Below are 51225 nucleotides of genomic sequence, written 5' to 3'. Positions count from 1 at the left end.
AGTTGATGAGGAGCAGCATGGCAAACGAGATCGCCAGCATGACCGCGGCAATTGCTGTCGCAGCCGCATAGTTGAACTCTTCGAGCCGGATGACGATCAGCAGCGGCGCGATCTCGGAGACATAAGGCAGGTTGCCGGCGATGAAGATCACCGAGCCGTATTCGCCGACACCGCGGGCAAAGGCGAGCGCAAAGCCGGTGAGGCCGGCTGGCAAGAGCCCCGGCAAAAGCACCCGGCTGATCGTCTGGAAGCGGCTGGCGCCAAGGGTGGCTGCAGCCTCCTCCACTTCCTTGTCGATCTCCTCCATGATCGGCTGCACGGTCCTGACCACGAAGGGCAGGCCGACGAAGATCAGGGCAATGACGATGCCGGCCGGGGTGAAGGCGATCTTGAGGCCAAGCGGCTCCAGGAACTGGCCGATCCAGCCGTTCGGGGCATAGAGCGTCGTCAGCGCAATGCCGGCAACCGCGGTCGGCAGCGCAAAGGGCAGGTCGACCATGGCGTCGATCACCCGCTTGCCGGGGAACCGGTAGCGCACCAATACCCAGGCGAGGATGACGCCGAAGACGAGATTGATAACGGCAGCGATAAAGGCCGTGCCGAAGGAGATCTTCAAGGCATTGAGCGTGCGCGGATCAAGCGCCAGCGCCACGAACTGCGCCCAGCCGAGCCCGCTGGCGCGAAACACCAGACCCGACAACGGGATCAACACGATCAGAACCAGCCAGCTCAGCGTGATCCCGAGCGACAATCCAAATCCAGGCAAAACACTCGGCTGGCGAAATCGCCACCGGTTCCCATTGCGTCGCTCCGTCACCTTTCGGTCACCTCTTAGCCCCGCAGCCGCGAGCGGCTGCGCTATCCCCATCCAAACCGATCTTCAAACCGCCGGTTGGCCGGCTTGTTCGAGCGCCGGTATCTTTCGGCGCCAAACTACCAATTTCATGGGCTCCAACAACGCAAATTTTTGACGCTTCGGCGGCCGGAAGGGAAACTGATTTTCGCTTCTGACCGCGTCTCAAGAAACACTCTGCTCCCAACTTTGTTCCATGCCTGACATCTAAAATGATGGAAGGCAAACGATGCAGCTGAAAAGTTATGCTATAGAATTTATAGATATTGAATGTTCCTTGCTTACGCGCTGTGTCCCACTCTTCCATAATCAAGCCATGAATCGGGCGCGGCAGAATGCGCGGCCGTTACTTTGAAACATTCTCGTAAGCGGCTGATGTCATGGCAACAACGCTCATCATTCCCGGGCTGTTCGGATCGGGCAGCGGCCACTGGCAGCGCCATTGGCTCAATGACAATCCGCAGGCGGTTCTTGTCGAACAGGACGATTGGGATCGCCCGAGGCTCGATCTCTGGCGCGACAGGCTCGAACACGAGATCTTCCGGCATGGAACAGTCGACCTCGTGGCCCACAGCCTCGGCTGCCTTCTGGTCGCCAATCTCGTGCGGCGCCCGCTCGCCCGGCAGGTGCGCAGCGCCTTGCTCGTCGCGCCGTGCGATCTCGGTCCGACCGATCGGCTTCATCCGGGCGCCATCGACTTCGGGTCGATGCCCGACCTGCCCTTGCCTTTTTCGAGCCTCGTCGTCGGCAGCCTGAACGACCCCTATATGCCTTTCGACCGCCTGCGTCATTTTTCGACCCGCTGGGGGAGCCGCCTCGTCGATCTTGGCCATGCCGGGCACATCAACATTGCCAGTGGTTTTGGCCGCTGGTCGCATGGCTATGACCTATTGAGGGTGTTGAACGGGATTTCGCGTCGGGAGTTTGCACGTGCGCAGCCGGGCGAATTTTCAGAGCAGTTACCCTTGCCAAACGGCGTGGCTTGAACGCTCCAGAGCATGGCGAGGGAGACCGCTTTGCGTGGTCGTGTCACACGGCCCTTGATGTCGGCGCCGTTTCGCGCTCTAATAACGCACAAAGTTTATAGAGTATACCGTCTAGGGATGCGCATGCGCCAAGGTGCCAGGCCAGCCGGGATAGGACATACGGGCTCGACCGTCCTTGCGGCGGACGATATCTTCTCGCGACCCTGCAGATGGTCGCCGATACCCTCACAATTCGGTCGGTGTCTGCGTTGAGGACCGAAACAGCCATGCATTTCAAACTTTGCCGGCGGGGCCGGCCATAGGAGAGTGCACATGACTGTCCATGGATTGTTTGCCAAGACGTCTCCGACGGAAATGAGTTCCAGGGGCAAGCCGCATATCGCCATCGTCGGCCGCGGTTTTTCCGGTGTAATGATGGCTATCGCCCTGATGAAGTCTGTGCGGGCCGCCTTTCACGTCCATCTCTTCGATCCGCAACCGACGATCAGCGGCGGGCAGGTCCTGGCCGCCGCCCAGAGCGGCGAAATCCTCAACAGCCGCGTTCGCGACCTTTCGGTGGCCGCCGGTCAGCCCGAAGACTTCAACGACTGGCTCTCGGCCAATGCCGAGTTTCGCGCCGCCGTGCCGGCCGCCATTCCCGGGTTCCAGCAGATCTTCGTGCCGAAGAGCATCTTCAGCGACTATGTTTACCAGCGCTTCTCCGAGGCGCTGACGCGCCGGCCGGATATTTCGATGCAGCTCTCCTGTCAGGCGGTGCTTGGTCTTCGCAAGCAGGCTAATGGGCGCTTTCTCGTGGTGCAGGAGAACGCGACGGTGGAATGCGACGCCGTTGTGCTGGCGACTGGTTTTGGTTTGCGCCGCGGCGAGATGGAAGTTGCCGACGAGGAAAAGCCACTGGTGCGCGCCCGTCGTCTCGTCGTGCCGCGCCACACGGTCCTGCTCGGTAGCGGAGTCCGGGTGGTCGACCGCCTGCTGCAGCTTCGCGATAACGGCTTTGCCGGCGAGGTCACCATCCTCTCCCGCCATGGTTTCCTGCCGCAGCCGCATACCCGTCTTTCGGCAGCGCCGACATTTCCGGTCGAGCCGATGCCGACGCGGCTCGGCGAGATCGTTCGCTTCGTCCGGCAGGCCTGTGCCGAGGCAGAAGAAGCAGGGCTCGGCTGGCAGGCGGCCATGAACGGCCTGCGTCGACGGGCGCGGTCCTTGTGGCAGGCGCTGCCTGAGGAAGAAAAACATCGCTTTAACCGGCACCTGCGGTCGATCTACGACAGCCACCGCAATCGCCTGCCGGCACCCCTCTACCTGCGTCTCCGGCAGGAGCTTGCCAGCGAGCGGACCGTGCTACGCAAGGGCTGGGCCGGCCGGCGCCGTCCGGAAGGGTTGATGGTGCGCTTTGCCGGTGAAAGCCAGGAGACGCTGCTGTCAGCCGACCAGGTGATCGACTGTCGTTGTTCGGCGCCTGACCTTCAGGCGCCGTTGATGCAGAGCCTTTTTTCCGGCGGCCTTGCCGAGCCCGACGAACTCGATCTCGGCATTGCCGTCAGCCCGGCGGGCGAAGTGCTCGCGGGCGGAGCCCCGACGCGCGATCTCTACGCAATTGGGCCGCTCGGCGTCGGCAGCCTGCCCGACATCGATCTCGTGCCGGAAATCGTCACGCAGACCTATGCCGCGGCGCGACTGATCGCAACCCGGAACCGGGTCACTCTGAAGACTGGCTAAGGCTTGCCGCTTAACGCCGCGTTGCCCAGGGCACCAGCCAGCGCTCGATGAGGCGTGCCGCCAATTCGAACAGGAAGGCGACAGCGGCGATCACGACGATACCGGCGATGACCACGTCGGTCACAAGGAACTGGGCGGCGGACTGGATCATGAAACCGAGGCCGCGGGTTGCGGCGACGAGTTCGGCCGCCACCAGCGTCGACCACCCGGCGCCGAGCGCGATACGGGTTCCCGTGAGGATCGAGGGCAGGGCGCTCGGCACGATGACATGGCGCAGCACCTGCAGCCGCGACGCGCCGAAGGAGCGCGCCGCATTGACGTGATCGGCCGACGCGGAACGGACGCCCGTTGCCGTCGAAAGGATGACCGGCGGTAACATCGCCAGTGCAATCACCGCAATCTTCGACGCTTCGCCGATGCCGAGCCAGATGATCACCAGGGGAAGATAGGCAAGCGGCGGCAGCGGTCGCAAGAATTCGACGATCGGATCGAGGATGCCTTTGCCGAGACGGCTCGCTCCGATGGCAAGGCCGGCGGGAATGCCGGCGACGAGGGCGACGGCAAGCGCGCCGAAGATCCGCAGCAGGCTGGCGCCGACGTGCTCAGCGAGCGTCGCATCGACAAAACCGGTGATGGCAAGGCTCCGGAGTGCCTGGTAGACGGCAACCGGTGACGGCAGGAACAGCGGCGAGACGAAACCATAGCTGGAGGCAAGGCTCCAGAGGAAAAGCAGTGCCGTAGTGGTCGCGAGCGAAATCCAGACAAGCGGCAATGGTGGTCGGTCGGCGCTCTGTTCCGGTTGCTCGTCTAGGTGACGTGCCGTCGGCATGATGGGCGGCAGGCCTTCAACCGAGATGCTCATGCGGCAATTCCTTCTTCTTCGGCATGGATGAGCACGGTCAATTCGTCCTGCAGGCGGCGAAAGGCGGCTGAGCTGCGGATTTCCGAAAGCGGTGTCCCTGCGAGGTGATCGCGGCCGAAGGTCGTGAAGATTTCGCTGGTGATCCGGCCGGGGTTGGGGGCAAGCACGATAACCCGCGTTGCCAGCAGCAGCGCCTCCTCGATGCTGTGGGTGATCAGGAGGGCGCCGACGCGATTCCGTTGCCATATGTCCAGAAGAAAGCCCTGCATACGGCTGCGGGTCAGCGCGTCGAGCGCGCCGAGCGGCTCGTCCATCAACAGAAACTTCGGGCTGGAGGCGAGCGCACGGGCAATGCCGACACGCTGGCGCATGCCGCCCGACAGTTCCCAGACATGCCGCTCGGCTGCATCGCTGAGCCCGACCTGATCGAGAAGGGCTCGCGCCCGCCGAAGCCGATCCGCCTTGGAAAAACCGCGCAGGCGCAGGGGAAAGGCGACATTGTCGAGGGCAGTCAGCCACGGATAGAGTGCATCGTCCTGGAACACGACGGCGCGCTCTGCCCCTGGGCCGGCGACCGGCGCGCCATCGAGCCGAACGCGGCCGCTGCTTGGTTTCACGAAGCCAGCAGCAAGATTGAGAAGGCTGGTCTTGCCGGAGCCGGAGCGGCCGATGACGACAACGAACTCGTCGTGGTCGATCGACAGATCGATCGATGCAAGCACCGGCGTGTTCCGGCCGGCATCGGCCGCGTATCGCAATGTGACATTCTCAAGCGAGAGGACGGACATGCTGTTCTCCTGGCATGGCGAAGTGCGCCCGCCCGAAGATTTCATCCGGGCGGGCAGCAATTGAGTGAACGTCAGAACGAGAGCTTTGCCGCTTCCTGCGCCCAGCGGGCGGAAACGTAGGGCGCGTAGTCGGGGAGGACTGCCGGGATCTTGCCCTGTTCGAGCAGGAAGGCCGAGGTCTGGGCGATCGCCTTGACGGTCGCGCCGCCGAGAAGATCAGCGCTCGCCTGCTCTTCGAGCGAAGGGAAGTAATAGCCCTTTAGCAGGTTCGGCACCTCCTCGGGCTTTGCACCGGTGAGCCGTGCGATCTTCTCGGCCTGGGGCGAGCCCGCGCTCCAGGCCTCCGGCTTGGTGCGGTAGTCCGCATAGGCGTCGCCGGTCACCTTGACGAAGCCGGTGACGATTTCAGGATGTTCCTCGGCAAACTTCTTGCTGACGATCCAGGCGTCGAAGGTCGGGCCGCCCCATTTCGCGACGTCGCTCGATGTCGCAAGCACGGTCGCGGTCTTCTTGATTTCGGAGAGAACCGGATCCCAGACATAGGCGCCATCGATATCGCCGCGCTGCCATGCAGCGGCGATCTCCGGTGGCCGGAGGTTGAGGATTTCAACCGCCTTCGGGTCAATGTTCCAGTGTTTCAAGGCGGTGAGCAGGCTGTAATGCGCCGTCGAGACGAAGGGCGTTGCAATCTTCTTGCCGGCAAGCTCTTCCGGCTTGTCGATTCCCTTGACAGCCAGCGCCTCTGCGTCGCTGATCAGGCCGACGACGAAGATTGTTTCAAGCGGAATTTGGCGGCTCGCGGCGGCGGCCAGCGGCGAGGATCCGACATAGCCGATGTCGATCGACCCGGATGCAAGTGCCGCAATCACGTCTGCGCCACCGTCGAATTTCTGCCAGGTGATCTTGGCGCCGGTCACCTTCTCATAGGTCCCGTCTGCCTGCGGCACGCGCGACGGCTCGACGATGGGCTGGTAGCCGATGGTCAGCGTCGTTTCGTCCGCATGGGCTGGAAGGGAAAGCTGGCTCGCCGCCAAGAGGGCGGCACTGGCGGCAAGAAGGGTGCGTCTGCGGATCGTCATCGTATGCTCCTCAACGGTTGCGGCTTCCTCGGGAAGTCCTCACATTATGTTGATTAAAAGCATGGATTTTATGTAGATAAATTATTCCGCTTTTTGTGGCTTTGCAGAGAGCCCATTCCAAATTTGAGATCCGTGGCAGCGCTCTGTGCCATGCATGGAAAGCAGCGTCAGAACTGCACGCCGCCGTAGCGGCCGTTGTGGTAGACGATCGGTTCGCCGGTCCCCGCGCTAATCGCCACCACCCGACCGAGGATGATCGCATGGCTATGGCGCTCGATGATCTCCTCGACCTCGCAATCGATGGCGGCAAGCGCGCCGGCAAGCGCCGACGCGCCGCTGGCAAGCCGGATCCATTCGGCGCCATCGTAGCGAGCGGCGCCCTTGGTGCCATCGACACCGGAGAAACGCTCGGCGACCCTTTGCTGTTCGCGCGACAGAAGGTTGACGCAGAAATGCCGATAGCGCTCGATGACCGGCCAGGTGGAGGATGTGCGGTTGATGTTGACGATCATGGTCGGCGGATCGACGGCGAGCGCGGTTGCGGAGGTCACGGTGGCGCCGGTACGCTCTTCGCCTATCCCTGCGGTGATGACGGAGACGCCACCTGAGAAGTTGCGCATGGCCGCCTTCAGCGCGGGCGTGGTGATCGACCCGTAACCATTGGCGGTCGGAACGATGGCATCGAATGCGGGAGAAGCGGCAAGCGCAATGGTCATGGCCAAATCCTCGAAAAATTTAATCTAATTCCCGGTCGCTCACGGCTGATGCGGGAAAAATTTTTCCTCACATCAAGGATGATCGTCCGAATTCTTATTGTCAATAAATTTTATAGAGTTTATGCTTTTTGGCAATCGAGGGACGCTCTTGCGTGCCTCCGAAGGAACCTGCGAGGAGGCTTGCGCGAATGGGAATTGTGCCCGACGAAATCCCCGAGAAGATCCCCGAGAAGATCAATGTGCTCTGGTTTCTGCCGACCCACGGCGATAGCCGCTATCTCGGAACCACGCGCGGCGGCCGAAACGTGGACCTCAATTATCTCAAGCAGGTCGCGCAGGCCGCCGATACGCTCGGCTACTATGGCGTGCTCATCCCGACGGGGCGGAGTTGCGAGGACAGTTGGGTGGTCGCTTCGGCGCTGGCGCCGCTCACTGAAAAGTTGCGGTTCCTGATCGCGGTTCGGCCCGGCCTGCTTTCGCCCACGCTCGCGGCACGCATGACGGCCACGCTGGACCGTCTCTCGGGCGGACGGCTGCTGATCAACGTCGTTACCGGCGGCGATCCGATCGAAAACAAGGGCGACGGCATACATCTCGCGCATGGCGAACGCTACGAGGTGACCGAGGAATTCCTGAACGTCTACAAGGCCGTGCTTCGCGGAGAAGAGGTCGATTTCAAGGGGAATCACTTCGATATCGAAGGCGGGAAGCTCCTGTTTCCGTGCGTACAGCAGCCCCACCCGCCGCTTTATTTCGGCGGCTCCTCCGGCAAGGGCCAGGAGGTGGCAGCGCGCACGATCGACAAGTACCTGACCTGGGGCGAGCCGGTCGAGGACGTTGCCCGCAAGATCGCCGAAGTGCGCGCCCTGGCCGAAGCCGAGGGCAGGGACGTTACCTTCGGCATCCGCCTTCATGTGATCGTTCGCGAAACCGCAAAGGAAGCGTGGCAGGCCGCCGACGAACTGATACGATATGTGGATGACGACACGATTGCTGCCGCACAGAAGGTGTTCGAGCGCATGGATTCGGTTGGTCAGAGCCGCATGAGCCGCCTGCATGGTGGTCGCCGTGACAAGCTCGAAATCGCTCCCAATCTCTGGGCCGGCGTCGGTCTGGTGCGCGGAGGGGCGGGAACGGCGCTCGTCGGCGATCCCGATCAAGTCAGGGCGCGCATGGAAGAATACCGACAAATCGGCATCGACAGCTTTATCCTGTCCGGTTACCCGCATCTCGAAGAGGCCTATCGCTTCGGTGAACTGGTTCTGCCGCATCTGCCGCTGGCCCACGCCGTCCCGGCACGCGAGACATCGATCAACACCGGGCCGTTCGGCGAAACCATCGCCGGCGATCATCGCCCGAAGCTGAAGGTCTCCCAGTCGTGACAGCTGTGCGGCGACCGGTCATTGCCATTGTCGGCGGCGGCTTCACCGGCGCAGTGGTCGCGGCGAACCTTGCACGCCATGCCGCCAGCGACGGCGCCGCCATCGTGGTCTTCGAGCCGCGAGACCGGCTCGGCGCGGGCCTTGCCTATGATAGCGGCAATCCCGCCCATCGCACGAATGTGCCTGCGGCCCGCATGAGCCTCGTTCCTGATGATCCCGACGATTTTTTGAACTGGCTGGCGGCCCATGGCGAGCCACGCGGCGACCCGGACGCAAGGGCGGCCGATGGCCATCTTTATGTGCGGCGGGCGGTGTTCGGGCGATACGTCGGCGCGTTCGTCGCGCCGTTCGTGCGGAGCGGCAAGGTCGTGCACCGGCGCGAGCGCATCGCGCGCATCGAGCGGCGTGGAGCGCGCTGGAAGCTGACCTCCGACGCTGGGACGGAGCTGCTGGCCGACATCGTCGTGATCGCCACGACGCATCCCTCGCCTTGTGCGCCGAAGCGCGTTGCACAGGCGCTCGAAGGCCACCCGCGTTTCGTCGCCGACACTACGGTCGCTGGGTCTCTCACCTGCCTTCGTCCCGATGATCACGTTCTGGTGCTTGGAAACGGCCTGACGGCGGCGGACGTGATTGCGTCGCTGAGGCTCGCCGACCACCGCGGCTCGATCGTCGCCCTGTCGCGCCGCGGACTTCGTTCGCGAGGCCATGCGGGAAGAGCACAGGAACCCTTCGGCGATTTTGTCGGTACCCCGGCGCGAACCGCGCTCGAACTGCTTCGACGCGTGCGCCTGGCGGTGCGGCAGGCCGCTCAGGCGGGGCTCAGCTGGCATGCGGTTTTCGACGCTTTGCGTAGCCAGGGCGGACAAGTCTGGCGGGCGTTGCCGGTTGCAGAGCGACGCCGCCTCGTGCAGCGCCTGCGACCGTTCTGGGACGCCCACCGGTTCCGCGTGGCGCCGCAGATCGATGACGCGATCCGGCAGGCAATCGAGACGGGACAGTTGCGTGTCCTCGGCGCTTCGATCGAGGGCGTCGAGCGCTACGGTCAGGTCATCGCGGTCGATATCCGTCACCGGCAGACGCGCATCCGGGAACGCCTGTTGTTCGATGCCTGCGTCGTGACGACCGGCCCGGCGCATACGGGTATTCTTTCCAGCCAGGACTGGCTCGCGGATCTGGCGTCGAAGGGCTGGCTGCGCCTAGACAGTGTCGGACTGGGGCTTGCCTGCGATGAGGCGAGTCGGGCGATCGGGACGAGTGGCGTGGCCGAGAGATCGCTGATCGTTGCCGGGCCGCTGGCGCGCGGCACCTTCGGCGAACTCATGGGCCTGCCGCAGGTCAACGATCACGCCATCTTCATTGCCGATGAGATCGCCGAGATGCTGGCGCGGCCGGACAGGGTCGCCACCCGCCGCAGGTCGGCGTCATCCGTTCGGCAACGACTGGTCACGACCCTCGACGGCGCCGCCAGGCGTTGAAGCCGGAGCCTCGCCGTCGAGCCGGCGGGACCAATCTTCGACAGCCCGCGTCTGCAGGCGCTTGGCTGCATAGTCCCGCCAATTCGGGGGCAGGATGGCGAGATCGGCGATTTCGGACAGGGCATCGCAGTTGAGCGTATCGACATAGAGATAGTGCCACAGCCGGGCGATCGTCCATTCGGGATAGCGCCGCTCGACGAGTTGCATCCGCTCACCGGGCGAAACCAAGCCGGTTTCGATGACCCGGTAGTACCATCCCGTTCGGCCGGTCTGCTGGACGCGGCGGGCCATATCCGGCAGATCGAAACGGCGGTTCAGCTTCCAGCAGGGTTGCCGGCCCTGGCTCACCTCGAGAAGGGCTTTACCAAGGCGGAACTGGTCGCCGACCGCGACATCTCTTTCCGTCAATCCCAAGGCCGAGATGTTCTCGCCGAAGGCGCCCGGCTGCTCCAGCCTGGCTACGCTTCCGAGATCCTTGACCCAAGCCTCGTAGTGGTCGCGCGGGTAATGATGCACGGCCTTATCCGGGCCACCGTGCCTCTTCAGATCACCCTGATGGTCGCCGGCAAAGCCGGTTGTGCCGAGATGTATCGGCCCGAGAGCCGGATGTTTGTCGATACCGCTTAAGGTTCCGCGGTCGTCGATCGGCGTGAGGGTGCCGATGAGCAGGGCGTCGAGCGCAATCGGGACCTGCTCAACCATCGACGTTCTCCAGCCATTCGCCGATCATCGACGCGGCCGCCGCCTCCAGGCGAGGCCCGTGACGTCGGGCGTCGGCGCGCAGGCCCGGCACGCTGAGCCCGGCGGACGCCAGTTCGCAGGCGTGACCGACGAGCCAGCGTTCAAAGGCCGCGCCGGCTTGGGCCTCCGGGTGAAACTGAAGGGCGAGCACCGTATTGCCGCGCGCGAAGCCTTGCTGCGCGATCAGCGATGTCGAGGCCAGCAGGTCAGTGCTGGCCGGCAGGTCGTAGGTGTCACCGTGCCAATGCAGGACGGAGACGTCGGCGAGATGGCGGAGGGCCGAGGCCTCGCCGGCGGCGCTAAGGCTCAGCGGCGAAAACCCGATCTCCTTCAGGCCGGAAGGGTAGACGCGGGCGCCGAGCGCGCGGGCGATCAGCTGGGCGCCGAGGCAGATTCCGAGCGTCGGCCGGTTGCCGGCAAGACGTGCCTGAAGCATGGCGATTTCCCCGGCGATGAAGGGATAGGCCCCGTCTTCATAGACCCCGATCGGACCGCCGAGCACGATGACGAGATCGGGCTCCAACGGATCGAAAGAGAGGTAATTTTCGTCGCCGACATTGCGGTACTCGATTTCAAATCCCGCCGCCCGCAGCGGTCCGGAAAAGCTGCCGAGATCTTCGAAATGCACATGTCTGAGGGCGAGCGCCTTTCTGGTCGTCATCGTCTGTTCTCCATGCTCAGAGGTTCTAGCCGGCCCGCGCGTCGGGCACGCATCCTTCGCTCGTGCACCCGGCTGAAGTGGCGGTGGCCGCGCTGAAATCGGGGATCGGGGCGGAAAGGAGTGTCGCAAGACGCGCGCCGATGACCATGTCGTCTTCGATGCCGAAGCGGTGGTGTTCGACATGACCGTCGCGTCCGATGATGATTGCCGTCGGCGTGCCTCGCATGCCGTAGCGCTCCATCGTTTTCGGTATCGGTCCCTGCTCGGAAGGCTGGTCGACGGCGATCGGGAAGGTCAGGCGATACTCATGAATGAAAGCCTTCAGCGCCTCGGGTGTCATGACCGCGTGATGCTCGAACACCGAATGCAGGCCGAGGACCTGAAGATCGGTATCCCGAAAAATGCTCTGGACGCGCTGCATCTGCGGCAGTCCGTGCGAAACGCAGGCCGGGCACAGCATCTGAAACGCATGAAGGAAAACGACCCGGCCGCGAAGCTGCGCAAGGCTCGGACGTTCCTGTGTGTTGAACCAGGTCGAAACGGCGAGTTCCGGAGCCGCGGTCCTGTGATTGCTGTTCATTGTTCTCATCTCCAAGACGGCCGGGCGAACGCTCGTCGCCCGGCCTTTGCGACATGTGCGGATCAGGCGGCTTCGCGAACGAGCTTCACGCCGGGGAAGTCGACCGGAACGGCAAGCGCGACGTTGATGTAGTTGGTGAACAGGTTGAGCGCGACATGCGCGATGATCTCGACGACGTCCTCGTCATCGAAGCCGGCGTCGCGCAAGGTGCGCACATCCGCGTCGGATACCTGTCCGCGCGCCTCGACGAGCTTCTGAGCAAAGGTAAGGGCCGCAGCCGTCTTCGGATCGGAGGACTTGCCGTGCTGCGCTGCCGTCATCTCCTCGGCGGTCGCGCCGGCCTTGCGGCCAAGTGCGGTGTGCGCCGCCAGGCAATAGTGGCAATCGTTGCGATCCGCGACGGCAACGGCGATCTGCTCGCCGAGCTTGGCGCCGAGGCGTCCCTTGCCGAGCGCGCCGAAGGAGCCCCACATGCTGGCAAGGGCCGCCGGTGAATTGGCGACGGCGCGGAACATGTTGGGTGCTACCCCGAAGGCGGAGCGGATTTCGCCAAGCAGTTCGGCGCTGGGGCCAGTTGCCGAAACGGGGTCGACTAGATTAATTCTGCTCATGGTTTTCTCTTTCTATTTGCTGGAGGGAGAAAATTGCCGGTCCGCCGATGGCAGTCGTCGGACCGGCGCCGACATCATCGTCTGTCCGCTTGCGACGCAGGAAACAGCGCTCGCGAATTCCGATGGTGAAGCTTGTGGCGAGGCGCCGGGGGGGGAGCGACGCCTTCGGGACCGCCGGCATTGGCGCCGGCGGCTGGATCGTTTGGCATGATCAGACCGTCTCGCGATTGAAGAGACGCCAGGCCGCCCTTTGTGCTTCGGGTTCTGCTGTTTCGTATTCGCCGCAATCGACGCGCAGTTCCGCCGGTCCGAACGCAGCATCGACGAACGCGCAGTGATGCGGCGCCTTCGGGTCGTCATAGACATGCGGCCGGAAGTATCGACAGTTGACGCACATGCGCTGTTCCGGGATGGCGCCAGCCGCCTGCAGACCACGGATGATCTTGACGAGATGCATGAGCAGATCCTGCTGCTCCAGCCTCGAAAGCGAAGCGATGGCATCCTCCGTGGCTGATGCGAGCCGCCCCGCCTGTCGTACTGCGTCCTCGCCGGCCGGCGTGGTGGCAACCGAAAGGGCGCGCGCGTCGCTCGGATCCGGCCGCTTCTCGACCAGCCCCTTGCGCAAGAGCGCGTTGACCGAGTCCGTCGTCGTCGGCTGGCTGACGCCGAGATAACCGGCGATCTGTTTTACCCGCATTCCGCCGCGTCTACGGGCAACCAGGAAGGTCAGGATCTGCAATTGCGTCGGATTGAGGCCGATCGCTTCCGCACTCGACCAGGCCTCCGTGCGCATGGCCGTCGCTACGCGGGAAAGGCCGTCGCCGATACGGTCGATCAGGGGCGGTGTCGTGTCAGGTTCCTTGCTCATACGGTGATTAATATAGGAATCCTATGTATTGTCAATGCCGACAAAAAAGCGGCGCGAATTTGACGCGCATCAAAGTGGAGGGGGCGTCTCAGGCTTAATCCTCTTCTCGAACAACCCGAGCACGGGCTGGTCGCTCAAATGGAGAAGACGATGTTGAATGCAATCAAGAGCGGATTTGGTATCGCGATCGCGGCAATGCTGGTCGCCGCACCGGCAGCCGCCGCGGACTTCGAAGTGCACATGCTGAACAAGGGCAAGGACGGCGCGATGGTTTTCGAGCCGGCGTCGCTGAAGGTTGCGCCTGGCGACACGGTCACCTTCATCCCGACCGACAAGGGACATAACGTCGAAACCATCAAGGGCATGATCCCCGATGGCGCCGAGGCCTTCAAAAGCAAGATCAATGAAAACTACAAGGTGACTTTCACGGCGCCGGGCGTCTACGGCGTAAAGTGCACGCCGCACTACGGCATGGGCATGGTCGGCGTCGTTCAGGTCGGCGATGCGCCGGCCAACCTGGAAGCGGTCAAGGGAGCGAAGAACCCGAAGAAGGCTCAGGAACGCCTGGACGCAGCCCTCGCGGCGCTCGGTAACTAAGCGACTTCTAGCGCTTCGGAGCGGGGTGGGGACAGGCCGCTCCTGGCGTCTGCGCACTGGGTGAGGCGCGGGCGCCATCATGCGGAACCAATGCGAAGCATTCGCGTTGGTTCCGCATGGATCAGATCACTGCCGAATTGTTTCCGCCATCGCAAATTTCCTATCCGGTCATTTTTGCGCGCATCCTTGGGGCGCTGCTGATGGGCGCGCTCATCGGCTTCGAGCGCGAGGTCAAGGCACGACCAGCCGGCCTCAAGACCCATATGCTCGTCTGCCTCGCAGCCTGCACCTTCGGCATCATCTCGATCGAAAGCGTCCGCCTCGGCGGCTTCTTCGACGAACGCGTCCGCATCGATCCTCTGCGCGTGGTGGAGGCGGTTACAGCCGGTGTCGCCTTTCTTGCAGCCGGCACAATCGTCTTGTCTCGCGGCGAGGTTCAGGGCCTGACGACCGGGGCCAGCCTCTGGCTTGCCGGCGCGATCGGCATTTCGGTCGGCTTCGGCCATTGGATCGTTGCCGGCCTGGCGGTCGGTTCCGCCTTCGCCGTTCTCACCATCATCGGCTACTTCGAAGCCAAGGCCGTGCGACACCAAAAGCCTGACGTGGAGCCGGAGGGTAAGGCGAGCGACGAGGGCGGCAAGAAGCAAGCCTAACGATAGGTTTGCGATAGTCCTGAGCGCCGTCTCGCGGCGGGTTCTGCAAGCCTTAGGGTAATCCCCTGCCGTCCCAGGCTAGGTGCAACGCAATGCTATTCTGCACAGAAAGGTTGTGTCCCGCTGGCGCCCTCGACCCGGCGTCGCTGTCGTGTCTTCAGGGGCGAGCCATCTGTTTATGACCCGGTGAAAGCCGCCTGCGCCATATGGCGTGGCGAGGAAATGTGTTCGGCAATCCCGATCGAAACGGCTAAGCTCGTAAGCGGCCTGTTTCCAAGGAAGGTTCAATGGACGCCACCGGTTCCCTTGCTGCCAAGCTGTTGTCTGAGACCCTGATGTTCGACCAGACGTCATTGGCTGCGTTGGAAGCCTTGGCCGCCAATTCCGATCGCGGCATCGTGCGGCGTGGCGAGATCCTGGTTCGCCAAGGCGAGTCGTCGGACCGGTTTTTCGTGGTCCTGTCCGGCCGCTTTACCGTGCACCGGGATGACGTCTCCGACCCTATTGCCGAGATAGGGCAGGGCGAACTCGTTGGCGAGGTCGGTTTCTTCGCCGGGCTGCCGCGCATGGCTACGGTCGTTGCTGCTCGCGATTCCATTGTTCTTTCGATCTGTGACCACCAGTTCGAAAAGGCGGCGAGTGCCCTGCCGAGCCTGCGCCAATCGGTCACCACGTTTCTGGCGCGACGGTTTGCCAAGCAGGCACCGGCTTCGCCGCATGCCGAGGGCGCCTGCCGGATAAGGACGCTCGCGATTGTTGCTGCCGGAAGCAGCCGGGTTTCTCCCCGCTTCATCGACCTGCTGCGCAAGGCTTTTTCCGGATCCACGCGCACGGCTTTCCTGGCGAGGGCCGACATCGAAGAGCGCTTTCCCGGCGTTCCGATCGATGATCAGCCGGTGCTGGACTGGCTCAACCAATTGGAAGCCAAGACCGGAGGCCTCGTCTACATCGCCGACGACGAACCAAGCGACTGGACGCGTGTCTGCATCCGCCAGGCCGATGGTGTCCTGTTGGTCGGCGAGCCGTCCGGCTCTGCAAAACTCAACCCGTCAGAGCAACTGGCGCTGTCAGTGCACTCGCCATCGAGCGTGCGGCTCGCTCTGGTGCACGACAAGCGCGCCGCAACGGTCGCCGGCACCAGCGGCTGGCTGAACGAGCGCCCCGGAATCCGGCAGCATCATCACGTGGCGCTCGACGACATTGAGGATGTCGAGCGTCTGGTCCGCTTCATTGCCGGCGAGGCGAGGGGCTTTGTCGCAGCCGGCGGGGGCTCGCTCGGATGCGCGCATCTTGGCGTCCACAAGGCTTTTATCGAGGCCGGCGCCTCCTTCGACTATCTGGGAGGCACCAGTTCGGGGGCGGCCATGATGGCGGGCTTCGCCCGCGGCATGAACGCCGACGAGATCAATCGTGGGACGCACGAGATCTTTGTCCGCAGTCGCGCCTTTCGTCGGCTGACCGTGCCGCAATATGCGCTGCTGGATCACAAGGTGCTCGACCGCACGCTGCAGGCGGAATATGGCGACGTTCTTATCGAAGACCTCTGGCTGCCATTTTTCGCGCTGTCGACCAATCTCAGCACAGGGCAAGCGCATGTCCATCGCCGCGGAAAACTATGGCAGGCCGTCAGAGCGTCGGGTTCGATCCCCGGCATACTGCCGCCCTTCTTCACGGCCGACGGTGACATGCTGGTCGACGGGGCGATCATGAACAATCTGCCACTGGAACAGATGAAGGAACTGAAGACAGGCCCGAACGTCGTCGTGAGCCTGGGTGGGGGCGGTCCGGGAAAACAACACATCGACTATGACAGTATTCCCGGCGCGTCCGAACTGACCGTTCGGTTGCTCAACCCCTTCGGCCGCTCGGGCTTGCCGAAAATCCCCAACCTGATCCAGGTCATTGCCGCAAGCATGCTGGCGCACCGGCCGCAGGAGATCGCTCTCGGGGAAAAGGACATCCTGATTTCCCCACCAGTCTCGGCGGCGATAAGCTTTATGGATTGGAGCCGGCACTCCGAACTGTTTGCCGAAGCTTATTATTGGGCGAAATCATGGATTGATGAGCGTATTGGCGAGAACGACCCGAGGATGGAGACCATTTGCGGCCTGCCGGCCCGCTATGGCTCGCCGGAAACACATGGCAGCGCGCAGGCGCATTCCGCGCTCTAGGATGCGCCCCGGCATCCGTGGCCTGATCGTTATGTAAGGCCCGCGAGTGCTTTGCATGCGCATGGATTTTCGACTGATCTTGCCGCCCCTGTTAAGTTGTCACTGTCCTCTTGCGGTTGTGGTATTTTAGGATAGCCTTGCATCGGGAGAGCCAGTCGCGGTTCTTTCGTTTTGCAGTGAAAAGACCAATGAATAGAGGGCCATCGGAGATATAGCGGCTCGCATTCGAAAATGTTTCGTCCCCGAATTGCACTGCCATTTGGGTTTCCTTGGATGTAACTGCGGGACGTCCCTGGTCATGTGATGCACGGAAGCCGTGTATCGCTTCGTCACAGAGCGCCCATTTGCTTGAAGTGGATCGACGTGATGTCTGACAACAAGAATGCCGGCGCACCTCCAAGTGCACAGGACCTCAGAATGCAGATGCTCCAGCGTGAAATGGACGAGATGGACAAGGAGCGGCGACTAAAATCCATCGAAGAGCAAAAGCTCGCCGACTTTGCCGCGGATTTTCTCAAGAAGCATGTAACGGAAGAGGAAATCGCCATCGTTCGCCGGCTGGTCGCGAACGCCGTGAAGGCCGGCAAGTTCGAAGCGATGGTCTACAGCTTCCCGTCCGAGCTTTGCACTGACAGCGGCCGCGCGATCAACAGCGGCGACCGGGATTGGCCGAACACGCTGCAGGGAAAAGCAAAAGAGTTCTTTGATCGCTATCAGGCCTTCGGCAAGCCAAGTGGCTACAAGTTGAAGGCGATGATCATCAACTTCCCGGGTGGCGTGCCCGGTGACGTCGGGTTCTTCTTGAACTGGGCTCCCGAAAAAGCCTGAGTACGACCGTCCCGGCGTCGCATCGCGTTGTCACGCTGCGGCTCGTCCCCGATCGAAAGTGTTCAAAGCCCGCACCTTTGGTGCGGGCTTTTCAGTCTTATAAAACGTCGGGCACGTTTCTACGCACGTGGTCGTCCGCAGCAAAGTCATCCGGCCGTTTCTGGCGCTTGCCGAGATCGGGCTCCGAGAATTTCACGCGCTCGTATGGGATCGACGAGAGAATGTGCGAGATGCAGTTGATGCGGGCACGCTTCTTGTCATCCGACGGTACGATCCACCAGGGCGCGAAATCGGTGTCCGTCATACGGATCATCTCGTTGTAGGCGCGGGTATAATCCCACCAGCGGCGATAGGATTCGACGTCCATCGGGCTGAGCTTCCACTGGCGCAGCGGATCGGCAATGCGCTGCCGGAAGCGCTTTTCCTGCTCCTTCTCGCTGACGTCGAGGAAGTATTTAAGCAGGATGATGCCGCTTTCGACCATGGCCGCTTCGAAACGCGGCGCGAGCTCGAGAAAGCGTCGGGCACTGTCATCCGAGCAGAAACCCATAACGCGCTCGACGCCGGGGCGGTTATACCAGGAGCGATCGAAGATCACGATCTCGCCAGCGGCGGGCAGGTGCTGGATATAGCGCTGCATGTAAATCTGCGACTTCTCGCGGTCGGTCGGCGCCGGCAGCGCGGTCACGCGGAAGACGCGTGGGCTGACACGCTCGGTCAGCCGCTTGATCACGCCGCCCTTGCCGGCCGCATCGCGGCCTTCGAAGACGATGACGATGCGCGCGCCTGTTTTCTTCACCCAGGCCTGCAGATGGGCGGTTTCCTGCTGCAGCCGGGCGAGCTCCTTGGCATAGCCCTCGGATGACGAGTCGTCCGAAGTCGTCGCGTCGGCGGCTATTTCGCCTTCGCTCTTGTCTTTGCCCTTTTTCTTCTTGCCGTCATGCTTGCCCATTTTTCCCTCCCGTTCGGACATGGTCATCTGGCTTGATCTCGACAGAACCGGTCGGCTGACCGTCGTTCCGCCCGTATTTGGTCTCGTAAGCGTCGAGCGCATCTTCCATCCCCTCGAAGATCATACCCGGGCCGATCTTCTCGACGACCCCGGAGCGCTCGAGCAGGGCGCGCGCATCGGTGTGCAACTCGGCCAGACCGAGCGTGACGCCGCGGTTCTTCAGGTCGCTCTGCAACTCTCCAAGCATGTCCGCGGCGGTGCTGTCGATTTGCGGGATGGCGCTCGCATCGATCACCAGCCAGCGGGCGGGTTGCGGCAGGCTCTCGGCGATCACCTCGAGGCGCTCGCGGACGTAATCGGCGTTGTAGAAAAGCAGACTATCTTGAACCATGCAGGCACCGAAGCCTGGAACCGGACGTGCCTCGGTCATGCGATGCAGTTTGTAGAAGCCGTCGCGCCCGGGGATGCGGCCCAGCATGGCGTCGTGCGGATACATGGTCTGCAAGATGAGGTAGACCAGTGTTGCAGCGATGGCGATGACCACGCCGTTCAGCACGCCGAGGCCGATCGGTCCCCAAAGGGCAATCAGCGCGAAAATGAACTCGATGCGGTTGACGGTCCAGATCCGTCTCAGGCCGTCGATGTCGATCAGGCTGAGCGCCGTTGCCGCAAGGATCGCCCCGAGCGCGGCGACCGGCAGAATGCGAAGGACGTCACCAAGAAAGAGCAGCACCACCATCAGGGTCCCCGCCGCAACGAGGCTCGCGATCTGCGACCGCCCACCGACGGCGAAATTCACGGCCGTGCGTGAATCCGAGGCGGTCACCGGAAACGTCCCGAACAGTCCTGCCGCGATGTTGGCGGCCCCGAAGCCGCTCAGTTCACGGTTCGGATCGACGCGGTAGCCGCCGAGCGCCGCAAAACTGCGCGCTGCGATGACGCCGGAACCGAAACTGACGAGGAAGATTGCCGCGCCGCCGGTCAGCAATCCATCGATCGGCAGACCCTCGAGACGAGGCAGGACGAAGGTCGGCAAGCCGTCGGGAATGTTGCCGACGACCGTCATGCCGCGCCCTTCGAAGTCGAAGAGATATGACAACAACACCGCGACGAAGACGACGATAACAGGACCTGGAACGGGTGAGCGATAGAAGCGGGCGACCTGCAGCAGCGCAAAACACGCCAAGGCAAACACCAGAGTGGGCCAGTGGATGGAGCCGGCCTGCCTCAGAAGTTCGAGAATAGGGCTGATCAGCCCGTCCGACTCGATCTGGACGCCGGTGACGCGCTTGATCTGTCCAACCAGAATCGAGAGGGAAATTCCAGCAAAGAAGCCTGTGAGGATCGGGCGCGAAAGAAAGGTCGCGAGCACGCCGAGACGGACGAGGCGTGCAATCAGGCAGAGGATGCCGACGATGAGGGCCAGCAGGGCCGCCGCCGTTACGCGGTCAGCGCCACCGGCAGAGGAGGCGAATACCGTCGTCAGCACGGCCGCCAGCACCGTCATCGTCGCCGCATCCGGTCCGACGATCAGTTGCCGCGACGGACCGAAAAGGGCGTAGGCGACAAGCGGCGTGATGCTCGCATAAAGGCCCGTCTCGGGCGGCAGCCCGGCGATGGCGGGATAGGCGATGGCGCTCGGCAATCCGACCGCGGCAATGGCGACGCCTGCGGAAATGTCACTGCGCAACCAACTTCCCTGATACCCCTTAAGGTTGTCCAGAAGCGGCAGGCGAGGCAGGTTCAGCATGCTGACGGTCCCCGGGGGCACAGCCCTCTTAAAGTGCTCTAAACGCTACAAATCAGGCTGCGCGGGAAGCGCAAACAATGCACTCTATCATTGCGTACATTAGGGTTGCAAAACTTTCCTTTCATCGGCTTCGACAAAAAGAATAAAAGTTGCAGACAATTAGAGGTGGCCTGCCGCGTCGATCCGGCAAGTGCCGGACCGAGGGATCTGCACCAAGTTATGAAGCCCGTGTCAGCTGAGCTTCAACGCTTCAGTAGTAGGGGGAGACACACGCCTGCCGCGGACCGTAATACGGCTGGAACGTGTCGTCATAGGCCCTGTAGGACCGGTAACGAGCGTAGCACCAGCGGGTGTGGGCGCTGCCTCCGTAATAGGTTTGGCGATAGTAGCGCGGCGCATAGTAGCGTGGGGCGGAATAGGTCGGGCCGTAATAGCCTTCGTCATAATAGCCCGGGCCATAGTAGCGAGGCTGCGCGAGCAGCCCGCCGATGATCGCGCCGGTTGCCAATCCGCCGAGCGCCCATGCCCAGTCATCGCCACCGCCGTGGTGATGCCCGTGGTTGTAGCCGCCGTGATAGCCGCCGCCGTGGTGCCTGTACTGAACCGGTTGGACTTGAGATGCCCCGATCTCCGCCGTAACGGCTGGAGGAAATGCCATGGCCGGCGGAACACTCGTAGCCACCGCCGCCAGTGACAAGGCAAAGATTGCTAGCCTCTTCATTGGCTTCACCTTCTTTCCACCCCGCGCCCGATTATAGCGCGGAACCGGTTCGATAGCACTTCGTTTTCCAGGTGCTTCCGCCGCCCGACCAAGCGCCTGTCTATTTGAGGACAGTCACGCTCAATACGCCTTCTTCGATCTTTCCGTCTTCATAGGGGGAGCGAATGACAAGCCGGTCGCGGCCGGTATAGCCGGGGTTCGGCGTATAGTAGGCGACGACGCCATTCACCTTGGTTGTCGCGCATTTTGACTGCTTGCCCACCAGTTTCGGATAGACCGCCTCGTGGACAATCTCCAGGTGGCCATGCTTGGGCTTCTCCGCAATCGTCATCGCCGGATAGTCGATCTGGCTGCAGTTATCGTCGATATGCCAGTTCTTGGCGACGAGCGTCTTCACGCCGCTGCGCGCCGTGATCGATAGCGCCTGCTGCCGGGAATCGTCGGAGGTTGTGGTGCAAGCCGACAAAGCGACAACGATTACGGGCAAAAAGAGATATCTAAAGGTTTTCATGAGCAATCCTGAGAATACTTTAAGTTTGGATTTAAGTCGCATGAGGGCCCGGGCCGCACCCGTTTCATCGAGATGCACCCCTTGGATCCACACGTTTTGCGTGTGCGATCATGCATTCTTTGGTCTCGGGGGACAGGGGGTGTCCTTCGCTCGTCGATCACGTGACTTTCAAACATTCCGGGCAAACCGGATGAGAACCTCGTTCACGACATCGGGGCGCTCCTGCGGCAGCCAATGGCCGCTGCCGGGCACGATGATGCTTTCCTTGAGCTGCGGGACGAGGGGCGGCATTGCATCGACAATTTCGCGCATCCCGGGGATGGCGAGGCCCGTGTCGCGCTCGCCGACCATGAACAGGGCAGGAATTTCGACCTTTACGCCGGCGAAAGCGGCCTGCAGCTGCCAATTGCGATCGAGGTTTCGATAGTAGTTCAACCCTCCGCGAAAACCGGTCGTGGCAAAGGCGCTGATGTAGGTGTCGAGGTCTGCAGCAGTGAGCCAGTCGGGCATGCTGTCGGGCAGCGGCGCAAGCAGTCCATGCCGGCGCGATACCATGCCGAACGGATTGGGTGTCTGGTCTCCGGCCTGTCGTGCGCCCGCGTCGCCGGAAGCCGCAAAGAGGATCTTTCGCAGCGTCTGGCCGATGTCACGCTCCAGCTCCGCCTCGGCGACATCAGGCTCCTGGAAATAGAGCGTGTACAATTCTGCCTCGTCGGTCCGCGGGAAGATCCGGGTCGGCGGAACGGGCGCCTGGCCCATCATCGGCACGCTCATGGCGACAACGCCGCAGAAACGGTCGGGCCGCATCTGTGCCGCCTGCCAGGCAACGGTCGCGCCCCAGTCGTTACCGACGAGGATGGCCGTTGATAGGTCGAGGGCATCCAGCAGAGCAATCATGTCGCCGACGATGTGAAACACGCTGTATTCGTCGACCGATGGAGGACATTCCGAGAGGCCGTAGCCGCGCATGTCAGGCGCGATCGCGCGAAAGCCGGCCTCCGCAAGTGCCGCTATCTGGTGCCGCCAGGCATGGGAGGTCTCCGGGAAGCCATGGCAGAGCAGAACGGCCGGGCCGTTTCCCTGTTCGATAAAGCCCATGCGGATGGTTCGGGTCTGGATTGTCTGGGCCTGCATCTTCGTTCCTTCTCGACACTCTGATACCGTAATTGTATAAGTTACGGAAACAGGTGACGTCAAGAGTGTGTAACTTATATTGTTACGCTATGGGGAGTCGAATGAAGCAAGACAGCCGGTTGGCGCGGATGATCCATGTGCTCATACACATGGCACTGCTCGGGGGACGGGAGACGTCAGAGACCATCGCCAAGATGCTGAACACCAACCCGGTGGTCGTTCGCCGGACGATGGGGGCGTTGAAGCGCAAGGGTGTCGTCGGTTCCGAAGGCGGCCGGGGAGGGGGCTGGGCGCTTCTGCGGCCGCTTGGGGAGTTGACGGTGCTCGATGTGCAGCGGGCGCTGGACGATGGGCAGGTTCTGGCGGCAGGCGTGTCCGAGGACCATCCGACCTGCCCGGTGGAGCGCGCAGCGAATGCGGCGCTGGTGGACGCCTTCGAAAAAGCGGAGCGGACCCTGCTGCAGGAGTTTGCCGAACTCAGGCTTTCAACGATTGCGGAGCGTGCGATGAAGGATGCTGCGGGGTCTCAGCGGGCAACGCACCTGGATCATCAAGCCTGAAGGCGCCACGCATGTGGGCGATGAGCCGGCGAAGCGGCAGGATCGAGCGAGCTTGTGGTCAGGCCCTTTCGCCAAAAACTGAGCCGGCGGCTCTGCATGATCGTCCGGCAGGACAAGCGGCTTGATCTCGGCCTTCGAAAGACGCTGGCTGCTCTCATATCGCTGGCGGCGCCTGAGCGGCCGGTCAGCGAGCAGGACTAGGCGCGCGATACCGACGACCGTCTCGCCAGCTGATGCTCGCGCCAGATCGTGAAGAGACCGGCGCCGACGACGATGAGCGCGCCGACGATCATGTTGTGAGTGATCGTCTCGCCGAAGAGCATGACGGCGAAGATCACATTGAGGACCAGCTGGAAATAGGTAACGGGCTGGACTTCGGCTGCCGGCAGCAGTCCGTAGGCTTTGATGAGGAAAAAGTGACTGAGGGTGCCACAGACGCAAAGCGCGGCAAGGGCAAACCAATCGGACGGCACCACCTCTGTCCAGTAGAACGGGCCGACCAGCGAGATCGCCACGGCGCCGACAACACCGGCATAAAAGAGGCTCGTGACGGCCGAATCCTCGCGACTGACGGCGCGGGTGGCAATGCTGTAAAGCGCGAAAAGCACGGAGGCTGCGAGCGGCAGAAGCAGCGACAAGTCGAAGTGCACGTTGACGGGATTGATGATCACCAGAACGCCGATCAGACCGATCAGAATGGCCGCACCGCGCCGCCATCCCACGGTCTCCCCGAGAAGAGGGATCGAGAGGATGGTGATGATCAGTGGTGTCGCCTGAAAGATCGACTGGCTCATGGCGAGCCCGGCGTGAACGTAGGAAATGACGATGACGACGATTTCGGCGACGAGCAGCAGGCCCCGCACGACCTGCAGCCAGGGGTGGCGCGTGTGAGCGGTCTTGCGAAGTCCACCCGATGACGAGGCGGCGAAAGCGAACACGAAGAGCGCAAACGCCCAGAATCGGATCATCGTGATGAACAAAGCGGGGTAGCGGTCGCCAAGATACTTGGTGATGGCGTCCTGGCCAGCAAAGATGCAAATGGCAAGGAAGGCAAACAGATAACCGCGGGTCTTGGGGCTCATTGCACTACAAACTCAGAATCGCTGGCCCCCTGAATAGCATAGTCTTGTCGCCGGGGCTTGAACCAAACGACTTTGGTTTGATGATCCTGGATCCGCGGCAGCAGGCGAGGGGCGCGTCGAGCCGGGACTGCCCCCGCGAAGGGGCAGCCTGCCTCAGCTCAATGATATTTTTCCTGCTCGCGCGTGAGGATCGCCGGAGCGTTCAGCCCGGCGATCGGTTGGTTGACATCCGTCGGAATGTCACCTGACAGCTGCAGGTCGAGATAGCGCGCGCAGCAGACCCTCAGGAATGATGTGAAGTTCCCGAGATCATGCCCGGCATCGATGGACTCGTGGTGTAGCTTGGTGATCAGCTGCGTGACGTTCATACGATCGCGCCGCGCGATCTCCTCAAGCTTCGACCAGAAGAAGTTCTCCAGCCGGACGCTCGTCACCATGCCATCGATGCGCAGCGACCGGGTGGTGCTCTCCCAGAGCCGCGCATCCGCCTTTATGAACAACTCGCACATCTCGCCCCTCCCGTGGCTGCCTTCTCAGGCGGCGTCCGTTTGTAGCAGGGCCGAGGCGTCGAGCACAGCCATGAACTGGCGCAGCCACGACGGATGGGCGGGCCACGCCGGCGCGGTAACGAGGTTGCCGTCGGCGACCGCGTCGCTGATCGCGATATCCGCATAAATGCCGCCGGCAAGTTCGACCTCCGGACGGCACGCCGGGTAGGCCGAACAGGTGCGGCCCTTCAACACGCCGGCCGCCGCCAGCAATTGTGCGCCGTGGCAGATGGCCGCCACCGGTTTTCCCGCCGCGAAGAAATGCTGGACAGCCTTGATGACATCCGGGTTGAGACGCAGATATTCGGGCGCGCGACCGCCGGGTATGACCAGCGCGTCGTAATCTTCAGCGCGGATGGCGGAGAAGGTGGCGTTGAGCGCGAAATTATGGCCGCGCTTTTCGGAATAGGTCTGGTCGCCTTCGAAATCATGGATCGCGGTCGCAACCGTCTCGCCGGCATTCTTGCCGGGGCAGACGGCATGCACCGTGTGGCCGCAGGCAAGCAAGGTCTGAAACGGAACCATCGTTTCATAGTCTTCGGTGAAATCACCGGTGATCATCAGAATTTTCGAGTTTGCCATTTGTTTCCTCCCAAAAACCAATGGGCGGAGTTTAGCAATCCGGCTGAGGCAACGGGTACTAGCGGAATACTACAAAGGAAAATTCCGGGCAGGGCCGCGGACTATTTCACGGCCGTCGTTATCTTGGCGATCCCTTCCAGAGTGCGATGGACCGGGCACTTGTCGGCAATCTCGGCGATCTTGGAGCGAAGCTCGTCTGCGACCTCGCCCTCGATCGCTATGACCCGCTCGAACCGGTCGATCTTCCCGCTGTCGGCGCGCTCCGTTGCAGCGCAGTCTTCGCAATCCCGCGCATGGATCTTGGAATGCGAGACCTCCACCTTGATGCGCCCGAGCGGCAGCTTCTTGTGGTCGGCGTAGAGGCGCAGCGTCATGGAGGTACAGGCAGCAAGCCCGATCGACAGGTAGTCATAGGGCGATGGCCCGGAATCGAACCCGCCGACGCTTTGCGGCTCGTCGGCAAAGAGGCGATGCCTGCCGGCTTGAACCGAATTCTGAAATTTGCCTTCGCCCGTTTCCGTCACCTGGACCTGTTCCACCGGCTCCGTGCCCTGCGGACTGTCGGCCACGAGATAGCGGCTCAGCCACTCCGCAATCACCCGGGCGGCGTAGGCGGCATCGGCAGGATCGGTGAGCAGATGGTCGGCCTTGTCCAGCGAAACGAAGCTCTTCGGATGTTTGGCCGCATGGAAGAGGTCGCTGGCGTTTTCGATGCCGACCGTTTGATCCAGCGGCGCGTGGAGAATGAGAACGGGTTTCCTGAGCGTCGCCACAGCCTCATGAAGGCGCTGGGCGCAAGCGTCGTCGACGAACTGTTTCTTGATCAGGAATTTGCGACCGGCAAGATCGACTTCGGCGGCACCACTTTCCTCTATTTCCTTGAGGCTCGCTCCGAAGTTCTTGAGCACATGGCCGACGTCCGCGGGTGCGCCGATCGTGGCCACGGCGCGAACTTCCGGAATTTCGTTGGCAACCGCAAAGACGGCTGCACCGCCAAGCGAATGGCCAATCAGGAGCGACGGCGCCTCGAAGTGTAGCCGCAGATAGTCGGCGGCCGAACGAAGATCCGCGATGTTGGACGAAAAGTTGGTCGAGGCGAACTCGCCCTCGCTTGATCCGAGGCCGGTGAAATCGAAGCGCAGGACCGCGATCCCTTCGCGCGCGAGTTCGGCCGAGATCTGACGCGCCGCCGCCAGATCCTTGGAGCAGGTGAAGCAGTGGGCGAAAATCGCATAGGCCCGCACCGGGCCGTTTGGAAGGTCGAGTCTGGCGCCAAGGGTGGCGCCGGAATGGCCGGTAAATTCAAGTCGTTGACTATTGAAGTTCATGTGATGCTCCAGGAAGGAGAACAATCATCCCAAGGTCGCAACGACTGTCCTGAATTCGAATGATGCGGCCGGCGTCCATGTCCGCCGAACCTGGCGGATGCATGCGGACACGGTTCGCCAGACGCTCGCCGGGGCGTTTGTTACTCCGCGGCGGACCGTCGCGGCAGCACCCAGTTCGGACGCGGGAAGTGGCAGGTATAGCCGTTCGGATAGCGCTCCAGGTAATCCTGGTGCTCCGGCTCCGCCTGCCAGAAGTCGCCAACGGGTTCCAGTTCCGTCACCACCTTGCCCGGCCACAGGCCAGAGGCTTCCACATCGGCAATGGTGTCCTCGGCAATGCGCTTCTGTTCGTCATCGACGTAGTAGATCGCCGAACGATAGGAGGTGCCGATGTCGTTGCCCTGACGGTTTTTCGTGGTGGGGTCGTGGATCTGGAAAAACAGCTCCAGAATCCGCCGATAGGAGGTCTTCGCCGGATCGTAGAATATCTCGATGCCCTCGGCATGTGTTCCGTGGTTGCGATAGGTCGCATTGGGCACGTCGCCGCCGGTATAGCCCACACGGGTGCCGGTGACGCCGGGGAGCCTGCGGATCAGATCCTGCATTCCCCAGAAGCAACCGCCGGCCAGAACAGCTCTCTCGGTCATTCAGATATCCTCCACCTGGTTCGTGAGCGCGAATTCGCTTTTTCTCCCACTGGCTGCGGGCCAGCGCGGGAGATGGACTGTAATATAGGAACTCCTGCTGCCAAGATCAGGAGGGCGGTTCCAAATCCGCGTTTTGGTTCGGCACGTGTCGCGTTACCGGTGCCACTGCTTCAAAAGGCGATCGATGTCGCTCCCGGCAGCCGACGGGTCGTCGCCCGGCCGATCTGTCCGGTTCCCCCAACAATGGCGGCTCTGGGCATCACGAGATCCTTTGCGAGTTTTCCGCGTTTGACGACCCACCGTGTGAATGTCCGCTGCATTCCGCAGCCGGAAGGAAAGTAGCCAGAGCGCATTCAAATCTACCGTCATGCTGACGGCAAGGCCGCTGAGGACCGGCTTTGTGGCGACAGTTGCGCCAATCGGTGGGCAGGGGCTTTGTCGCCCTACTTCGGGCGGCGGAACTCCGTGTCGCGAGGAGGTTCAACCCCCTAAAATTAACCTATGTTTAAGCATGCGCTTTAAAATTGAGTTCTTCTGTAATAGTATTCGCGGCATGGGAGGGTGTGGGGCTCATTCGCGTCTTCTCTACCGAATGAACGAGGATGCGATGCGCTTTGTGTGATGCGCGGTCGTTTCTGTATGTATTGAATTTCGATATCAAATGTATTCGTTCCTAGCTGCATAAATTTAACTGCGTAATATCTCTGCGATTTTGCAATGTGGGTTTTTTTAAGTATCTAATTGTGGGCTGGCTTCCATGTGTATTTCCGTGGCATTTGTCGATGATCACCCTATTCTTCTTGATGGTTTAATCAGTGTTTTTTCTGGTAAGAGCGATCTGGAGATCGTTGCGAAGGGCGAGAACGCGGTTGACGCTTTAAGAATTGTCGAAGATCATTCTCCGCGCGTGCTCGTACTCGATCTCAGCATGCCGGGGGATGCCGTTGCGGCCATCGAGTTGATTGCTCGAAAGTACCAGGGCACGCGCATCATCGTCTTCACGGCGAATTCAAGCATAGAAACGGCGATCCAGGTGCTGAACTACGGTGTTGCCGGCTATGTGCTCAAGGGCAGCAGGGCCAGCGATCTGCATCAGGCGATCCGCATGGTCTATGACGGTGAGACTTTCATCTCGGCGGGGTTTGCCACAAAGGTCATCATGGCGATGAAGACCGCGGAGATGCGCCGGCGCGAACAGGCGCAACAACGCCTCAGTCTTCGTGAAGAGCAGATCGTTCGGCATCTGATGCGCGGCAGCACCAATCGGGAGATCGCGCGCTGTCTCGATATCAGCGAAAAGACGGTCAAGCACTACATGAGCGTGCTCATGCAGAAGCTCGATGCCAGGAACCGCCTTGAAGTCGTGCTGGCGGCCCAGCGGCTCGACGTGATCCCGAAGGTTGCCGGCGAGCGCGAGCGGATCAACTAGAGAATGTCGCGCAAAAGGGCGCAGCGGTTTTGCGATAACGACATTCGACAAATCAATAATCTAACGCACCGAGCCAGTCTGAAAGATCGCGACGCCCTTTAGGGCATCCGGCGGCTGGTGAACCGGTGAACGGCCAGCAAATTCGTTTGCGAGGCTGCGTCTTCGGCGAGAGGAATGCACCGACCCTGCCGGCGGTCCGGCTCACGTCTTGCGGCTTGTCGAAAGCTTCAGATGTCGCTGCGCCAGCAGGGCCGCTTCGACCCGGTTCTTGGCGCCGAGTTTGATGAGCAGTCGACCGACATGGAATTTCACCGTCTTGATCTGCACGCTCATTTCCTCGGCGATCGTCCGGTTGGTGCAGCCGCGTCCCAGCAGGCGGAAGACGATCGCCTCCTTCGGCGTCAGCTTGTCGACAAGCCGCTCCACCCGGTGGCCTTCGGTGCGGTTGCGAATGACGCCGAACAGGCGCATGCCAAGTGCGGGCGAAAGATAGGCTCGCCCCTCGGCAACGGTTGATATCGCCGTAATCAAGTCCAGTGCGGGAGCACCCTTGAGCACGTAGCCGGCCGCACCGGCATCAAGTGCCTCCAGCACGTCATCGTCCTCCTCCGACACCGTCAGCATCACGATCTTCGTGGTTGGCCATCGCGTCGAGATTTCACGGGCGGCGTCTATCCCGCTGCCGGGCATCGAGATGTCGAGCAGCGCCACGTTCGGAAGAAAGTCTTCCACGAGCCGGAGGGCATCCTCTTTCGAGCCTCCTTCGCCGACGACGGCAAAGCGCTTGTGCGCTGACAGTGCCTGCAGGACGCCCATTCGAAAGAGTGCGTGGTCGTCGACGACGATGACCGAAGATGGTTCATCCATCGAGCATTCCTCCTCCGAGATCCAGTGTCATCTGGAGCTCCGCCCCGTCCCGTCGATGTACGAACTTCAGCGTGCCGCCAAGGCTCTCCACCCGCTGTTGAAGACCGTGAATGCCGAGACCGCTGCCATCCGGCTTGTCGCTCGAACTGCTCTTGGCAGACGGGCCACCATTGTCGCGAACGCTGAGGTTCAGAACGGTGCCATCGATGCGGCAACGGATAGCCTGGCCCCGGCCGTTCGCATGCCGGTGGGCGTTGTTCAGGCCCTCCTGAACAAAACGGTAGATGCAGGTCTTGATAACAGGCGGGAGAGGCAACTTGCTGCCGCTGCCCTTGATGGCAACTTGGGTTCCCGTCCGCGCCTCGTGAAGTTTTGCTGCCCGCCCGATCACCTGGTCGAGGTCCAGATGCTCGATATCCGGTAGCAGCAGCGATCGCGCGATCAGGCGGATTTCCTTCAGGGCTTCTCCCAGCGTGCCACATATCACCTCCAGCGCCTCTTCACGCTCGGATCTGGACCGTGCGACGCGTACAGGCTCCGTCTGGAGGATGGCAAAGCCGATAAGCTGCGCCGGACCATCATGCAGATCCGCACCAATTCCGCGCGTCAGACGTTCGTTGGAGTCCGTCATGCGCAAGGAAGCGAGCCTTGCGCGATCGCGCAGGACGCGAATTTCTTCCGAAACCCGTTCGGCCTCCTCGGCGCGCTGCTCCAGCCGCAAACGCTGCCGCTCGATCGTTGCGCTGCCACGATGAACGATTGCGAGCAGCCCGAGCATGATGAGGGTGGATGCGCCGGCAACGACCGTCCAGCCGATCAGGCGAACCTCGAAGATCTCCCAGTGCAGGGTATCCGTATCTTCGTGTATCTCCGCGACCGCAACGACTTCGCCGGTATCGGACCGGCGCAGCGGACTGTAGATTTCCAGATAACGCGTGCTCAGGCTGCGCAGCGTATGTTCGCTGGCCGTCAGGTCCGCATATTCCGCGGCAACGTCGCCCTTGAGCGCGCGCAGAAGCCCCGGCGGCGGGTTGAAACGGCGGCCAATCAACTCCTTCGAGGTGGAGTAGGCGACCGACCCATCCGGCAGCCACAGCTCGAAGTAGGGAAAACGATCCTTGAACTGCGGCTCGGCAAAAAGCTTGTCGAGACGAAGCCGGCGTTCTGCCGAAAGCTGGCCCGACTGGGCAATCTCGTTTCCGGCCGGTTCGAGAATGCTCTGCATGAAGAGAGCCGTCGCAGCCGCGCGATCGACCGCCGCATTATGAGACACTTCGCGAGAGATGAGATAGCCGGAGACGGCTGCGACCAGAAAGATCAGCGCGCCGCAGGCAAGCAGGAACTGCATGGAGAGGGTCTGCCGGCCAAACCATTGTCGTATCGGCAGCAGCAACCGACGGCGGCCCACTAGCGCCGGCTCCGCTGGCGCGGCGAACTCATGCGAAATACCCCCTGAATGCTCAGTCACGCTGCGCGATTTCCTCTCGGATTGCGTGCCGCGGAAATGCAGTGCCCCGGCCAAGCCGCCCAGGCGATGATCGCACTATTCTGGCAAATTGAAAGACCTTCTCCAGTCAATTTCTACGGGAGAAAGAAGAACTGGACCTAAGTCCAGGTTTTTCATTGGACCAATGCCATGAGTGCACGTCCACTAGTCCGAAATCCGCTCCAACCTTCGTCGACAATCTCGTCCGACCTTGCGCCGTTTCTTTCGTCGGCGCCGCGGCTCACCATACGAGCATCAGAAGGCCTATTTCGGCTCACGAACGAGACACGAAAAGCAACCGGCGCGCCGGGGAGGACAGCCTCGCCGCCGGACCATGGAACTTTGTTTGAAAACGGGCGGCCGCGATTGCGGGGTGCTCCGATGGAGGGAAAAATGGTAAAGCTTAACCGGAACGACCTCGACTTCATCCTGACGCAGATCAAGATCGCCGAAGCCCACACGGCAGCCATCAACGGCGGCGCCGATCCGCGTGCCGCTCTCGAACAGCTGGTATCGAGCCCCCTTCTTCCCTACGGCCTCCGCACGGTCGATGGCTCATTCAACAACTTCCAGCCGAACATGACACAATTCGGCTCATCCGATGAAACGATGGTGCGGTTGCTGACGCCGAACTACGCGCCGGCCGAAATCAACCCGCGCAACGGGCAACAGACGAGCTATGCCGATCCGACGGGGTCCGTCTACGATAGCCAGCCACGGCTGATCTCCAACATCGTTGCCGACCAGTCGCTCGACAATCCCGCCGCGATAGCGGCAGCGCTTGCGTCCGTCGACATCAAGGGGGCGGAAGCCCTCGGCATTGTCCGCACGGTTATGGATCTGCAGGCAGTTGCACGCGCAGCGCATGCCGCCGTGGCGACGGCGGCTGCGAACGCTGCCGCCGCCGTCGCTGCCGCCAATGTCGTCGTCGCCAATGCTCAGACGGCGCAGGCAACGGCGCAGGCGACGTATGACGCAGCCGTCGTCGTCCAGTCGGGAGCAACGCAGGCACTCGCAAGCGCCAATGCCGCTCTGGCCTCGGCAATCGCGGCACGCGATGCCCATGCGCCTCTGGTCGCGACCGCCCAGGCGGCTGCCGCCACGGCACTTGCAGCCAGCCAGGCCGCAGCGTCGGCGGTGTCCGATGCAACGGATGCACGCAACATCGCCTTTGCCAATCTGGCCTTGGCCGAGCAGGCGGAGAGCGCCGCCCTCACGGCGTTCCAGAATGCGCCGACACCGCAAAACAGCGCGCTGTATCTCGCGGCCGTGGATGCACGAGAGGACGCCCAGATCGCCTACGATCTTTCGGTCGAGAATCTGGAAGACGCTTCGGCGGCACTGACGACTGCACAGGCGGAGCACGCGACCGCGGTGATCGTCCTGCAAGACGCTGTGGCCGAGCAACAAAGCCTGGCAAGCGCCGTCGACGGTGCCCAAAGCGCTGCAGCAAGCGCCTCTTCGGCGCTGGCGACCGCCGATGCGGTGCTGGACGCGGCAGCGGGGGACCTGGCGGACGCAACAGATGCCCTCGATGATGCGATTGCCGCGCGCGACGCAATTCCGACTGGAAGTGCCGCGACGGCAGCCGCCGAGGCCGCGGCCGCCGCGGCCGATGCCGCTGTCATCGATGAACTTTCGTCTCACGGTGTGACGATGGATGGCGACAACGTCTTCATCAAGAACGTTGCCGCCGACCTCGGCGACACCGCTTCGTTCAACGGGTTCATGACCATCTTCGGCCAGTTCTTCGACCACGGCCTCGACCTGACCTCGAAGGGCGGCAGCGGCAACGTCATCATTCCCCTGCAGCCGGATGATCCGCTCTATGTCCCGGGTAGTGCGACCAACTTCATGGTCCTTACCCGCGCGACCAATGACCCGGGCGCTGATGGTGTACTCGGAACGTCGGACGACATCCGCGATCACCGCAACGAGACCACACCGTGGATCGATCTCAACCAGGTCTATACGTCCAATCCATCGCACCAGGTCTTCCTGCGCCAGTATGTGCTTGTGGACGGCAAGCCCCTGGCAACGGGCGAGATGTTACACGGCGCAACGGGCGGACCGCCGACCTGGGCTGATATCAAGAACCAGGCAAGAGACCTGCTCGGCATCGAGCTCAGCGACCTGAACGTTCATAGTGTGCCGCTCCTGGTGACGGACCTCTACGGCGAATTCGTTCGCGGACCCAACGGCCTGCCGCTGATGATAACCGTCAACGGACCTGTCGAGGGCAATCTCGCGAACCCGATCGATGCAGTCACGGCGCTGAGCGCCGGCCGCGCCTTCCTCAACGACATCGCCCACAGCGCCGTACCGAGCGGTCCTGTCGATCACGACCGGAACCCGCAAACTGCTCCCGTTGCTGTTGTCGCGGACGACGACGATGTTGCCGGCAATCCGATCCTTCCGAACGCATTCGGCGTCAACGTCACCTATGACGATGAGTTGCTCGACGCCCACTTCGTCGTCGGCGACGGCCGCGGCAACGAGAACATCGCGCTGACGGCGACCCATTCGGTCTTCCACAGCGAGCACAACCGGCAGGTCAGCGCCATCAAGGCGACGGTGCTGGCCGAAGGAGATCTGGCGTTGCTCAACGAGTGGCTGCTGGTCGACGTGTCCACGTTCCCGACCAGTTCCACAGGCCTCGTATGGGATGGCGAGCGTCTCTTCCAGGCGGCGCGCTTCTCGACGGAAATGGTCTACCAGCACCTCGTATTCGAGGAGTTCGTCCGCGCCGTGGCGCCGCAGATCGATGCCTTCGTGTTCTCCCACTCCGTCGAGATCGACGGTGCGATCTTCGAGGAATTCGCCCAGGTCGTCTATCGCTTCGGCCACTCGATGCTTGCCGAAAACGTCGAGATGCTCACGCTGAACGCTCAAGGCGCGGCAACACCGCAGGAGCTCGGCCTGATCGAAGCCTTCCTCAACCCGCTGGCGTTCAACAATGCAGGCGTCGATGCTCACGCTGCCTCCGGCGCCATCATTCGCGGCATGACCCAGCAGGTCGGCAACGAGATCGACGAATTCGTGACCAGCGCGCTGCGCAACAACCTCGTCGGCCTGCCGCTGGACCTCGCGGCGGTCAACATCACCCGAGCGCGCGAAACCGGCATTCCCTCGCTCAACGAGGCGCGACGCCAGATCTACGAACAGACGAACGACAGCTACCTCAAGCCCTATGAGAGCTGGGCGGATTTCGCCCTGCACATCAAGAACCCGCTTTCGATCGTCAACTTCATCGCCGCCTACGGCACCCATGAAACGGTCCTCGCCGCCACCACGGCCGAGGCAAAGCGGGATGCCGCCTGGGACCTCGTGTTCGGCACGACCGGTGAAACGCCGGCGGACCGCCAGGCGCGGCTCGATTATCTGAACTCCACCGGCACATGGGCAGCGCGGGAAACCGGCCTCAACAAGGTGGACTTCTGGATCGGCGGCCTAGCCGAGGCGCTGATGCCCTTCGGCGGCATGCTGGGCTCGACCTTCACTTTCGTCTTCGAACTGCAGATCCAGAACCTCCAGAACGGCGACCGCTTCTACTATCTGAGCCGCACGCAAGGGCAGAACCTGCTCAACGAACTCGAGGCCGACAGTTTCGCCGACTTGATCCGCCGCAATACCGACACTGAGGACAGCGGCCTTCACATCAACGGCTCGGCCTTCCAGACGGCCGACTACATCATCACGATGGATCAGACCAAGCAGTGGAACCACGGGCTCGGCAATGCTGACCCGACCCGTGAAGCCGACGTGATTTCTGCGGTTACGGGCACCGATTCCCTCGTCGTTCGCGGCACCAATTACCTGCGCTTTACCGGTGAAGAGCACGTGGTGCTTGGCGGCACGAACACCGGCGAAACCCTGATCGGGGGTGCAGGCGACGACACGATCTGGGGCGAGGGCGGTGATGACCGCATCGAGGGCGGCTTCGGCGTCGACCATCTGCACGGCGGTGACGGCGACGACATCATCACGGACAGCGGCACCGACATCGGCGCAAGCGACGTCATCAAGGGCGAAGCCGGCGACGACGTCATCAATGGCGGCATGGGCCTCGACCTGATCTTCGGCGGCGACGGCAACGACGTGCTGGCCGGCGGGGAGGATCAGAAGACGCTTTCGGGTGGCCAGGGCAACGACTTCATCCGGGCGCCCACCGGGGGTGGCGGCGCCATTCTCGGCAACGAGGGCGACGACTGGATGGAAGCCCAGGGCAATATGACAACGCTCACGGGCGACAATTCGGAACTGTTCTTCAACTCCCGCATCATCGGCCATGACGTGATGATCGCGGGTGAGAACGATACCGATTTCGATGCAGAATCCGGCGACGACATCATGGTGCAAGGCATCGGCGTCAACCGCTCGAACGGCATGGCCGGCTTCGACTGGACCACGTTCAAGAACAACAACTACGACGCCGATGCGAACATGAACATCAGCATCTTCGTCAACCAGCAGAACAACATCCTGCGCGACCGTTATGATCTGGTCGAAGGGCTCTCTGGGTGGGATCGCAACGATACGCTCACCGGCCGGGACGTGGTCATCGGCGGTTACGATCCGAACGGCAATGCTGCTCAAGTCGACGCCGACGCTCCGATCGAGAGCTTCTCGAACGCGCTGCTAGAAAAGAATGTCGACCGGATCGCCGGGCTGCGCGAGCTCGTCGCCCACCTCCAGCGCTTCGACCTCTACAATCCGCACAACCTCGATGCGAACGGCATTCCGATCAACCCGGCGGGCGCAAAGGAGGTCGCCGTGATGGATACGTCCGACGGGTCGGACATCATCCTCGGCGGCGGCGGTTCGGACACGATCCGCGGCATGGGCGGAAATGACATCATCGACGGCGACAAGTGGCTGAACGTACGCATCCTCGTCTCGCCGCGTGAAGGTCAGGGCTGGTCTGCCTTCAGCGTCGACTCGATCGCCGACATCCAGAGCCGCCTGTTTTCGGGCGAGATCAAGCCAAGCCAGCTGCAGGTCATCCGCGAGATTGTCGACGGCGGCAAGGCCGGCGATGTCGACACAGCCGTCTATTACGACAACTTCGAGAACTACGAGATCACCTTCAATGCCGACGGCAGCGTGACGGTCGCCCACACAGACCCCACCGCCGGCGTCATCGACCCGGTAACCGGACGCAATCTCGAGGCCGAGGGGACCGACCGCCTCTTCAACATCGAACGCATCCAGTTTGCCGATCGGGTCCTCGACCTTCGTGGTCCTTCGCTCGACCTGCACGCTTTCGACAGCGGCAATTATCGCGATGCTTTCGGTTCCGCGAACTACGCCAACTCAAACGGATCGGCGACCTGGACTTCGCCATGGATTGAGACGGACGACCGCACGACAAACGTGGCGACGACGGGCGAAATCCGCGTCAATGGCGGACAGCTCGAATTCCGCCAGGACACAGGCGCCGGCTCTACGCCAGCGGGCGCCACGATCACCCGGACCGTCGATCTTTCCATGGTCGGCGCCGGCACTGCGACGCTGAGCTTCAGCTACGAAGAAAGCGGCCTCGACAACGGCGAAACCTTGCAGGTGCAGTTCTCCGCCGATGGCAACAACTTCACGACCATAGAGACGATTACCGGGGCATCGAACGATGGGACGGCAAACCTCTCGCTTGCGGGTCCGTTCACGGCCTCGTCTGCGATCCGCTTCGTCTTCAGCGGCGTGAACGGCAACACCGAAACCGTGCGGATCGACAATGTGAATGTCGAATACACCACGCCCGTCGACGACGGAACGACGGCCTGGAACGCGACCTTCACGGAAAACCAGGCAGCCGTCGGGATCTCGAGCCTCTCGGGCATCACCACGGACGAGACGATCGTCTCGGCACGCGTCGTGCTGAAGAACATGGCAGCGGGCGACGCGCTCTCGGCAACGACGGCCAACGGTCGCCCCGCGGCAATCGCGGTGTCGCAGGCAGTGATTGCCGGGGAACTCGTGCTGCTGCTCACAGGCGAGGCGAGTGCAGCCGATTACCAGCGCGCGCTGGACGCCGTCCGGTTCTCGAACACCTCGGATAACCCAGCCATCACGGCGCGGACCATCGAGGTGACGGTGAATGACGGCTTCCGGGACAGCCAGCCGGCGACCGCCACAATCAGCGTCGTTGCCGTGGACGATCCCATGATCGCCAACAACGATCGTATCGTGACGAACTGGACCAATGGCAATCCCTTCACGATCCCGAGCTGGGCGCTGCTCGCCAACGATGTTGATCCAGACAGCGCCATGGCGATTTCGGCGATCACGCAGGCGAACAGTCTCACGGCAACCCTCGGCCCGGATGGCGTCACGATCAACGACAACGGCGTTGCTGTCGGTGGCAGCTTCACCTACCGCGGAACCGGTACGGATACGGCAACCGTCGACGTGGTGCGCGATATCCTGGGCACAATCGACGGCGGGACCGGCAACGACATTCTCGTCGGCGACAATGCGGCAAACACGCTGAACGGCAACGCGGGCAATGACATTGTCTTTGCCGGTGGCGGCAATGACACGATCAACCAAAGCAGCACTCAAGGACGCGATATCATCGACGGCGGTGCGGGCAGCGACACCTATGTGCTTTCGGGCAGTGCCGGCGCCGAACTGTTCCGCATCTATGCCATCACCGCCGGCCAGAACGCCAACCTGGCAACAAGCCTGAACACGACGTTCCTGGCCTCGACGGAAATCGTGATCACCCGCACCGTCGGCGGCGTCGAAAGCGTCATCGCCGAGCTCGACAACATCGAGGAGATCAGCGTCAACACCCTGAACGTGACGAACAACAACAACAATGGCGGCCCGGACCAGGGCGTCAGTCAAGGCGACACGATCCAGGTCATCGGGAATTTCGACACGACCAGCCTGAATTACTCGACGATCACCGTCGAAGGCTCCGCCGGCAACGACGTGATCGACATTTCGAGCCTGTCTTCGGCGCACCGTATCATCTTCCGCAGCAATGGCGGTCAGGACACCATCGTCGGCGCGCTGCGGCCTCAGGATGTCATCGAGATCCCGACGGATGCCAATACTGCCGACTATGCTGAAACCGACAACGGCGACGGCACCAGAACCCTTTCGAGCGGCACGCACTCCATCACCTTCGTCGGCGACACGCCGACCCTCGTTTCCGGCGGAGACAATGATGATGATGATGATGATGATCATGATGATCATGATGACGAAGGCGGCTCGGACGATGACGGCGATGATGACCACTGCGGCTCGGGTGACGGCTCCGGTGACGCCGACGGCACACCCTTGCCGGTTGCGGCCCGCACGCTGATCGGCACGGCGGCCTCCGATGTGCTGCTCGGTGGGGCCGCCGGCGACATCCTGCTCGGTGGGGCATCGGCTGACATTCTCTCTGGCGACAGCGGCAACGACGTGTTGCGTGGCGAGGATGGCGACGATGTGCTGAGTGGCGGCGACGGCGATGACGTCGCTTCCGGTGGGGCCGGCAACGACGAAGTCCACGGCGGGGCTGGCGCCGACATGCTGTTCGGTAATGGCGGCGACGACCTTCTCTACGGCGATGCCGGCAACGACATCATCGAAGGCGGCGCCGGGGCGGACAAAGTCTGGGCCGGCGACGGCGACGACATCGTGCTTGCCACGCTCAACGACGGTTCCGACAGCTACTGGGGCGGCGATGGCGTCGACACGCTCGACTATTCGGCGGCGACCGGCAACCTGAAGGTGGATCTCGGCAACGGCTTCATGGGCCGCGGCCAGGTGGTGGGGGCCGAGGTCGGCACCGATACAATCTACGGGTTCGAGAATATCATCGCCGGTTCGGGTCACGACGAGATCACCGCCACGACGGCCGTCAACATCATGGACGGCGGGCTTGGTGACGACGTCTTCCGCTTCACGTCGGTGGCGGCGGCCGACGGCGACACGATCTACGGCTTCTCGCCGGGCGACCGGATCGACTTCTCGGCGATCGATGCGAACAGCGGGCAGGCCGGCAAACAGGGCTTCACGCTTTCCAGCGGCACGACGCTTTCAGGGGCGGGCCAGATCGTGGTCACGCACGAGACCCGCGACGGTGCCGACGTAACCGTGATCCGCGGCAGCGTCGATGGCGACCAGGATGCCGAGTTCGCACTGACGCTCGACGGCACCCACAACCTCAAGGTCGCCGACTTCAACGGCGTCTCCTGAACATGAAGCACACGTCCCGGCCGACTGACGTCGGCCGGGACGGCATGCGGGGCGGGCAAAAGGGGATCTCATCATGAGCAAGAAGAAAGAGCCGCAACACAAGATCGGCGGCATGCGCGGTATCCTGATTTATCTCTTCGGTCTTTCGGGCATCATCAACATCCTGGCGCTGACCGGCGCCTTCTACATGCTGCAGATCTATGACCGGGCGCTGACCAGCGGCAGCATCTCCACCCTGGTGGCGCTATCGGTACTCGCGGTCGGGCTTTACCTGTTCCAGGGCCTGTTCGATGTCATCCGCTCGCAGATCCTGGTGCGTCTCGGCGCGCGGCTCGATGCGGAACTGGCACCGCTCGCCCACAAGGTGGTGATCGAAATGCCGCGCTTCGGCTATTCGACCGCCGAGGCGACGGAACGCGGCCGCGATGTCGACACGCTGCGCGGCTTTCTCGCCGGCCAGGGGCCGGTGGCGCTGTTCGACCTGCCCTGGATCCCGATCTATCTCGCCTTCGTCTGGCTCCTGCATCCGATGCTGGGTTACCTCACGCTCGGCGGCGCCTTGGTTCTGGCGCTGCTGACGGTGATCGCCGAAGTGATGACGCGGCGCCATTCCAGCCCGACGATCAAGGCCTCCGTGGCGCGCAGCTCGATTGCCGAAAGCAATGCCCGCAACAGCGACGTGCTGCACGCCATGGGTATGACCGGCCGGGCCGTGGCGCGCTTCGAGAAGGCCAATCGTCGCCACCTCGACTGTCAGACCAAAACCTCGGACATCGGCGGCACCTTGTCGGGCCTGTCGAAGGTGCTGCGCATGATCCTGCAATCGGCGATCCTCGGGCTCGGCGCCTATCTGGCGATCCGCGGACAGATGTCGGCCGGCTCGATCATTGCCTCGTCGATCGTGACGGCCCGGGCACTGGCGCCGGTCACCTGGCAATCGCGCAGTGGAAGGGCGTCGTCGCCGCCCGCCGCAGCTATCACCGCCTCAACGAGACGCTCGGCGTGCTCGACGAACGCAGCGGCAATCTCGACCTGCCGGCGCCGCAGCAGAGCCTTAGCCTCGACAAGGTGACGACGGTTGCGCCTTCGACTGGCGCGGTGCTTCTGAGCGAGGTGAGCCTCGAACTGAAGGCCGGCCAGGCCGTGGGGCTGATTGGCCCGTCGGGTGGCGGCAAGACGACGCTCGCTCGCACCATACTCGGCATCTGGCCGGTGCTGCGCGGGGCTGTGCGCATCGACGGCGCCGATCTCAGTCAGTGGCCGGAGGGGCTGTTCAACCAGCATGTCGGCTACCTGCCGCAGGACGTGGCGCTGATGGATGGCACCGTGTCCGACAACATCTCGCGCTTCGCTGAAGCGCCGAATGCGCGGGCGATCATCCGCGCCGCCAAGGCCGCCGGCATTCACGAGATGATCGTGCACTTGCCGAATGGCTACCAGACCGAGCTTGGTCCCCATGGAACCGCCCTGTCCGCGGGCCAGAGACAGCGCATCGCCTTGGCACGCGCACTCTATGGAGACCCTTTTCTCGTGGTGCTCGACGAGCCCAACTCCAACCTGGACGCCGAAGGCGAGGAAGCGCTCAACCGGGCGATCTTCAATGTGCGCGAGCGCGGCGGCATCGTCGTCATCGTCGCCCATCGCCCGAGCGCCTTGCAGACGGTCGACATGATCGGCCTGGTGCAGGGCGGACGGCTGGTCGCCTTCGGTCCGAAGGAGGAGATCCTGCCGTCGCAAAAGACCCGGCCATTGGTGGTCGAAAAGACCCGGCGTGCGGATGCCGGCGGACAACCGCCGCAACGGGTGTCGGCGGCGGCTGAGTGAGAGACCTTAAGAGGTTCGGCCGCAGGCCGAGGAGGATGTCATGGACGAAAAGCTCATCCTGAAGCGCCCCGACAGCCAGCAGGCGATCGCGCCGATGAACCGGTACGAGATCGCGGACAAGCCCGGGCGCAAGCGTGGGCGGCTGGTGCTGTCGGCGCTGTTCCTCGGCGCGCTCGGTTCAGTGTTCGGCAGCAAGGAAGGCGAAAGCGAACCGGCGAAGCACGATCCGAATCCCGAGCCGGTCGGTCCCGGCCAGCCGAGCGATGTGCTCGACATGTCCGGGGCACTCGGGGCGATCGAGGATGCCGCCGCTTACGTGCAGGGGCTTCTGCAAGACCTGGCGTTTCCGGACGAGGCCTTGCCGTCAAGGCTCGGCCGCCTGCGCTCCTCTGTGCGGCTGGCTTTCGACGAGGGCCTGCCCACAACCGATCTCATCGACGAGCGGCCCTATAAGACAAGCGCGCGCCCCGCCAACGACAACGGCCCGCAGGGTTTCGATTTCCCCGGTCTGGCGTCCTTCGGCAGTTCGCCGTCCGGCCGGGTAGAGGACGACGATGCTGATGACGATGACGGCAGTCCCGGTGGCGGCGATGACGACGACGATGACGAGCCGGGTGGTCCTGGTGGTCCCGGCGATGGTGACGACGACGACGGCAGTGCCCGCAGCAATCGCCTTCCTGTCGTCACCGGACGCAATGTGCTCGCCAACGGCCTGATGAACCTCTCGGCCGTCATCCTGTTGAACGATCTTCTCGCCAACACGGTCGATCCGGACGACGACAGGCTGTCGATCGCCAACCTGACGGTATCGAATGGATCTATTCGCGCCTATGGCGAGGGCATGTGGCTCTATACGCCGGAACGCGGCGATCTCGGTGAGGTCACTTTCACCTATTCGGTCTCGGATGGCACCGGCCGTACCGTCAATGGTGCGCTGATGACGCTGATGGACTGGCCGGCGAACGAGATCAGGGGCACCGAAGGTGACGACGTGATGCGCGGCACGCCGCAAAAGGACATCATTGCGGCCCTTGGTGGCGACGACATCGTCTATGGCCGCGAGTCCGATGACACCATTTTGGGGGGCAGCGGCAACGACACGCTCATCGGCGGCGACGGCAACGACACGCTTTACGGTGAGGCCGGCAATGACCGTCTCTATGGCGGGCGCGGCAACGACATTCTGTTCGGCGGGATGGGGGACGATCACCTCTATGGGGAAGAGGGGGACGACATCCTGCTTGGTGAGGCCGGTGACGACTATCTCTCGGGCGGCGCGGGAAACGACCGCCTGTTCGGTGAGGAAGGTACCGATGTTATCGATGGCGATGCCGGCAACGACCTCGTCGACGGCGGGGCCGGTAGCGACCGGCTGACCGGTGGCTCCGGCGACGACACGGTGCTTGCCGGCGCCGGCGATGACATCATCGTCGCTGGCCTCACCGCCGATGAAACCCGCAGCGCATCGCCGCCCGCCAGCGATGGCGACGATCACTATTCCGGTGGCGAAGGCCACGACACGATCGATGCCAGTAGCGCACAGGAGACGGTCGTCATCGATCTCGTCGCAGGTACGGCCACCGGCGCGGAAATAGGCTCCGATACGATCGAGAGCATCGAAGACGTGATCGGCGGTTCCGGCGACGACCGGATCACCGGCGACGAGAACTGCAACACGCTGATCGGCAATGACGGCAACGACGTCATTGCCGGAAATGCCGGGGACGATACGCTGATTGGTGGCAATGGCGACGATGTCGTCTCGGGAGGCGCCGGCAATGACACGATCGTGGTCGTCGCCTTCGATGGCAGCGGCGAGGCCGACGATGACGGCAACGACAGCTATAGCGGCGGCGATGGCATCGACACGCTCGATCTGTCCGCGCTGGTGAAGGCGGTTCTCGCCGACATGGATGCCGGCATCGCCGAAGGCGACGAGATCGGCGAGGATCGCATCGAGGACTTCGAGATCATCGTCGGCGGGCGCGGCAACGACCGGATCTCCGGTAGCCGCGGTGACGACATGCTATTCGGTGGTAATGGCGACGACAGGCTGCGCGGCCGCGACGGCGATGACGTGCTCGTCGGCGGTGCTGGCGACGACGAACTGAAGGGCGAAGATGGCAACGACACCTTCGTCGTCGTTCTCCTGCCCGGCACCGACGACGGAGACGATACGATCGACGGCGGTGACGGCGTCGATCGCTACGATGCCTCCGCAGCGACACAGGCGGTGGTGATCGATCTCGACCGCGGCGTTGCCACGGGTGTCGAGATCTGCAACGACAGGTTGAGTTCCGTCGAGACCGCGATCGGCGGTAAGGGCAACGACATCATCGTCGCCAGCAATGCCGTCAACTTCCTGGCCGGTGGCGCAGGCGCAGATATCTTCGTCTTCCGCAGCCTCGCTGCCCTTGCCAATGGCGGGGAGGGGCGCGATGAGATCCGCGACTTCCAGGTCGGAGACCGCATCGATCTGTCGAAGATTGCCGAAGCCATCGGCGGCCTCGCCTTTGCGCCGTTTGCCGATGACGGCAGCCCGACGCCGGTCAACCGCATCACCTTCTATCACGAGACCTTCAGCGACAGCGAGCGCACGGTCGTGCGCGCCGTCATCGATCTCGAGCGCGACGAAGATCTCGAATTCCTGATCGCCGGCCGCCACGCGCTGACCGAGCAGGATTTCATTCTCGCCGCCATTGAGACGGCCGCGGAGCAGCAGAGAGACGCCGTCTAAGCAATCGCAAGCAACACCACCCGCATCAACCAGAGCTGTCACGCGTTACCGGGAGAAGGCCATGATCAGCAGAGAGAACGAGACCAAGACCACCAAGGTCGAAGACAAGATCGCACGGGACAGCAGCCAGTTCGGCATCACCTCGCGCATCGTCGTCTCCGCTGCCTTTGCCGCCACTCTGCTTTTCGGCGTCGGCGGTTGGGCCGCCCATGCCCGGCTTTCCGGGGCCGTCATCACCCAGGGCCAGGTCGCCATCTCCCAGCAGGTCAAGCTCATCCAGCACCGTGACGGCGGCATCGTTTCCGAGATTGCGGTGCGCAACGGCGACCAGGTCAAGAAGGGCGACGTGCTGATCCGCCTCGACGAGACGCAAACCCGGGTGGAGCTCGCGATCGTGCGCGGTCAGTTGCAGCAGTTCTACGCCATGCGCGCCCGGTTGAAGGCCGAGCGGGATGGCGAGGCCGCCGTGTCTTTCGATGGCCTCGATGTCAGCGAGGTGCTGAAGGTCAGCGAGCTCAAGCTGTTTGAGGCCAATCGCCGGATGATCACCAGCCAGGAAGAGCAGATGCGCCTGCAGATCACCCAGCTCGAAGAGCAGATCCGCGGCCTCAAGGCTCAGACCGGATCGAGCGACGCGGAAAGGGAGATCGTCGGGAAGGAGATCGCCAAACTCGAGACCTTGCTGAAGAGCGGCCTGGTGCCAGTCTCCGAACACCGTGATCTCCTGCGCCAGATGGCCCGGATCGACGGCTCCAAGGGGGAACTCGTGGCGCGGATCGCCGAGGCCGTCGGGCAGATCAGCGAACTGCGCATCAAGCTGCTCGCCATCGACCAGAACACCCGCAAGGAAACCCAGACCCAGATCGTCGGCATCGAGGCCAAGATCGCCGAACTCAGCGAGCGCGAGGTCGCCGCCCGCGACCGGCTGTCGCGCATGGAGGTGCGCGCGCCTGTCGATGGGCTCGTCTACGACCTGCAGGTCCATACCATCGGCGGCATCATCGCTCCCGGCGCCAGCGTGATGTCGATCGTGCCCGAGGATGACGACCTGACCGTCGAAATCCGCATCCCGCCGGCCGACATCGACCGTATCGCACCGGGCCAGGCCAGCCGCCTGCGCTTCACCGTCTTCAATCAGCGCACCACCCCGGAACTCGATGGCCAGGTCGGTGTGGTTGCCGCCGCAACAACCATCGATCGCGCCACCGGACAACCCTACTATCTCGCCACGGTCGACATCACCCAGGCGCTGAATAAGCTTGGCGACCGCAAGCTGATGCCGGGCATGCCGGTCGAAGTCTATGTCCAGACGGACGAGCGCACGGCCATCTCCTATCTAACAAAGCCCTTCACCGACCAAATGCTTCGAGCCTTCCGCGAGGAATGATTGCGTGCTTCACAGTGGAGGGAGCGCGCCCGCACTTTGTCCTTGAGCAGGGGGCCATAGAGGCGACCATGCATCGTCGCCTCTATCGCGAGCGCACCTATCAGAGGGACGCCTTGCGCACCTGGCGGACGCCGAGCGTGAGCCCTAAGGTGGTGACGTCGGCTGCGACGAGTGCGCCATGGAGGCGGCCTGTTTTTCCCAAGGAAAACGGCGTCCAGGGAAGCAATCACGAATTGCATGGCCGCGGGAAATAAATCTTCACTTGCCGCCTAGCTTCCGATAATGCGCGAGGGGTCTGCGCCTAAGAACCTGCGCGCATGAGGAGAACCATCTTGAATGTCGATGAGAAGCTGGAACCAATTCTAACGGAAGTGCTGAGGCGCAACGCCGGCGAGCTGGAATTTCACCAGGCCGTGCGGGAAGTGCTTGAAAGTCTGGGGCGTGTCATTGCCAAGCATCCGCGCTATGCGGAACAGGCCCTTATAGAACGGATCTGCGAACCCGAGCGGCAGATCATCTTCAGGGTGCCTTGGGTCGACGACGCCGGGCAGGTACAGATCAACCGCGGCTTCCGCGTGCAATTCAACTCCGCACTTGGGCCCTATAAGGGCGGGATACGCTTTCATCCTTCCGTCAACGTCGGGATCATCAAGTTCCTCGGCTTCGAGCAAACCTTCAAGAACGCCCTGACAGGCATGCCGATCGGCGGCGGCAAGGGCGGCTCCGACTTCAACCCGAGAGGGCGAACGGATGGGGAAATCATGCGATTTTGCCAGTCGTTCATGACCGAGCTCCACCGACATCTGGGCGAATACACGGACGTTCCTGCCGGCGATATCGGCGTCGGAGGCCGGGAGATCGGCTATATGTTCGGCCAGTACAAGCGGCTCACCAACCGGTATGAGGCCGGGGTGCTGACGGGCAAGGCGCTGATTTACGGCGGCTCGCGCGCACGCAAGGAGGCAACGGGCTTCGGTGCGACCTACTTCGTCCAGCGGATGCTCAGCACCAAGGGCCTCGATTTCGAAGGCAGGCGCGTGACCGTATCGGGATCCGGAAACGTCGCTATCTACACCATGGAAAAGGTCGCGGAGTTCGGTGGCAAGATCGTCGCATGCTCCGATTCCAACGGTTATGTCGTCGATGAGGACGGGATCGATCTCGAATTGGTCAAGCAGATCAAGGAGGTTCGCCGTGAGCGGATATCCGAGTACGCCAGGCTGAAAGGCTCCAGGGCACACTATGTCGAGGGCGGCTCCGTCTGGGACGTTCCTTGCGATGTCGCGATGCCCTCGGCGACCCAGAACGAGCTCACGGGCAAGGATGCCCGCACTCTGGTGAAGAATGGCGTCATCGCAGTAGGCGAGGGGGCAAACATGCCGTCGACCCCGGAAGCGGTTCGCATCTTTCAGGATGCAGGGGTCATGTTTGCCCCTGGCAAGGCCGCCAATGCGGGCGGTGTTGCGACATCGGCTCTCGAGATGCAGCAGAATGCCTCTCGCGACAGCTGGACATTCGAGCAAACCGAAACACGGCTTGCCATTATCATGCAGTCGATCCACGACCGTTGCGCCGAGACCGCCGAGGAATACGGGAACCCCGGCGACTATGTGCTCGGAGCCAACATCGCCGGCTTCGTGAGGGTCGCCGAAGCGATGGACGCGCTCGGCGTCATCTAATGCTTCTGCTGGAGGGAGCCGGCTTGCGCTGGCTTCCTTCAGTAATTCGTCGAAGCTCTTGGGGCTGAGACTGTAGTACCACCGGTCACGGCTAGTTTCGTGAGCATGGCGCGCGATCCTATGGGGAGGCCATACCACGCCGCCCGCGGATCCGGGTTGCGAGACGGTAGCAAGAGCCAATCGGCGCAGATAGAATTTATGAGGCGACGAGACCGTCGAAAACCTCGAGCATGGCATCGCTGATTGCCTGGCCGAGGGCGGCCGCGGTTTGCGACAGGGCTTCCTCGTCTGCGCCCTGGGCTGCGATTGCGAAGGCTGCGCCTTCTCCCGTCACGATTTCCTGAGCGCGCTGAATGGCCCAAAGGGCAAAGTCGTTACGATCGCTGATTTCTACCGTTTCCATGATTTCCTCTGATTGTCCGTGTGGAAGAATTCTTGTGGCTTTGCCGGGCGGCCGAGAGCCCGGGGTCGGCTTCATAACCGGTTTGGCCCATCTAACCGTCAACGGCATCGCTGCCAAAGCCCTAGAACCGGTTGCAGGGTGCTTTGAAGCCTTAAAATGGCATCCGGGCTATCCGCCCATTTCCGCCGACTGTCAATCCGCGGTTGATGCCGCTTTGCAATTGCCTTTGCCTTATCAAAGGCTTCGGGTCATCTTTTGAGAGACGTCGGCCTCCGTTGCGCTGCTGAAGTCGACAATCGTAAGCGCCTGTTTGCGGAGCATCTTTTAGCTTACGTCCCGCTCCGGCGCTTCACCAAAACCCGGGGAGAGTGACATTCCAACTTTGCAGGATCAGGACACTTTAACTTTGCGGTGGTGGTTCCAGATTGAATGCAACGATCGCGAGAAACCTACATGCTTTGACCCTTCATAGCCAACAGGTACTGGCTGAAGATCTCCTTCGGCGTCTGGAACCCGAGGCACTTGCGCGGGGTGGTGTTGAGACGGTCGCACAATGCTCGGATCTCCTGATTGGTCACATCCAGGACGACGGTCTCTGCCGGCAGGTAACGCCGAACACGCTTGTTGGTGTTCTCGACCGTGCCTTTCTGCCAGGGCGCTTGCGGGTCGCAGAACCAGACCGATGTTCCCATGCCCTTTTCCAGCTCGCGCCACGAGACGAATTCCAAACCGCGATAAAACGTCAGACTTTGCCGGGCGTGGGCGGGTAGGGGGCCGAGATGGCTGATCAGTTTGCCCTGTTATCGGCTTCGACCTTCGATCATTGTTGCGAAACAGAACCGTGTAGCGGCTCTTGCGCTCCACGACAGTGGCCATGTTGGCCGATCCATGTTCCTTCCTGAGGATCATCAGATCCGCCTCCCAATGACCAAAATCGCTGCGGGAGTTGATGCTGTCTGGCCGGTGACGGATGGCGCATTCAATTGGAAAGACGAGCCTTCTCGGCTTTCGCGCGTATCGGGGGCGTCGCTTGCGTCGTCGTTCCGGCAAGTGACGTCCCAGCTGCTGATCCTGACCTTCCGGAGAGTAAACGTACTGATAGATCGTCTCATGGCTCAGTTGCGCCGAGGACCCGCTGATGAGCCTTAGGCGACCTGAAATCTGTTCAGGTGACCACCCATCCTTCAAACGATCGATGACCGCGGCGCAAAGCTGCGGGTCGCGCAGAAGCTTCCGGTAGCGCCGACGCCGGTCCTCAGCCATCTGTTGAGCCGTCACGTGCCAATAGCCCTCGGCAATGGGGACTTCACGGTCGTGCCAGAAATTCCGTCGTAGCTCGCGGCAGATGGTCGAACGGTCCCGGCGCTGCGTCCGCGCGGTTTCCGCCTGGCTGATCTTCTTCTCATGCATCCGCGCAATGACGCCGCGTTCATCCATGCTCAACTGCACAAAAGAGCGGGCCACATCCATCCTCCTGAAACGATGGCCAATTTGCCTCCGTTGCATTTGAAAATGGAATCCGCGCGGTGTGAGTTCACGCCGAACTGCGACTTGCGCGTGCAACGCTAACCGACACGCCGCATTTGCGCGAGCAGTTTCTTGCGGAAGACTTCCGCGGGCGTTCGATAGCCGAGGCACTTTCGGGGCGTCGAGTTAAGCCGATCGCAAATGTCCTTCAGGTCACCGTCGGTGATCGATAGAGGATCCACCTCTCTCGAAAGCCATTTGCGAGCACGGCGATTGGTGTTCTCAACGGTGCCTTTTTGCCACGGCGCCTGCGGGTCGCAGAACCATGTCTGCGTTCCGATGCCAGCCTGGAGATACGGCCATTCGCTGAATTCGGTGCCACGGTCAAAGGTAATCGACCGGCGGGCGAGATGGGGCAGGGACTGCAGCGCCTGGATCAGCCCGTCCATGATCGGCTTCGATTGCCGGTCGTTGTTGCGCAGGAAGACGGCAAAGCGACTGACTCGTTCGACCAGCGACGTCACATTGGCCTTGCCGAACTTCTTGCGAAATTGAATGAGATCGCACTCCCAATGACCGAACTGCTTGCGCTCGTCGACCGCGTCAGGACGATGGAGAATGTTGAGTTCCGGGCTGAAACGGCGGCCGTAGCGCCGCCTGGCATGCCGCGGTCGACGTCTCGCGCGACGTTCCGGCAGATGCCGCCACAGCTTGATGGCAAGGCCGTCTGCGGAATAGGCGAATTTGTAGATCGTCTCGTAGCTGACGGAAATCGGATGACGCTCAAGCCGCATGCGGCCGGCGATCTGCTGCGGCGACCAGCCATGCATGATCCGCTCGATCACCGATCGGCGCACATGCGCAAACCGAGCAAGCTTGCGCAGCTTGGCTCTGCGCTCACGCGCCATCTCGTTGGCCGTGACACAGTAGTAGCCGCTGAGCTCCGGCATTTGCACATCGTCGAAAGCATTGCGGCTGAGTTCCCGGAGAATCGTCGAGCGATGCCGCCCAAGCTTCTCGGCGATCACAGTGACACTCAGGCCAGCCGCTCGCCACCGGCGATCCTACGACGTTCATCCATATCGATTTGGGAGTAGGTGCGTCTCATGAGCCATTCCTTGCGAGTGACAACCCATTGGTATCTATCGCAAGTCGCACTTCATCCTTGAACCCACCCGGCTGCAGATTTTGTGGCAGCCAAGTTGAACTGTCCGCTTTGGCGCAAAGTTAAAATGTCAATTTGAGCTGCCCTACGGCACGACGACCAGCCCCGATCTGACCGGCTGATCCGGTTGCAAGATCAGATCGGGGTGGGTGGTGGCCACCTCTTCGGCTTTAGCTTTGAGATGTTGCGATGACGGATCATTCCGCAGCATCAAGTCGGGAAAGGGCCTTCTCACGTCGCGCGATCACCACCGGATCGTTCGTGAAGTCCGTCCGCTTGCCCGGCTTGCGGCCACGCGGTTTGTAGCCATTCTTGTCGCTGTTCGTCTTCACGGCCGGCTGCGTCTGCTGGTCCTGACGTTCCTTAATGTAAGCCAGGACATCGGAAAGCCGCTTGTTCTCGGTGATCGCCGCATGCGTCACCCGCTGGTCCTTGTCGAACACCCTGTAGGACAGGGAATGGCCTTTCCACCGCACATCCAATCGGCCATCCGCATAGGCATAGGTTTCGACATAGCGACCAGCCAAACCGCGCGTCACCTCGGTCTCCTCGAGCATGATCCGCCGGCGCTCAAACGAAAACGTCAGTTGCGCTCCGACATAGCGCTGCTCGCGTTTGCACAGGATCTCGGCCAGCCGATCCGGTGCAAGGTTCATCGGCCGGTGCAGGTCATCGGGTCGGGCAGGGACAATGGCAAACCGCGCGTTGTAGTGCTCTATGAAGCCAGGCAAAAATGCATTGCCAGCCTCCATGTCGTCGAATCCCGAACACCGTCGCTGATCCGGTTGTTCGAGGGTCGGCCGATCGCCTTATGCCGGATTGAAGCCGCGCCGCCAGTGTTGATCCGCTCCAGCAGACGACGGACCTGACGGGTGCTCAGTTCAAGCACGCGCGCCGCCGACGCCAACGTCATGCGTCCGGCGATCACCTTCGACAAAACCTCAATCCGTTGCAGATCGCGCTCGCTCATCGCAATCAATCCCATCCGCAACCTCCCAGGTCATCAAAACCCGGGGAGAGTGACATTCCAACTTTGCAGGATCAGGACACTTTAACTTTGCGGCTACAGATTTTGTCAAAGCTGAATAGGGCTGCGACGTCGCCAGCCATTTAGAAATGCGACACTGCCCGCCGGCTTGCTCTGCCAGTCAGCCCCCGATCCGACCGGCTGGTCCGGGTTGAAAGGGCGGAGCGGGGGCG

Annotated in this window: 37 protein-coding genes and 4 pseudogenes; 15 read left to right on the top strand and 26 right to left on the bottom strand. The window is 62.3% G+C overall.

Going from position 1 to position 51225, the window contains the following annotated elements; genetic code table 11:
* The coding region (gene cysT / locus IB277_RS36680; RefSeq protein WP_371813769.1) for a sulfate ABC transporter permease subunit CysT at positions 1-817 on the bottom strand (817 nt) is incomplete at its 3' end.
* 416 nt (positions 818-1233) lie between these two features.
* Here cysT and IB277_RS36675 point away from each other — a divergent pair.
* Complete coding sequence (locus tag IB277_RS36675; protein WP_034801968.1) at positions 1234-1839, top strand: alpha/beta hydrolase; 606 nt, start codon at positions 1234-1236, stop codon at positions 1837-1839.
* Positions 1840-2151: 312 nt separating this feature from the next.
* Positions 2152-3558 carry an FAD/NAD(P)-binding protein gene (locus IB277_RS36670; protein ID WP_034801970.1) on the top strand — a complete coding sequence of 469 codons (1407 nt, stop codon included), beginning with the start codon at positions 2152-2154 and terminating at the stop codon, positions 3556-3558.
* Positions 3559-3568: 10 nt separating this feature from the next.
* Here the strand turns inward: IB277_RS36670 and IB277_RS36665 are convergent, their stop codons facing one another.
* From IB277_RS36665 to IB277_RS36650, 4 genes are all read right to left on the bottom strand, one after another.
* Positions 3569-4420 (bottom strand): ABC transporter permease subunit, encoded by an 852-nt coding sequence (locus IB277_RS36665; protein ID WP_134887515.1) that lies wholly within the window; start codon positions 4418-4420, stop codon positions 3569-3571.
* On the bottom strand, positions 4417-5208 hold the full coding sequence (locus IB277_RS36660; protein WP_034801977.1) for a taurine ABC transporter ATP-binding protein: 792 nt from the start codon (positions 5206-5208) through the stop codon (positions 4417-4419). The genes IB277_RS36665 and IB277_RS36660 overlap by 4 nt, the downstream gene beginning before the upstream one ends.
* A gap of 71 nt (positions 5209-5279) precedes the next feature.
* Positions 5280-6287 (bottom strand): taurine ABC transporter substrate-binding protein, encoded by a 1008-nt coding sequence (gene tauA, locus IB277_RS36655; protein ID WP_060610805.1) that lies wholly within the window; start codon positions 6285-6287, stop codon positions 5280-5282.
* Positions 6288-6454: 167 nt separating this feature from the next.
* Positions 6455-7003 carry a flavin reductase family protein gene (locus IB277_RS36650; RefSeq protein WP_083523842.1) on the bottom strand — a complete coding sequence of 183 codons (549 nt, stop codon included), beginning with the start codon at positions 7001-7003 and terminating at the stop codon, positions 6455-6457.
* A gap of 188 nt (positions 7004-7191) precedes the next feature.
* Here IB277_RS36650 and ssuD point away from each other — a divergent pair, with 188 nt between their 5' ends.
* Both ssuD and IB277_RS36640 read left to right on the top strand, forming a co-directional pair.
* A complete protein-coding gene (ssuD, locus tag IB277_RS36645; protein WP_060610802.1) occupies positions 7192-8385 on the top strand; it encodes an FMNH2-dependent alkanesulfonate monooxygenase in 1194 nt (397 codons plus the stop codon).
* Positions 8382-9863 carry an FAD/NAD(P)-binding protein gene (locus tag IB277_RS36640; RefSeq protein ID WP_060582211.1) on the top strand — a complete coding sequence of 494 codons (1482 nt, stop codon included), beginning with the start codon at positions 8382-8384 and terminating at the stop codon, positions 9861-9863. Before ssuD ends, IB277_RS36640 begins: the two co-directional genes overlap by 4 nt.
* On the opposite strand, the gene IB277_RS36635 is transcribed toward IB277_RS36640, so the two are convergent.
* The 5 genes from IB277_RS36635 to IB277_RS36615 form a co-directional block, all read right to left on the bottom strand.
* A complete protein-coding gene (locus IB277_RS36635) occupies positions 9810-10565 on the bottom strand; it encodes an MOSC domain-containing protein (RefSeq protein ID WP_060610794.1) in 756 nt (251 codons plus the stop codon). The genes IB277_RS36640 and IB277_RS36635 overlap by 54 nt on opposite strands.
* On the bottom strand, positions 10558-11265 hold the full coding sequence (locus tag IB277_RS36630; RefSeq protein WP_060610791.1) for a glutamine amidotransferase: 708 nt from the start codon (positions 11263-11265) through the stop codon (positions 10558-10560). The genes IB277_RS36635 and IB277_RS36630 overlap by 8 nt, the downstream gene beginning before the upstream one ends.
* A 25-nt stretch (positions 11266-11290) precedes the next feature.
* Positions 11291-11845 (bottom strand): peroxiredoxin, encoded by a 555-nt coding sequence (locus tag IB277_RS36625; protein WP_210187492.1) that lies wholly within the window; start codon positions 11843-11845, stop codon positions 11291-11293.
* A gap of 62 nt (positions 11846-11907) precedes the next feature.
* Positions 11908-12456, bottom strand: coding sequence for a carboxymuconolactone decarboxylase family protein (locus IB277_RS36620; RefSeq protein WP_089046055.1), 549 nt, complete (start codon positions 12454-12456; stop codon positions 11908-11910).
* 211 nt (positions 12457-12667) lie between these two features.
* Positions 12668-13324: a MarR family winged helix-turn-helix transcriptional regulator gene (locus IB277_RS36615; protein WP_060520557.1), complete on the bottom strand. Its 657-nt coding sequence runs from the start codon at positions 13322-13324 to the stop codon at positions 12668-12670.
* Positions 13325-13474: 150 nt separating this feature from the next.
* Between IB277_RS36615 and IB277_RS36610 the strand changes: the two genes are divergently transcribed.
* The 4 genes from IB277_RS36610 to IB277_RS36595 all read left to right on the top strand — a co-directional run bounded on the left by IB277_RS36610 (position 13475) and on the right by IB277_RS36595 (position 17573).
* Positions 13475-13921 carry a pseudoazurin gene (locus IB277_RS36610; protein ID WP_082005895.1) on the top strand — a complete coding sequence of 149 codons (447 nt, stop codon included), beginning with the start codon at positions 13475-13477 and terminating at the stop codon, positions 13919-13921.
* A 116-nt stretch (positions 13922-14037) separates the two neighbouring features.
* On the top strand, positions 14038-14574 hold the full coding sequence (locus IB277_RS36605; protein ID WP_089046057.1) for an MgtC/SapB family protein: 537 nt from the start codon (positions 14038-14040) through the stop codon (positions 14572-14574).
* 287 nt (positions 14575-14861) lie between these two features.
* On the top strand, positions 14862-16745 hold the full coding sequence (locus IB277_RS36600) for a patatin-like phospholipase family protein (RefSeq protein WP_192373252.1): 1884 nt from the start codon (positions 14862-14864) through the stop codon (positions 16743-16745).
* A gap of 366 nt (positions 16746-17111) precedes the next feature.
* Positions 17112-17573, top strand: coding sequence for a hypothetical protein (locus tag IB277_RS36595; RefSeq protein ID WP_034802042.1), 462 nt, complete (start codon positions 17112-17114; stop codon positions 17571-17573).
* Positions 17574-17670: 97 nt separating this feature from the next.
* Here the strand turns inward: IB277_RS36595 and ppk2 are convergent, their stop codons facing one another.
* The 5 genes from ppk2 to IB277_RS36570 form a co-directional block, all read right to left on the bottom strand.
* Positions 17671-18525 (bottom strand): polyphosphate kinase 2, encoded by an 855-nt coding sequence (gene ppk2 / locus IB277_RS36590; protein WP_060582219.1) that lies wholly within the window; start codon positions 18523-18525, stop codon positions 17671-17673.
* The gene (locus tag IB277_RS36585) at positions 18512-20275 is read right to left on the bottom strand and encodes a SulP family inorganic anion transporter (protein ID WP_089046059.1); all 1764 of its coding nucleotides are present in this window, start codon (positions 20273-20275) and stop codon (positions 18512-18514) included. The genes ppk2 and IB277_RS36585 overlap by 14 nt, the downstream gene beginning before the upstream one ends.
* Before the next feature lie 250 nt (positions 20276-20525).
* On the bottom strand, positions 20526-20996 hold the full coding sequence (locus tag IB277_RS36580; RefSeq protein ID WP_089046060.1) for a BA14K family protein: 471 nt from the start codon (positions 20994-20996) through the stop codon (positions 20526-20528).
* Positions 20997-21096: 100 nt separating this feature from the next.
* The gene (locus tag IB277_RS36575; RefSeq protein WP_089046061.1) at positions 21097-21507 is read right to left on the bottom strand and encodes a hypothetical protein; all 411 of its coding nucleotides are present in this window, start codon (positions 21505-21507) and stop codon (positions 21097-21099) included.
* A gap of 168 nt (positions 21508-21675) precedes the next feature.
* The gene (locus IB277_RS36570; RefSeq protein WP_089046062.1) at positions 21676-22641 is read right to left on the bottom strand and encodes an alpha/beta fold hydrolase; all 966 of its coding nucleotides are present in this window, start codon (positions 22639-22641) and stop codon (positions 21676-21678) included.
* 101 nt (positions 22642-22742) lie between these two features.
* On the opposite strand from IB277_RS36570, the gene IB277_RS36565 reads away from it, so the two are divergent.
* Positions 22743-23201 carry an Rrf2 family transcriptional regulator gene (locus IB277_RS36565; protein ID WP_051659609.1) on the top strand — a complete coding sequence of 153 codons (459 nt, stop codon included), beginning with the start codon at positions 22743-22745 and terminating at the stop codon, positions 23199-23201.
* Positions 23202-23398: 197 nt separating this feature from the next.
* On the opposite strand, the gene IB277_RS36560 is transcribed toward IB277_RS36565, so the two are convergent.
* The 5 genes from IB277_RS36560 to msrA form a co-directional block, all read right to left on the bottom strand.
* Positions 23399-24283, bottom strand: coding sequence for a DMT family transporter (locus IB277_RS36560; protein ID WP_192373250.1), 885 nt, complete (start codon positions 24281-24283; stop codon positions 23399-23401).
* Between the two features lie 158 nt (positions 24284-24441).
* Entirely contained in the window at positions 24442-24792 is a 351-nt protein-coding gene (locus tag IB277_RS36555; protein ID WP_060520550.1) for a ribbon-helix-helix domain-containing protein, read from the bottom strand.
* A 24-nt stretch (positions 24793-24816) separates the two neighbouring features.
* Positions 24817-25413, bottom strand: a complete 597-nt coding sequence (locus IB277_RS36550; protein WP_034802015.1) for a DJ-1/PfpI family protein — start codon at positions 25411-25413, stop codon at positions 24817-24819.
* A 101-nt stretch (positions 25414-25514) separates the two neighbouring features.
* On the bottom strand, positions 25515-26741 hold the full coding sequence (locus IB277_RS36545) for a bifunctional alpha/beta hydrolase/OsmC family protein (RefSeq protein ID WP_192373248.1): 1227 nt from the start codon (positions 26739-26741) through the stop codon (positions 25515-25517).
* Positions 26742-26881: 140 nt separating this feature from the next.
* Positions 26882-27388 (bottom strand): peptide-methionine (S)-S-oxide reductase MsrA, encoded by a 507-nt coding sequence (msrA, locus tag IB277_RS36540; protein ID WP_060520547.1) that lies wholly within the window; start codon positions 27386-27388, stop codon positions 26882-26884.
* A 757-nt stretch (positions 27389-28145) separates the two neighbouring features.
* On the opposite strand from msrA, the gene IB277_RS36535 reads away from it, so the two are divergent.
* Positions 28146-28817, top strand: coding sequence for a response regulator transcription factor (locus IB277_RS36535; protein WP_060520546.1), 672 nt, complete (start codon positions 28146-28148; stop codon positions 28815-28817).
* Between the two features lie 201 nt (positions 28818-29018).
* Here the strand turns inward: IB277_RS36535 and IB277_RS36530 are convergent, their stop codons facing one another.
* The gene (locus tag IB277_RS36530; protein ID WP_192373246.1) at positions 29019-29684 is read right to left on the bottom strand and encodes a response regulator transcription factor; all 666 of its coding nucleotides are present in this window, start codon (positions 29682-29684) and stop codon (positions 29019-29021) included.
* Positions 29677-31152, bottom strand: coding sequence for a sensor histidine kinase (locus IB277_RS36525; protein WP_180316545.1), 1476 nt, complete (start codon positions 31150-31152; stop codon positions 29677-29679). Before IB277_RS36525 ends, IB277_RS36530 begins: the two co-directional genes overlap by 8 nt.
* A 411-nt stretch (positions 31153-31563) precedes the next feature.
* Here IB277_RS36525 and IB277_RS36520 point away from each other — a divergent pair, with 411 nt between their 5' ends.
* The 5 genes and pseudogenes from IB277_RS36520 to gdhA all read left to right on the top strand — a co-directional run bounded on the left by IB277_RS36520 (position 31564) and on the right by gdhA (position 46990).
* Positions 31564-39363, top strand: a complete 7800-nt coding sequence (locus IB277_RS36520) for a peroxidase family protein (RefSeq protein WP_192373244.1) — start codon at positions 31564-31566, stop codon at positions 39361-39363.
* A 73-nt stretch (positions 39364-39436) separates the two neighbouring features.
* Positions 39437-41187, top strand: a pseudogene (locus IB277_RS36515) (type I secretion system permease/ATPase).
* A 40-nt stretch (positions 41188-41227) separates the two neighbouring features.
* Complete coding sequence (locus IB277_RS36510) at positions 41228-43924, top strand: cadherin-like domain-containing protein (protein ID WP_089046066.1); 2697 nt, start codon at positions 41228-41230, stop codon at positions 43922-43924.
* A 61-nt stretch (positions 43925-43985) separates the two neighbouring features.
* Positions 43986-45311, top strand: coding sequence for an HlyD family type I secretion periplasmic adaptor subunit (locus tag IB277_RS36505; RefSeq protein WP_060520540.1), 1326 nt, complete (start codon positions 43986-43988; stop codon positions 45309-45311).
* A gap of 332 nt (positions 45312-45643) precedes the next feature.
* Entirely contained in the window at positions 45644-46990 is a 1347-nt protein-coding gene (gene gdhA / locus IB277_RS36500; protein ID WP_089046067.1) for an NADP-specific glutamate dehydrogenase, read from the top strand.
* Between the two features lie 196 nt (positions 46991-47186).
* On the opposite strand, the gene IB277_RS36495 is transcribed toward gdhA, so the two are convergent.
* From IB277_RS36495 to IB277_RS36480, 4 genes and pseudogenes are all read right to left on the bottom strand, one after another.
* The gene (locus tag IB277_RS36495; protein WP_060520539.1) at positions 47187-47393 is read right to left on the bottom strand and encodes a hypothetical protein; all 207 of its coding nucleotides are present in this window, start codon (positions 47391-47393) and stop codon (positions 47187-47189) included.
* Positions 47394-47842: 449 nt separating this feature from the next.
* Positions 47843-48857, bottom strand: a pseudogene (locus tag IB277_RS36490) (IS30 family transposase).
* A 101-nt stretch (positions 48858-48958) separates the two neighbouring features.
* Positions 48959-49968: pseudogene (locus IB277_RS36485) on the bottom strand (IS30 family transposase).
* 254 nt (positions 49969-50222) lie between these two features.
* Positions 50223-51010 (bottom strand): annotated as a pseudogene (locus tag IB277_RS36480) (helix-turn-helix domain-containing protein).
* Between the last annotated feature and the right edge of the window lie 215 nt (positions 51011-51225).

Source organism: Ensifer sp. ENS07 (assembly GCF_014852185.1).
In the GTDB taxonomy this organism is placed as follows: domain Bacteria; phylum Pseudomonadota; class Alphaproteobacteria; order Rhizobiales; family Rhizobiaceae; genus Ensifer; species Ensifer adhaerens.
This window is presented reverse-complemented; position numbering and strand designations above follow the sequence as displayed.

Bases quoted from the DNA above. Each gene is read 5' to 3' on its own strand.
- IB277_RS36675 (WP_034801968.1), top strand. From the start codon at position 1,234: ATGGCAACAACGCTCATCATTCCCGGGCTGTTCGGATCGGGCAGCGGC.
- IB277_RS36670 (WP_034801970.1), top strand. From the start codon at position 2,152: ATGACTGTCCATGGATTGTTTGCCAAGACGTCTCCGACGGAAATGAGT.
- IB277_RS36665 (WP_134887515.1), bottom strand. From the start codon at position 4,420: ATGAGCATCTCGGTTGAAGGCCTGCCGCCCATCATGCCGACGGCACGT.
- IB277_RS36660 (WP_034801977.1), bottom strand. From the start codon at position 5,208: ATGTCCGTCCTCTCGCTTGAGAATGTCACATTGCGATACGCGGCCGAT.
- tauA (WP_060610805.1), bottom strand. From the start codon at position 6,287: ATGACGATCCGCAGACGCACCCTTCTTGCCGCCAGTGCCGCCCTCTTG.
- IB277_RS36650 (WP_083523842.1), bottom strand. From the start codon at position 7,003: ATGACCATTGCGCTTGCCGCTTCTCCCGCATTCGATGCCATCGTTCCG.
- ssuD (WP_060610802.1), top strand. From the start codon at position 7,192: ATGGGAATTGTGCCCGACGAAATCCCCGAGAAGATCCCCGAGAAGATC.
- IB277_RS36635 (WP_060610794.1), bottom strand. From the start codon at position 10,565: ATGGTTGAGCAGGTCCCGATTGCGCTCGACGCCCTGCTCATCGGCACC.
- IB277_RS36630 (WP_060610791.1), bottom strand. From the start codon at position 11,265: ATGACGACCAGAAAGGCGCTCGCCCTCAGACATGTGCATTTCGAAGAT.
- IB277_RS36625 (WP_210187492.1), bottom strand. From the start codon at position 11,845: ATGAACAGCAATCACAGGACCGCGGCTCCGGAACTCGCCGTTTCGACC.
- IB277_RS36620 (WP_089046055.1), bottom strand. From the start codon at position 12,456: ATGAGCAGAATTAATCTAGTCGACCCCGTTTCGGCAACTGGCCCCAGC.
- IB277_RS36615 (WP_060520557.1), bottom strand. From the start codon at position 13,324: ATGAGCAAGGAACCTGACACGACACCGCCCCTGATCGACCGTATCGGC.
- IB277_RS36610 (WP_082005895.1), top strand. From the start codon at position 13,475: ATGTTGAATGCAATCAAGAGCGGATTTGGTATCGCGATCGCGGCAATG.
- IB277_RS36605 (WP_089046057.1), top strand. From the start codon at position 14,038: ATGGATCAGATCACTGCCGAATTGTTTCCGCCATCGCAAATTTCCTAT.
- IB277_RS36600 (WP_192373252.1), top strand. From the start codon at position 14,862: ATGGACGCCACCGGTTCCCTTGCTGCCAAGCTGTTGTCTGAGACCCTG.
- IB277_RS36595 (WP_034802042.1), top strand. From the start codon at position 17,112: ATGTCTGACAACAAGAATGCCGGCGCACCTCCAAGTGCACAGGACCTC.
- ppk2 (WP_060582219.1), bottom strand. From the start codon at position 18,525: ATGGGCAAGCATGACGGCAAGAAGAAAAAGGGCAAAGACAAGAGCGAA.
- IB277_RS36585 (WP_089046059.1), bottom strand. From the start codon at position 20,275: ATGCTGAACCTGCCTCGCCTGCCGCTTCTGGACAACCTTAAGGGGTAT.
- IB277_RS36580 (WP_089046060.1), bottom strand. From the start codon at position 20,996: ATGAAGAGGCTAGCAATCTTTGCCTTGTCACTGGCGGCGGTGGCTACG.
- IB277_RS36575 (WP_089046061.1), bottom strand. From the start codon at position 21,507: ATGAAAACCTTTAGATATCTCTTTTTGCCCGTAATCGTTGTCGCTTTG.
- IB277_RS36570 (WP_089046062.1), bottom strand. From the start codon at position 22,641: ATGCAGGCCCAGACAATCCAGACCCGAACCATCCGCATGGGCTTTATC.
- IB277_RS36565 (WP_051659609.1), top strand. From the start codon at position 22,743: ATGAAGCAAGACAGCCGGTTGGCGCGGATGATCCATGTGCTCATACAC.
- IB277_RS36560 (WP_192373250.1), bottom strand. From the start codon at position 24,283: ATGAGCCCCAAGACCCGCGGTTATCTGTTTGCCTTCCTTGCCATTTGC.
- IB277_RS36555 (WP_060520550.1), bottom strand. From the start codon at position 24,792: ATGTGCGAGTTGTTCATAAAGGCGGATGCGCGGCTCTGGGAGAGCACC.
- IB277_RS36550 (WP_034802015.1), bottom strand. From the start codon at position 25,413: ATGGCAAACTCGAAAATTCTGATGATCACCGGTGATTTCACCGAAGAC.
- IB277_RS36545 (WP_192373248.1), bottom strand. From the start codon at position 26,741: ATGAACTTCAATAGTCAACGACTTGAATTTACCGGCCATTCCGGCGCC.
- msrA (WP_060520547.1), bottom strand. From the start codon at position 27,388: ATGACCGAGAGAGCTGTTCTGGCCGGCGGTTGCTTCTGGGGAATGCAG.
- IB277_RS36535 (WP_060520546.1), top strand. From the start codon at position 28,146: ATGTGTATTTCCGTGGCATTTGTCGATGATCACCCTATTCTTCTTGAT.
- IB277_RS36530 (WP_192373246.1), bottom strand. From the start codon at position 29,684: ATGGATGAACCATCTTCGGTCATCGTCGTCGACGACCACGCACTCTTT.
- IB277_RS36520 (WP_192373244.1), top strand. From the start codon at position 31,564: ATGGTAAAGCTTAACCGGAACGACCTCGACTTCATCCTGACGCAGATC.
- IB277_RS36510 (WP_089046066.1), top strand. From the start codon at position 41,228: ATGGACGAAAAGCTCATCCTGAAGCGCCCCGACAGCCAGCAGGCGATC.
- IB277_RS36505 (WP_060520540.1), top strand. From the start codon at position 43,986: ATGATCAGCAGAGAGAACGAGACCAAGACCACCAAGGTCGAAGACAAG.
- IB277_RS36495 (WP_060520539.1), bottom strand. From the start codon at position 47,393: ATGGAAACGGTAGAAATCAGCGATCGTAACGACTTTGCCCTTTGGGCC.